54 protein-coding genes (2 of these 54 only partly in view) are annotated in these 57,671 nt (G+C 47.9%); 15 read left to right on the forward strand and 39 right to left on the reverse strand.

The genetic code is table 11. The features are described from left to right. The 10 genes from ACM6JA_RS03360 to ACM6JA_RS03405 form a co-directional block, all read right to left on the reverse strand. A protein-coding gene (locus ACM6JA_RS03360) for a peptide ABC transporter substrate-binding protein (protein ID WP_414851193.1) crosses the window boundary here: on the reverse strand, window positions 1–1,415 show its 5' portion. The gene continues 229 nt to the left of window position 1, outside the view; 1,415 of the gene's 1,644 nt are visible here — the first part of the coding sequence; it begins with the start codon at window positions 1,413–1,415; the stop codon falls past the left edge of the window. A 223-nt stretch (window positions 1,416–1,638) separates the two neighbouring features. Beyond that, complete coding sequence (locus ACM6JA_RS03365; RefSeq protein WP_007729617.1) at window positions 1,639–1,920, reverse strand: DUF2325 domain-containing protein; 282 nt, start codon at window positions 1,918–1,920, stop codon at window positions 1,639–1,641. A gap of 36 nt (window positions 1,921–1,956) precedes the next feature. Further along, entirely contained in the window at window positions 1,957–2,151 is a 195-nt protein-coding gene (locus tag ACM6JA_RS03370) for a YezD family protein (RefSeq protein ID WP_414851194.1), read from the reverse strand. Between the two features lie 335 nt (window positions 2,152–2,486). Further along, entirely contained in the window at window positions 2,487–3,452 is a 966-nt protein-coding gene (locus tag ACM6JA_RS03375; RefSeq protein ID WP_414851195.1) for an ABC transporter ATP-binding protein, read from the reverse strand. Continuing rightward, the gene (locus ACM6JA_RS03380) at window positions 3,442–4,428 is read right to left on the reverse strand and encodes an ABC transporter ATP-binding protein (RefSeq protein WP_414851196.1); all 987 of its coding nucleotides are present in this window, start codon (window positions 4,426–4,428) and stop codon (window positions 3,442–3,444) included. Before ACM6JA_RS03380 ends, ACM6JA_RS03375 begins: the two co-directional genes overlap by 11 nt. Before the next feature lie 308 nt (window positions 4,429–4,736). Beyond that, the gene (gene opp4C / locus ACM6JA_RS03385; RefSeq protein WP_414851197.1) at window positions 4,737–5,663 is read right to left on the reverse strand and encodes an oligopeptide ABC transporter permease; all 927 of its coding nucleotides are present in this window, start codon (window positions 5,661–5,663) and stop codon (window positions 4,737–4,739) included. An 11-nt stretch (window positions 5,664–5,674) separates the two neighbouring features. Continuing rightward, a complete protein-coding gene (locus ACM6JA_RS03390) occupies window positions 5,675–6,631 on the reverse strand; it encodes an ABC transporter permease (RefSeq protein WP_007729598.1) in 957 nt (318 codons plus the stop codon). A gap of 86 nt (window positions 6,632–6,717) precedes the next feature. Then, window positions 6,718–8,466 (reverse strand): ABC transporter substrate-binding protein, encoded by a 1,749-nt coding sequence (locus ACM6JA_RS03395; RefSeq protein ID WP_414851198.1) that lies wholly within the window; start codon window positions 8,464–8,466, stop codon window positions 6,718–6,720. 165 nt (window positions 8,467–8,631) lie between these two features. Beyond that, window positions 8,632–9,576, reverse strand: a complete 945-nt coding sequence (locus tag ACM6JA_RS03400; protein ID WP_414851199.1) for a phosphotransferase family protein — start codon at window positions 9,574–9,576, stop codon at window positions 8,632–8,634. Between the two features lie 14 nt (window positions 9,577–9,590). Beyond that, window positions 9,591–10,247: a TetR/AcrR family transcriptional regulator gene (locus ACM6JA_RS03405; protein WP_414851200.1), complete on the reverse strand. Its 657-nt coding sequence runs from the start codon at window positions 10,245–10,247 to the stop codon at window positions 9,591–9,593. A 117-nt stretch (window positions 10,248–10,364) separates the two neighbouring features. Between ACM6JA_RS03405 and ACM6JA_RS03410 the strand changes: the two genes are divergently transcribed. Then, window positions 10,365–10,736 carry a hypothetical protein gene (locus tag ACM6JA_RS03410; protein WP_414851201.1) on the forward strand — a complete coding sequence of 124 codons (372 nt, stop codon included), beginning with the start codon at window positions 10,365–10,367 and terminating at the stop codon, window positions 10,734–10,736. 327 nt (window positions 10,737–11,063) lie between these two features. Here ACM6JA_RS03410 and ACM6JA_RS03415 read toward each other — a convergent pair whose 3' ends face one another. Together ACM6JA_RS03415 and ACM6JA_RS03420 are read right to left on the reverse strand one after the other, a co-directional pair. Then, entirely contained in the window at window positions 11,064–11,450 is a 387-nt protein-coding gene (locus ACM6JA_RS03415) for a VOC family protein (RefSeq protein WP_414851202.1), read from the reverse strand. Window positions 11,451–11,511: 61 nt separating this feature from the next. Then, the gene (locus ACM6JA_RS03420) at window positions 11,512–12,894 is read right to left on the reverse strand and encodes a PLP-dependent aminotransferase family protein (protein WP_414851263.1); all 1,383 of its coding nucleotides are present in this window, start codon (window positions 12,892–12,894) and stop codon (window positions 11,512–11,514) included. 122 nt (window positions 12,895–13,016) lie between these two features. Here ACM6JA_RS03420 and ACM6JA_RS03425 point away from each other — a divergent pair, with 122 nt between their 5' ends. Next, window positions 13,017–13,433, forward strand: coding sequence for a GNAT family N-acetyltransferase (locus tag ACM6JA_RS03425; protein ID WP_414851203.1), 417 nt, complete (start codon window positions 13,017–13,019; stop codon window positions 13,431–13,433). On the opposite strand, the gene ACM6JA_RS03430 is transcribed toward ACM6JA_RS03425, so the two are convergent. Continuing rightward, the gene (locus ACM6JA_RS03430; protein ID WP_414851204.1) at window positions 13,420–14,484 is read right to left on the reverse strand and encodes a CapA family protein; all 1,065 of its coding nucleotides are present in this window, start codon (window positions 14,482–14,484) and stop codon (window positions 13,420–13,422) included. The genes ACM6JA_RS03425 and ACM6JA_RS03430 overlap by 14 nt on opposite strands. 238 nt (window positions 14,485–14,722) lie before the next feature. Here ACM6JA_RS03430 and ACM6JA_RS03435 point away from each other — a divergent pair, with 238 nt between their 5' ends. Continuing rightward, window positions 14,723–17,317, forward strand: a complete 2,595-nt coding sequence (locus ACM6JA_RS03435; RefSeq protein ID WP_414851205.1) for a LuxR C-terminal-related transcriptional regulator — start codon at window positions 14,723–14,725, stop codon at window positions 17,315–17,317. Here ACM6JA_RS03435 and ACM6JA_RS03440 read toward each other — a convergent pair. From ACM6JA_RS03440 to ACM6JA_RS03460, 5 genes are all read right to left on the reverse strand, one after another. Beyond that, window positions 17,314–18,180: an SDR family oxidoreductase gene (locus ACM6JA_RS03440; RefSeq protein WP_414851206.1), complete on the reverse strand. Its 867-nt coding sequence runs from the start codon at window positions 18,178–18,180 to the stop codon at window positions 17,314–17,316. The two genes, ACM6JA_RS03435 and ACM6JA_RS03440, sit on opposite strands and share 4 nt — an antisense overlap. A gap of 3 nt (window positions 18,181–18,183) precedes the next feature. Next, window positions 18,184–18,687 carry a hypothetical protein gene (locus tag ACM6JA_RS03445; protein WP_414851207.1) on the reverse strand — a complete coding sequence of 168 codons (504 nt, stop codon included), beginning with the start codon at window positions 18,685–18,687 and terminating at the stop codon, window positions 18,184–18,186. A 96-nt stretch (window positions 18,688–18,783) separates the two neighbouring features. Continuing rightward, window positions 18,784–19,314, reverse strand: a complete 531-nt coding sequence (locus ACM6JA_RS03450; RefSeq protein ID WP_414851208.1) for a MarR family winged helix-turn-helix transcriptional regulator — start codon at window positions 19,312–19,314, stop codon at window positions 18,784–18,786. 45 nt (window positions 19,315–19,359) lie between these two features. Next, window positions 19,360–20,130, reverse strand: a complete 771-nt coding sequence (locus ACM6JA_RS03455; RefSeq protein WP_414851209.1) for a 3-hydroxyacyl-CoA dehydrogenase — start codon at window positions 20,128–20,130, stop codon at window positions 19,360–19,362. Window positions 20,131–20,351: 221 nt separating this feature from the next. Continuing rightward, the gene (locus ACM6JA_RS03460) at window positions 20,352–20,600 is read right to left on the reverse strand and encodes a hypothetical protein (protein WP_414851210.1); all 249 of its coding nucleotides are present in this window, start codon (window positions 20,598–20,600) and stop codon (window positions 20,352–20,354) included. On the opposite strand from ACM6JA_RS03460, the gene ACM6JA_RS03465 reads away from it, so the two are divergent. Next, window positions 20,547–20,708, forward strand: a complete 162-nt coding sequence (locus ACM6JA_RS03465; RefSeq protein WP_414851264.1) for a DUF418 domain-containing protein — start codon at window positions 20,547–20,549, stop codon at window positions 20,706–20,708. The genes ACM6JA_RS03460 and ACM6JA_RS03465 overlap by 54 nt on opposite strands. Before the next feature lie 107 nt (window positions 20,709–20,815). Next, on the forward strand, window positions 20,816–21,289 hold the full coding sequence (locus tag ACM6JA_RS03470; protein WP_007729545.1) for a GNAT family N-acetyltransferase: 474 nt from the start codon (window positions 20,816–20,818) through the stop codon (window positions 21,287–21,289). Window positions 21,290–21,345: 56 nt separating this feature from the next. On the opposite strand, the gene ACM6JA_RS03475 is transcribed toward ACM6JA_RS03470, so the two are convergent. From ACM6JA_RS03475 to adhP, 13 genes are all read right to left on the reverse strand, one after another. Then, entirely contained in the window at window positions 21,346–22,365 is a 1,020-nt protein-coding gene (locus ACM6JA_RS03475) for a tripartite tricarboxylate transporter substrate binding protein (protein ID WP_414851211.1), read from the reverse strand. Further along, window positions 22,355–23,881, reverse strand: coding sequence for a tripartite tricarboxylate transporter permease (locus ACM6JA_RS03480; protein ID WP_414851212.1), 1,527 nt, complete (start codon window positions 23,879–23,881; stop codon window positions 22,355–22,357). The genes ACM6JA_RS03475 and ACM6JA_RS03480 overlap by 11 nt, the downstream gene beginning before the upstream one ends. An 18-nt stretch (window positions 23,882–23,899) precedes the next feature. Then, the gene (locus ACM6JA_RS03485) at window positions 23,900–24,373 is read right to left on the reverse strand and encodes a tripartite tricarboxylate transporter TctB family protein (RefSeq protein WP_142497200.1); all 474 of its coding nucleotides are present in this window, start codon (window positions 24,371–24,373) and stop codon (window positions 23,900–23,902) included. Between the two features lie 117 nt (window positions 24,374–24,490). After that, complete coding sequence (locus tag ACM6JA_RS03490) at window positions 24,491–24,736, reverse strand: HD domain-containing protein (RefSeq protein ID WP_414851213.1); 246 nt, start codon at window positions 24,734–24,736, stop codon at window positions 24,491–24,493. Between the two features lie 273 nt (window positions 24,737–25,009). Then, on the reverse strand, window positions 25,010–25,132 hold the full coding sequence (locus ACM6JA_RS03495) for a hypothetical protein (protein ID WP_016742160.1): 123 nt from the start codon (window positions 25,130–25,132) through the stop codon (window positions 25,010–25,012). A gap of 3 nt (window positions 25,133–25,135) precedes the next feature. After that, window positions 25,136–26,419: a helix-turn-helix domain-containing protein gene (locus ACM6JA_RS03500; protein ID WP_414851214.1), complete on the reverse strand. Its 1,284-nt coding sequence runs from the start codon at window positions 26,417–26,419 to the stop codon at window positions 25,136–25,138. Between the two features lie 259 nt (window positions 26,420–26,678). Further along, window positions 26,679–27,116 carry a hypothetical protein gene (locus tag ACM6JA_RS03505; protein ID WP_406797809.1) on the reverse strand — a complete coding sequence of 146 codons (438 nt, stop codon included), beginning with the start codon at window positions 27,114–27,116 and terminating at the stop codon, window positions 26,679–26,681. Between the two features lies 1 nt (window position 27,117). Further along, window positions 27,118–27,678 carry a polymorphic toxin type 30 domain-containing protein gene (locus ACM6JA_RS03510; protein ID WP_414851215.1) on the reverse strand — a complete coding sequence of 187 codons (561 nt, stop codon included), beginning with the start codon at window positions 27,676–27,678 and terminating at the stop codon, window positions 27,118–27,120. An 86-nt stretch (window positions 27,679–27,764) separates the two neighbouring features. Then, on the reverse strand, window positions 27,765–28,472 hold the full coding sequence (gene istB, locus ACM6JA_RS03515; protein ID WP_414851216.1) for an IS21-like element helper ATPase IstB: 708 nt from the start codon (window positions 28,470–28,472) through the stop codon (window positions 27,765–27,767). 647 nt (window positions 28,473–29,119) lie between these two features. After that, window positions 29,120–32,431, reverse strand: a complete 3,312-nt coding sequence (locus tag ACM6JA_RS03520; protein ID WP_414851217.1) for a polymorphic toxin-type HINT domain-containing protein — start codon at window positions 32,429–32,431, stop codon at window positions 29,120–29,122. A 274-nt stretch (window positions 32,432–32,705) separates the two neighbouring features. Further along, on the reverse strand, window positions 32,706–33,146 hold the full coding sequence (locus tag ACM6JA_RS03525) for a hypothetical protein (RefSeq protein WP_414851218.1): 441 nt from the start codon (window positions 33,144–33,146) through the stop codon (window positions 32,706–32,708). 50 nt (window positions 33,147–33,196) lie between these two features. Then, complete coding sequence (locus ACM6JA_RS03530) at window positions 33,197–34,108, reverse strand: hypothetical protein (protein WP_414851219.1); 912 nt, start codon at window positions 34,106–34,108, stop codon at window positions 33,197–33,199. A gap of 323 nt (window positions 34,109–34,431) precedes the next feature. Beyond that, entirely contained in the window at window positions 34,432–35,445 is a 1,014-nt protein-coding gene (gene adhP / locus ACM6JA_RS03535; protein ID WP_069848475.1) for an alcohol dehydrogenase AdhP, read from the reverse strand. Between the two features lie 259 nt (window positions 35,446–35,704). On the opposite strand from adhP, the gene ACM6JA_RS03540 reads away from it, so the two are divergent. The 6 genes from ACM6JA_RS03540 to ACM6JA_RS03565 all read left to right on the forward strand — a co-directional run bounded on the left by ACM6JA_RS03540 (window position 35,705) and on the right by ACM6JA_RS03565 (window position 41,448). Further along, a complete protein-coding gene (locus ACM6JA_RS03540) occupies window positions 35,705–36,853 on the forward strand; it encodes an iron-containing alcohol dehydrogenase (protein WP_414851220.1) in 1,149 nt (382 codons plus the stop codon). A gap of 10 nt (window positions 36,854–36,863) precedes the next feature. Next, a complete protein-coding gene (locus tag ACM6JA_RS03545; protein ID WP_414851221.1) occupies window positions 36,864–38,177 on the forward strand; it encodes a sensor histidine kinase in 1,314 nt (437 codons plus the stop codon). Then, window positions 38,146–39,582, forward strand: coding sequence for a sigma-54-dependent transcriptional regulator (locus ACM6JA_RS03550; protein WP_414851222.1), 1,437 nt, complete (start codon window positions 38,146–38,148; stop codon window positions 39,580–39,582). Before ACM6JA_RS03545 ends, ACM6JA_RS03550 begins: the two co-directional genes overlap by 32 nt. Window positions 39,583–39,617: 35 nt before the next feature. Further along, a complete protein-coding gene (locus ACM6JA_RS03555) occupies window positions 39,618–40,853 on the forward strand; it encodes a benzoate/H(+) symporter BenE family transporter (RefSeq protein ID WP_414851223.1) in 1,236 nt (411 codons plus the stop codon). A gap of 26 nt (window positions 40,854–40,879) precedes the next feature. Continuing rightward, a complete protein-coding gene (locus ACM6JA_RS03560) occupies window positions 40,880–41,194 on the forward strand; it encodes a hypothetical protein (RefSeq protein ID WP_414851224.1) in 315 nt (104 codons plus the stop codon). Between the two features lie 119 nt (window positions 41,195–41,313). Then, the gene (locus tag ACM6JA_RS03565; protein WP_414851225.1) at window positions 41,314–41,448 is read left to right on the forward strand and encodes a hypothetical protein; all 135 of its coding nucleotides are present in this window, start codon (window positions 41,314–41,316) and stop codon (window positions 41,446–41,448) included. Between the two features lie 51 nt (window positions 41,449–41,499). On the opposite strand, the gene ACM6JA_RS03570 is transcribed toward ACM6JA_RS03565, so the two are convergent. Continuing rightward, the gene (locus ACM6JA_RS03570) at window positions 41,500–42,375 is read right to left on the reverse strand and encodes an SDR family oxidoreductase (RefSeq protein WP_414851226.1); all 876 of its coding nucleotides are present in this window, start codon (window positions 42,373–42,375) and stop codon (window positions 41,500–41,502) included. Window positions 42,376–42,494: 119 nt separating this feature from the next. Between ACM6JA_RS03570 and ACM6JA_RS03575 the strand changes: the two genes are divergently transcribed. Beyond that, window positions 42,495–43,451, forward strand: a complete 957-nt coding sequence (locus ACM6JA_RS03575) for a helix-turn-helix transcriptional regulator (RefSeq protein ID WP_414851227.1) — start codon at window positions 42,495–42,497, stop codon at window positions 43,449–43,451. Here the strand turns inward: ACM6JA_RS03575 and ACM6JA_RS03580 are convergent. From ACM6JA_RS03580 to ACM6JA_RS03590, 3 genes are all read right to left on the reverse strand, one after another. Beyond that, window positions 43,420–44,613 carry an MFS transporter gene (locus ACM6JA_RS03580; RefSeq protein WP_414851228.1) on the reverse strand — a complete coding sequence of 398 codons (1,194 nt, stop codon included), beginning with the start codon at window positions 44,611–44,613 and terminating at the stop codon, window positions 43,420–43,422. The genes ACM6JA_RS03575 and ACM6JA_RS03580 overlap by 32 nt on opposite strands. 206 nt (window positions 44,614–44,819) lie before the next feature. Further along, the gene (locus tag ACM6JA_RS03585; RefSeq protein ID WP_414851229.1) at window positions 44,820–45,599 is read right to left on the reverse strand and encodes a helix-turn-helix domain-containing protein; all 780 of its coding nucleotides are present in this window, start codon (window positions 45,597–45,599) and stop codon (window positions 44,820–44,822) included. A gap of 107 nt (window positions 45,600–45,706) precedes the next feature. Further along, entirely contained in the window at window positions 45,707–46,567 is an 861-nt protein-coding gene (locus tag ACM6JA_RS03590; protein WP_007729489.1) for a LysR family transcriptional regulator, read from the reverse strand. A gap of 128 nt (window positions 46,568–46,695) precedes the next feature. Here ACM6JA_RS03590 and ACM6JA_RS03595 point away from each other — a divergent pair, with 128 nt between their 5' ends. Then, on the forward strand, window positions 46,696–47,670 hold the full coding sequence (locus tag ACM6JA_RS03595; RefSeq protein WP_414851230.1) for a DMT family transporter: 975 nt from the start codon (window positions 46,696–46,698) through the stop codon (window positions 47,668–47,670). Between the two features lie 201 nt (window positions 47,671–47,871). Further along, window positions 47,872–49,935: a methyl-accepting chemotaxis protein gene (locus ACM6JA_RS03600; RefSeq protein ID WP_414851231.1), complete on the forward strand. Its 2,064-nt coding sequence runs from the start codon at window positions 47,872–47,874 to the stop codon at window positions 49,933–49,935. A 62-nt stretch (window positions 49,936–49,997) separates the two neighbouring features. Here the strand turns inward: ACM6JA_RS03600 and ACM6JA_RS03605 are convergent, their stop codons facing one another. The 3 genes from ACM6JA_RS03605 to ACM6JA_RS03615 all read right to left on the reverse strand — a co-directional run bounded on the left by ACM6JA_RS03605 (window position 49,998) and on the right by ACM6JA_RS03615 (window position 54,493). Next, on the reverse strand, window positions 49,998–50,888 hold the full coding sequence (locus ACM6JA_RS03605; RefSeq protein ID WP_414851232.1) for a GNAT family N-acetyltransferase: 891 nt from the start codon (window positions 50,886–50,888) through the stop codon (window positions 49,998–50,000). Between the two features lie 32 nt (window positions 50,889–50,920). Then, window positions 50,921–53,395 carry a toxin Cry1Ac domain D-VI-related protein gene (locus tag ACM6JA_RS03610; RefSeq protein WP_414851233.1) on the reverse strand — a complete coding sequence of 825 codons (2,475 nt, stop codon included), beginning with the start codon at window positions 53,393–53,395 and terminating at the stop codon, window positions 50,921–50,923. 108 nt (window positions 53,396–53,503) lie between these two features. Beyond that, complete coding sequence (locus ACM6JA_RS03615; protein WP_414851234.1) at window positions 53,504–54,493, reverse strand: lipoate--protein ligase; 990 nt, start codon at window positions 54,491–54,493, stop codon at window positions 53,504–53,506. A 242-nt stretch (window positions 54,494–54,735) separates the two neighbouring features. On the opposite strand from ACM6JA_RS03615, the gene ACM6JA_RS03620 reads away from it, so the two are divergent. Beyond that, on the forward strand, window positions 54,736–56,493 hold the full coding sequence (locus tag ACM6JA_RS03620; protein WP_414851235.1) for a methyl-accepting chemotaxis protein: 1,758 nt from the start codon (window positions 54,736–54,738) through the stop codon (window positions 56,491–56,493). Window positions 56,494–56,579: 86 nt separating this feature from the next. Here ACM6JA_RS03620 and ACM6JA_RS03625 read toward each other — a convergent pair whose 3' ends face one another. Continuing rightward, window positions 56,580–57,671: the 3' portion of a sensor histidine kinase gene (locus ACM6JA_RS03625; RefSeq protein ID WP_414851236.1), read on the reverse strand. The gene runs 672 nt beyond the window's last position; only the last 1,092 of its 1,764 coding nucleotides appear in the window; its start codon lies beyond the right edge, outside the window; the stop codon is at window positions 56,580–56,582.

Below are 57,671 nucleotides of genomic sequence, written 5' to 3' on the forward strand. Positions count from 1 at the left end.
AAGGTAGAGTTATTGGAGCTGTACTTCTCCATCATCAGCTCCAGGAAGTTGACGGAGTCGTTGTAATCTCCCGTCCAGCCTGTTCGGGAAATCATGTACTTCCCTTGCTCCTGATCGTCAAACATGACCTTCAATTCTTTGTTGATCAGCTTGACGTCCACACCGAGAGATTGTTTCCATTGAGCCTGCAATGCTTCGGCAATCTTCTTGTTGAGGTCGGAGGTATTGTAAAGATAGGTGATTTCGGGCAGCTTGGTGATGCCCGCCTCCTTCATTCCTTCTGCTAATAACTGTTTCGCCGTCTCCACGTCGTTATCCTTGAAATATCCTTCCGGCTTCAGGGAGGCGGAAAGTGGGACGAAGCCCATCAAGGGAGTCTGTCCGGCCTGACCAATATTTTCTGCGATGTCACTGCGGTTGATCGCGTAGGAAAACGCTTTGCGGATTTTGCTATTCGTAAATGGCGGCTTCTCCGTCTGGAACAAGAGATAGTAGTTGGTGGCACGTTGCATGGTTTGCAGCTTGCCTTCATCGCGCAACGGTCCAATGGCATCCGCAGGCAGACCACTAATCGGGCCGCCAGCCCAGTCCAGCTCGCCGCTATTGAACAGCTCCAGCTCAGTATTGGTATCTTCAATCATGGAAAACTCGATTTCGTTAAACTTCACGACATCTTTGTCCCAATAGTGCTCGTTTTTGGCCAGCTCAATCTTGTTTTTATGCTCCCAATTCACCAGCTTGAAAGGCCCATTGGTCACGATGGACTCGGGCTTTTTCGCCCAATCAGGATTGGCTTCTACCACCTTTTGGTTGACCGGATAGTAGAAGGTCGCAAGTGTCAGGAAGTAAGGGGTAGGGTTTTCCAAGGTGACTTGCAGTGTCTTGTCATTGACGACTTTGATGCCGACATCCTCCACTTTCGCCTTCCCTTCGAAAAAGGCGCGGGCATTTTTGATCGGATAGTACTTGTAGGCGGAGCCGCTGGCTGTCTTCGGATTGAGCACGCGCATCCAGCCGAAGGCGAAATCTTGAGCCGTAACCGGGTCGCCATTGCTCCACTTGCTGTCGCGTAAAGTAAAGGTGTACACCTTTTTGTCCTCCGATACTTGAATGTTGGATGCAACGGAATTGACTGGCTTGCCATCCTTGTCCAATCGAACGAGCCCGTCGTACAGCGAACGGATGAACGCACCAGAAATCACATCGTTTGACATGCCTGAATCAAGTGTTTCAGGCTCCGCGGCATTCATGCGCAACATCTGCTCTGTCGCAGGCTGCACAGTTGCCTGCTGTGCTGGCGCTGGTTGCTGCTGGTTGTCTGGTGCGGTTTGAGTCGGCGTATTGCCGCTGCTACAGCCTGCAAATAATCCCGTAAGCAAAACGAAGAGACTTGTCATGACAACTGGTCTTTTCATGCTGTACCCCCTTGTTTGAGTCGGATAACCGATTATTGAATGAATATTCTGCAAATTTCGTGCCATTCGTGTTTTCCGTTGTTCTTTTGTTGATTTTATTCAGTGCTGAATACTTTTACCCGTGTTGGTCCGACAAGTTTCTACCAGTAGTCTCTGTCACGCAAAAAAGAAGTATTCATCCTTGAATACTTCTATTCATCCGCGCATATTTGGAATGTCCTCTCTAGCTTATTGCTGGTTCATACATGGCTACCGCATCACATGACCGTCGGCAAAAAACGATCGGGACGTGCTTTTGCTTCGCCAGCTTCTTTATATTTTTACTCAAGCTATGACTCACGAAGTTAATAAAGACAAGAACAAGCTCCGTATCAGAAGGAATCGTCGCCTTCACATCGGATTTTTTGCGGCCAGATACGTGATAGACATTCTGGAACCCTTTGTTCTGCAACAAGCTCTCGATTTCTGCTACCCGATCTCCTCCTACCACAAGAACGCCTGCCATAGTCCTTCCTCCTCTCTTTTTTCCACACCTTTTCTTCTATTTTCCGGTCCGCGCTTGCGAAATCTTTGTCTCAGGCTTTTCCGCAGGGAGTCTGTATTTCTCCGTTCGTTCAATCTGAACGACCTGTGAATCGTGAACCACAATATGTATGGAGCCGTATTCCAGACCATCCAGTGCGCGCGTGATTTTCTCTAATAAGAGATCGTCTAGGGAAATCTCATTTTTTGCCATGGGAAGCCCCCCTCCTGTTTCGCCAAAATTATTACACATTAACCCTACCTATTTACTATGATTTACGTTCTGATAATACCTCTTGATCCCCATAACCGTCAATGTCAAACAGTTTGGGCAGCAAGAGGCTTTTCTCACCTCATTTTCCTTCGATTGACGAAAGCCCCCTGCGCAACTAGACAGCTTGGTTGTCTTTGTCCTCGCGGGAGCTTTCGGTCGACCGATCAGCTAATCATTTAAAAACCGATATGTTTACTATGATATGAAAATATTACCATATAATTCTGCTATCGGTCAATGCCCCGTGCAGTTCTTCATACCCCCATTGATTCCCGTTACACCAAGTGACAGGCGACAAATCTGTCGGTGCTAACTTCGCGAAAAGCAGGTACTTCCTGTCGGCAAATGTCCTTCACAAACGGGCAGCGCGTGTGGAATGTGCACCCTGCCGGAGGATTCGCCGGACTTGGCATGTCTCCCTGCAGGACGATGCGTTCCCGCTTTTTCTTCGGAATCGGCAGCGGTACAGAGGAGAGCAATGCTTTGGTGTACGGATGAAGCGGCTCCAAAAATAACTCATCCCGAGGTGCCAGCTCCAGCAATGCCCCCAAATACATAACGCCGATCCTCGTGCACAGATGCTCCACAACGCTCAAATCATGCGAAATAAATAAGTACGTCAGCTTCCTTTGCTCCTGCAACTCTGCAAACAAATTGATGATTTGGGCTTGGATCGACACATCCAGAGCAGATACTGGCTCATCCGCGACGATAAAATCAGGGTTCATCATAATGGCCCGTGCGATGCCGATCCGTTGACGCTGACCGCCCGAGAACTCATGCGGATACCGATCGACATAATACGGCGCCAATCCACATAATGCCATGACCTCTAAGACTCTTTCCCTGACCTCCGCTTGTGGGAGCAGCCCATGATCAAGCAGCGCTTCCCCCAGTGCTTCTCCGATTCGGACGCGCGGATTCAGCGAGCTGTACGGGTCTTGAAAAATATATTGCATCCGCGGGCGCAAAGAACGGAGCTCTTGGCGATTCAAGGCGTGCACATCGATACCCTGGAAGCGGACTTCTCCCTCTGTCTTTTCCAAAAGGCGCAGAATGGTGCGACCTGTCGTGCTTTTTCCGCTGCCGGATTCACCGACTAGCCCGAATGTCTCCCCTTTTTGGATGGAAAAGCTGACGTCATCTACCGCTTTTACATGGCCGATCGTCCTGCCTAAAAGCCCTCCGGTAATCGGGTAGTATTTTTTCAATCGGCGTACTTCCAGCAAGTTATTGTCCACGGGCGATCTCCTCCTCATACAGCCAGCACGCGACCTTTCTGCCGTCTCCCCCATCGCGCAAAGGCGGCTGCTTCACCCGGCAAATGTCCAAGCACTGATCGCATCGGTCAAGAAAATAGCACGATTTACCGAGTGTCGTCGGATTCGGTACTTGACCAGGGATGGAATACAGCTTGGCTCTGCGTTGATTCAACACAGGCTTGGAGCGAAGCAAGCCTTGTGTATACGGATGCTTCGGCTCCTCGAACAGCTCAACGACAGGAGACACCTCTACCACTTTCCCTGCGTACATCACGACCACATGATCGGCCATTTCCGCAACAACACCCAGATCATGCGTGATAAAAAGAATCGCAGTTTGGGCTTCCTCCTTGATTTTGCGCAGCAGATCGAGAATTTGCGCCTGAATGGTCACATCCAAAGCAGTCGTCGGCTCATCGGCGATCAGCAGGCGGGGATTGCAGGATATTGCGATGGCAATCATAATGCGTTGCAGCATGCCCCCGCTCAATTCATGGGGGTACGATTTGGCGATTTCTTTTGCCCGCGGGATTCCGACTAGCTCGATTAGCTCAACGGCTCGCGCTTGGGCTACTTTTTTGCTTAGACCATGATGCTCCACGATCGGCTCCATGATCTGCTCACCGATGGTCAGTACGGGATTGAGTGACGACATCGGCTCCTGAAAAATCATTGCCAGCTCATTGCCGCGGAGCTTTCGCATTTCTTCTTTGCTGACTTTTCGCAGATCACGGCCTGCAAACCATATCTCACCCGAAACGATATTGCCTACCGCCTCTGGGATTAGTCCCATCAATGACATGGCTGCCGCGCTTTTACCGCAGCCCGACTCGCCTACGATGCATACTGTCTCTCCCTCATGGACGCGCAGATCGAGGGCATCGACTGCTTTGACCACGCCTTGTTCGGACTTGAAGTAAGTGCTTAAATTTTGGATTTCTACTAAAGCATTCATGCTTGGCTCACCTGCCTTTTCTTATAAAAGTAGCTGTAGTGGAAGGGGAGAAGTGATTTCCAGTCTACGCTTCGGCCTACGCCCCGTAAGGGGTCACGACTGTCCGCTTCGAAAAAAATGGCGGGAGTGCTTCAAACGTAGAGGTTTCAGGGAAGTAGTCCATAAGTGAAGCTGAAATTCCCCGCCATTTTTTCCGAAGCTGGGATGGGCTCCAGAGGCGCTTGGACTGAAAATCACTTCTCCCTGCGCTGCTTCAGTATTCTCTTGATAGTAAATTCAAGAAAATAAAACCAATTCAAAAGCACCCCTCAACGCCTCTGCTTCGGGTCCAAAGCATCCCGCAATCCATCCCCCAACAAATTAATCGAGATGACAGTAGCGAAAATAGCAATACCCGGAGGAACCCACAGCCACGGTCTTTTTTGAAAATCGATCAAGGTATTCGCTGCATCCATCATATTGCCCCATGTTGGCGTTGGCGGAACGACACCGAGGCCGAAGTAAGATAATACGGATTCGCTCAGGATCGCACCGCCGACGTTCAAGGTGGCAACGACAATCAAGAGCGGTGTCAGATTGGGCAGCAAATGGAAAAATAGCTTGCGCCTGTCGCGCAGACCAAGCACTTCTGCCGCTTGCATGAATTCACTTTCACGCAGGGTGAGCATCTGGCTGCGGACCATTCGCGCCAAGCCGGGCCAGCCGATCAGGCTTAGCATGACCATGACGATGTAAATGCGGTAGTCGGTCGGGATTTTCCACTCGGAGAGGACTGCGCCCATAATAAACAAGAGCGGCAGACCGGGAATGGTCATGAGTACGTCTGCTACCCGCATGATCACTTGATCGACCCACCCACGGTAAAAGCCAGCCAGTGCCCCGAGAAGAGCGCCAATCGAAACGGAGAGCATCATGGAAGCAATGCCGACTGTCAGCGAGATTCGGCCAGCCTGCATCAACCGTGTCAAAATGTCTCTGCCTAAACTGTCCGTCCCGAGCCAATGGGAGAAGCTTGGCGGCTTGTTGATCATGGTCGTATTAATCTTGCCGGATGCGTACGGAGAAAAAAACGGACCGATGAAGCATACCACTGCCATGACGATTAAAAACACAAGGCCAACCATGGCCAGACGCTTCTTTTTCAGTCGCAAAAACGCCTCGTGCCACAAGGAAGAACGTAACGCTACCTGCTCCGGTCTCGTCACCTCCGCTACTTCACTTACCGTTGATGCCATCGTTTTCCCTCCTATTTCAACCGAACCCGCGGGTCAGCCACTCTGTATAGCAAATCAGCAGATAAGTTTCCGATGACCGTAAGAATCGCCAGGAACATCGTAAAGCCCATCAAGAGCGGGTAGTCCCGTACAGAAAACGCCTGCATGTACAACTGTCCGACACCGGGCCAGTTAAAGATTTTTTCCGTGATGATCGCCCCACCGAACAATGCTGGCAGCTCAAAGCCTAGCAGTGTAATGGCGGGCAGGAGCGCATTCCGCAGCGCGTGCTTGTGCAGGACGACTTTTTCCTTCAGTCCTTTTGCCCGGGCCGTGCGCACGAAGTCTTGTTGAATGACCTCTAGCATGTTCGTGCGGAAATAGCGAGTCAGCGTCCCCACGCTCAGCAAAGTCAGCACCATCACAGGCAAAAACATATGCTGAACCACGTCCCACGCATAGGCGAGACCTGTTTCCTTGCTGCCGATCGTCATCATGCCCCCTGCGGGAAACAGCTTGGCATCAACAGCAAACAACTTGATAAACAGTAGTCCAACGAAAAAGACAGGCAGCGACATCGCAGCAAAAACACCGATCGTCACGAGCGCATCGAACCAGGAATGTTGCCTTGCAGCAGACAGAACTCCGATTGAGATCGCGATCAGCCACGTAAAAAAGGTGGAGGTAATCGCCAGCAAAAACGAATTCCAGATGTAATCGTTCAACAGCGACATCACGGGCTGCTGGTACTGCAGGGAATAACCAAAATCGCCTTGGAGGGCGTTTTTCATCCAGATGAAATACCGTTCGACGACAGGCTTATCCAGCCCGTACATCGCTTTTAGCTCCAGCTTTCGTTCGGCTGTCAGCTTGGGACTCGTATCGACGAAATCACCGGGCGTTAGGGCATACAGGAAAAAAATCAAAATGGATGCGCCGAAGAGCGTCAATGCCATGTAAAAGACCCTTTTCAGGAAGTAGGACGTCATCGTTGGCCTCCTTTCATGCTTGGGAAAAAAAGAAAGCCCAGCCCCAAGGCCGGGCACAACATTCGTGAGTCAGTTACTCGAGCTTGTTACTCCATTTTGATACTAGGCAGGCTGGTCGAAATGCCCGTAAACGGATTCGGTTCCAAGCCCTTGATCTTGCCGTTGTGCGCAGACAAAATTTTGCGGTAGCCGAGGAAGATGTATGGTGGGTCATCGCTCAGCTCTTTGTACAGGTCTTTGTAGATCGCTTTGCGCTTCTCGATGTCCAGCGTAGATAGACCTGCTTCCAGCAATTCGTCTACTTTGGCATTGGAGTAACCATTCGTTCCGGTAAATCCGCTCTTGCCCTTTTTCGTCGAGAAGGCGTCTACACCGTCATCGGGATCGATCAGCATCGTGGTCGAAAACGAAGCGAGGTCGTGATCGCCTTTTTCCGTCCGTGCCAAAACGGCGTTGTAGTCCATCATTTCCGCTTCAAACTGGATACCCAGCTCTTTGTAGTTTTCTTTGGCAATCGGGATCAGCACCTCTCCCAGCTTTCCTTTTGTCGTGTAGTAATGCACGATCAGCTTTTGTCCGTCTTTTTCACGGATACCGTCCGCGCCCGGCTTCCAGCCCGCTTCATCCAGGAGCTGCTTCGCCTTTTCCGGATTGTAGGCGTACGGATTGACATCCTCCGAATATGCCCACGAAACAGGGCTGATCGGTACATTGGCGACTTGGGCGTATCCTTGGTAGGTCAAGTCCAGGATTTTTTGGCGATCCAGCCCGTAGATGAAGGCTTGGCGGACGCGCTTGTCTTTGAAAAATGGCTTGGAATGATTGAATTTGATGTACGAATAGGCACTGGATGTGTACAGATTGATATTCACGTATCCCAGCTCTTGCAACTGCTCAATGTTATCCGAGTTGACAGTAAAGGAGTTGTAATCCATTTCCCCTGTCTGGATAAACTGTAGAGCGTCGCCCTCGGTCGTCTTGTAGATAAAGTGCTCGACTTGCGGCTTGCCCGCGTAATAGTGTTCGTTTGCGAGATAGCGGACTTCTTGTCCAGGAATGTACGCCTCGAATTTGTAAGGTCCAGCTCCCAATGGTTTGCCGTGCAAGGTGCGGAGATACTCCAGATTGCCTGGTTTGTACTCCTTACCGTAGTACGCCTTGGAGAGCACCTGCCCGCCTAACAAGACGAGAGATTTGGCGTTCACTTTCTCCGTCGTGATCTGGATCGTCTGTGGATCAATCACCTTGATTCCTTCGATCGTGTTCGCTTTGCCTTCCTTGTATTCACGACCGCCTTTGATACTTGCTACAAAAATGTCCGTTTCGCCGTCGTACGTTTTGTCGTGCAGAATCGTCAGTGTAAAGGCTACATCCTCTGCCGTCAGCGGTGAACCATCACTGAATTTCAGATTCGGTCTCAGGTGGAACGTGTACGTGAGCTGGTCAGGAGATACGTCCCATTTTTCCGTGAGCTTGGGTACTGGCTTTCCTGTCGCATCGACATCCACCAGTGATTCGAAGATCGCTGAGGAGACGTTGCCATCATAGCCGTTGTGGTAAAAAAACGGGTTAAACACGCCTCCTGGCTCCGTCAGTCCCGCAATGAATGTATCAGTCCTTTTGGCTGCTGCTTCCGGCAGCTTGGATAAATCCGTAGCTAAATTAATGCCGTCTTTTATGTCTTGCACCTTGCTGGCAGCGGGTGCTGATGCTTCTGTCGACGGAGTCGCTGTTTGTGTCGAGGTAGCTGGCGCACTGCCTTCGGAGCTGCAACCTGTGACCAGTAGCGTCCCTAGCAGCAAAGTTGAAATGAATTGCGAAAGCCTTTTTTTCATGGTGATCCTCCTTCATATCCACTCACTCAGTAAAACCAGCTCCTCCGGTGGTCCGGTCGGATCAAAAGATAATAACTTATAATCCTTACCCGTTTACTATGAATTAGATTATAGGTATCGCCACCGGATCGGTCAACAGTTTTTTCCAAACAAAAAAAAACCCGATTATTCGAGGCTCTCATAAGTGGCATGTCTTTTATACGGAATGCCTAGTTTTTCACACGCCTGCATCACGAATAGAGAATGCCTCTCGCGCATGGTTTTCTCAATCCTTTTTTCCAATCCCCAATCAGATAGGTTCGAAGCTGGCCGCAGTGCGGCACACAAATCCCAGTACGGAAGCTGGGTGTAATCGAGAGTCTTGCTGGCAGATTGGTAGTAAAGGGTAAAATCATTCATGGCCTCCACTCCAAATGCCCACAAAATCTCCAGTCTGGCATTGCCGAGATCAGATAAGGGGTCGCCGATCGCAGCGTCCTCCCAATCGATGACAGCAGCCAGTTTTTCTTCCTTCCACATCGTATTTCCCGGCCAGAAATCGCCATGCAAAAGGGATACTACATTCGCTTGGGGCAGCGGCCAAACGAACGCCAGCACTTCGCGAATGAGTCCCTCATCCAATGAGTTGTCCAGAGTCGCAGGTCTTTTGTGGAGCTTCTCTGTTATCGCTTCTTCTTGTTTCGGCAAATAAGTGTCCGCCAGTCTAGAAGCGTCTACCGAATGGATGCGATTCAGCACCTCAGCTGCTTGCTGCAGAAAGCTGGACAAGTCTGCTGGCGCGGTGACTGTCTGTCCTTCTATGAATTCGATGACAAGGCACGGTGTGGGAAACATATCGCTGGATGCTTCGAGATGATAGGGAGTTGGAGTCGGCAAGCCAGCTGACTTCAGTATTTGCAAAAGTTTGAATTCATCTGATACGATCTGCGGATTTCGCTTGAGGTCAGCCTGACCATGCTCGCGGACGACTACTTTTTTCTGCGTGCCGTCAGGGGTCTCCATTTCTAGCGCGGTGACCTGTGCAGAAATCCCGCCTTTTAGCTCCCATGCACGAAGGAGCTTGGCTGACGGGTTCATGTTATGTACCAGGCGCGTCCATTTCTCATCCATTATTTTTTCCCCCTTTATGCTCCACTGTCTGATTGTTTGTACAGTCCTACCTTCATCATATCCATGTACGATTCTAATTCCGCAAAAAAGGATTGGACATGTGTAAAGCCTTTATCGCTGGCTTCGTAGTTTTCGCGGACGTACTTTTGCGTCAATGCCTCTACAGCCGACAGCAAAAAATGCAGTGCCTTCTGTGGATCGAACTGCGCTTTGATCAATGACGTATCGACTTGATCCAGAAACAAGGGAAGATATCGGGCATTGAACTGGGCCTCTCTATCTTCGATCTCAGCACGACATTCCTCGGGATAATCGAAAAAGGTCGCAACTGCCATTTGATAAATAGCTGGTTCCTCGGCAAAGAGGGCCATTTTCGCTTGGTTGACATGAAGAAACCGTGCAAAAAAGTCTTGCGGCGCCGCTTCCATTCGCGCCTGTATATAGGCAAAAAAACGCTCGATACAAGCATCGACAATCGCCAGAAACAGTCCCTTTTTATTCCCGAAAAAGTGGAACAGCATCCCCTTTGATACGCCTGCGTTCTGAACGATTTGATTGGTGGAGCCTCGTTCATAGCCTTTCGCGGAAAATTCAACAAGGGCCGCATTCAACAGCTTTCGCTTGTTCGGCTCTAACGTTTCGTCTTGCCAGATTCCTTTTATGTCCGTCACCTTCTCTCCGTTCTTTTTTGCCCTATCATAACGCATATTGACCAGGTGGTCAAAGCGGAGTTATACTTTCTTCGAAGACTTCATCATCCATATTCCACCACAAGGAAGTGATGTCTCATGACACGGACTTTGCCCGTATTCGCCCGTATCATCCTTGGATTGATTTTGCTTGGAGCAGGTGTGAATGGCTACATTGTCTTATTTGGATTCGAGCCTATTCTTCCAACTAGTCCTGCTGCCATGGAGCTTCTACAAGGGTATTTGCTAGTTCTGGTCAAAACCGTCGAAATCATCTGTGGATTGCTATTCCTGACTAACCGATTCGTCCCACTGGCTCTAACCGCCACCGCTCCTCTTGCTGTCAACATCTTGACGTTCCACCTGTTTGTCGATCCTGATATGCTCGCTATGGGACTGATTGTCGCGATTTTGGAAGTGTATTTGTTGTGGAGCTATCGTCGTAGTTTTCGTCAGTTGATGACGATGTAGACATACTGCAAGATGGATGTCTTCCTGGTGTAGTGGTCGGGAGAAGCCCTGCCACATGTTTTCCAGTCGCCTATATCCTCTCTACGTTCGGGCGGTCTCCTTCCAAACATGTGACAGTGCTTCCGGACAGCTATGGATTCTTTCGTGGGTTTAAAACGTTTTGCAAGTTAACTCTGGGAAAGCTTCTGAAAGATCAATTCATTTGGACCGAAACACCTTAGATCCACTTTCAATGAACTAACGAAAAGCTTCTTCCCTCCACTACAGCAGCGTTTATTATAATAAAAAAAGCTGGTACCAAAAGGTATACCAGCTTTTCTGCCTCAATCATCTTTTCGGTAAATTAATCTGCCAGGATAATCCGTAACGATCTTGAACCCATCCGAACTTTTCACTGAACGGATATTGTCCAAGCGGCATGAGTACTTGTCCATCCGAAGAAAGCTGTCCAAAAACCCGATCAACCTCTTCCTCTGTATCGCAGTCAACAAACAACGAAATCGCCGGAGTAAAGGCATGATCGTCACCGTTCGTATTGTCAATACACATGAAGGTCTGGTCTTTTAATGTAAAGGTAGCGTGCAGGACTTGTCCATTCTCGTGATGCATGACCTGCTTGATTTCTGAGCGATCAAAAATAGAAGTGTAAAATTTCATCGCTTCTTCCGCTTGTCCATGGAACATGAAAAACGTAGTGATAGCTTGCACTGACAATCACTCCTTTTCGTGATGATATACGTCTCCATTCTGCCCATTCCTCAAGTATACATAACCACTAGATCCAATCGATGATCCGCCACTGCCCCTCTTTTCTTTGCTTCTGCAAAAGTCCAGTAGCCGTCTCCGCTAACAGGGCGATCCCTCTCTCTATCTTATCTGCATCTGTTTGGATAATGCTAATTCGCAAGCCGTTTTCACGCGGGAAGGTAGGCAAATAACTCTGGTTCGTGGACATGATCCGCACGTTTTGCTGGTGCAATGTCGCGATGATATCCTGGGCGTCCAGCTCCTCTGGAAGCAGCACTCTCGAAAAAATCCCGCCTGTTCCGATCTGTGCGTGAAGCTGCGGGGGAAGATAGCGCTGGCAACACTCGGCCATTGTCTCCATCCGCAGGCGATAACGCTCCCGGACAAGGGCAGCATGATGGTCGTACATCCCGCTATTCAAATACAGCTCCAAGGCCGCCTGAGACAAGACAGCCGTACTGGAATCGCACGATGCTTTAAACAACCGGAACGTTTCCATCACGGAAGGGGGCAAGACGACTGTCGCCAATCGAAGTCCGGGCAGCATGATCTTGGAAAAGCTTTTGACGTACAGGACTCGACCTGATTGATCGTAGCTGTAGATCGGGTCTGCCTTCAGACTGGTTTCCATGTCCGCCAGATAGTCATCCTCGACGATGTATACATCGTAGCGCTGAGCCAGCTTGGCGATTTGTTTCTTTTGCTCCGTTGTATAGCTTGTCCCCAACGGATTGTGAAACCGGGGAACCGTGTAGAAAAACTTGATTTGGTTGTTGCGGAAATGCCGCTCCAGCTCATCCATATCGATGCCTGCCGCAGTCCGCTGGATGCCCAGAACGGTAACTCCCAGTAGCTCGAGGGAACGCAGCATGCCGTGAAAGGTGGGCTGTTCGACTAGCACTGCACTTTTTCCATTTGGAAACGGCATGGAGGCGAGCAGATGCAGCGCTTGCTGAGCTCCCGAAACGACGCAAATTTGCGAAGGGGATGCAAATACTTGTGATTGGGCGAGATGGCTCTCCAATGCCCGTCGCAAGGAAAAAAAGCCCTGGGGGTCCGAATAGGAGAACAACTGATCCTCATACAATTCAATCGCACGGTTTAGACAATGCTGGAAATCTTTGAATGGCATGACTTCTGAGTCGGGGCTGGCTGCGGTAAAGTCAATTCGCTCCTCTGGAAAACTCGCTCTTTGAAGAGGGCGAAGGACCGCGTAATAACCGCTTTTGGGAATGGAATAAATCAGGTGCTCCTTCTCCAGCTCTTGATACGCCCGTATCGCCGTATTCAAACTGCACGACCAACGCTCGGATGCAGTACGAATCGACGGCAGCTTCTCCCCTGGCTTGATTGTATGGGTGCGAAGCTGCTCTTTGATGCTGTCTTTCACCACTTCGTATTTATTCTTCATCCCGTTCACTCCCCTGTCATCTGTGTGGGTACAGATTCACTTTTCTCTCCTTTATGCGCCCTAGTCCCTTGAGTATAGTGAATCGTAAGCAAAAGAGTAAATATAAATACGGAGGGATACAGATGGAAGCAAGACACGTGACGCTGCCTTACAAAATCAGTGATGAGAAAGCTTTACTCGATATCGAACGCATCAGCGATTGGCTGTCGACAACGTATTGGGCGTCAGAACGCTCCAAAGAAATGATCATAAAAAGTATCGAAAATTCACTCTGTTTCGGCTTGTATAGTGAGGATGGACAGGCTGGGTTCGTCCGGGTCGTGAGTGATTACGCGACGATTTCCTGGGTGTGTGATGTCTTCGTCGACCCAAAGCATCGAGGTAAGGGATTGAGCAAATGGCTCATGGAGGCGATGGTGGAACATCCAGACATCCGTCATACGAGCATGATACTCGCTACTCGGGATGCTCATGGCTTATACGAACAGTATGGTTTCACACGAAGAGAAATGATGCGGCGACTCGTTATTGAGGCTTAGACTCGCTTACGCCCCCCTGTTCGTCTATGCTCGCCCCATAGGAAATGCGGTTGAGCTTGTCGATGATCCTCTTTTTGTTTTTCTCGTCCATCGGAGCAGGCTGACCGTTCGTGAGCTTCACCGGGATCACGCGGCTCTTGCTCCCGTCTTTTGAAAAGGTCAGTTGGACCACCATGGCTTCGCGACCTTTCGGATTGCGCGAGGTGGTAAACACAAAATTCCCTACGCTGTAGTAGATCGGCGCCTTTTTATAAAACTCGACGCCCATAATCGAATGGCTGTGCGACCCAACAATGGCATCCACCCCGCTGTCGATCAGCTTTTTCGCCATCTCACGCGCATATGGTTCTGGGTAATCCTTATATTCCCGATTCCAGTGCATGACTGCAATCGTAATGTCTGACTCCGCCACTGCCTTTTTAACATGGGACAGCATTGGCTCATACGAGTAGGCATGTGCGAGACCTGGCTTGTTTTTTCGCGCATACCAACGCTCATTTGGAAGGACACGGCTAATCCCGATGACTGCCACGCGTTTCCCCTTGATCGTTTGGATGTAGGGTGCGAATGCTTCTCCTTCGTTTTTCCCCGCCCCCACGTAACCGATCTTTGCCTTTTTCAGATGCTCCATCGTGTCATAGAGCGCGTCCATTCCATAATCCAGCGAATGATTATTCGCCAGGTTGACCACGTCGAAACCCGCGTTCACGAGCCCCTTCAACGACTCTGGCTTCGCACGATAGGTATATTCCTTTTTCTCTGGACGTCCCCGCGTACTGACTGGTGTCTCCAGATTGCCAATCGTCAAGTCTGCCTGCTTGAGAAAATCGGCTGTTTTTTGAAACGGATATTCTACGCCGTACCGTCCGATCTGATTCCCGACGCTCTTATCCAATATCATATCCCCGACAAACGCTACCTGAATGGAATCCTGCTTCTGCAAATCCCCTTCGCTGCTCGCCCGGACGGCGCCAGATTCCGTTCCCATCGCAACACAGAACATCAATGCAGCTACCACGATTACAGCGTGTTTCCATCGTCTAATCTTCATGCCTCTTTCGCCCACTTCTCTTTTTTGCTTCCATTCTAGAAGCCGCGGGATGTGAAGCCTGTTGAAGCATGTCTGGCTTCCGTGGAAATTTCTCGCCGAAAAGTGACGGGCATGAAAAAGATGGCGGTTTGGGGCCTGCTCCTTGAGTCAAAATATTCCTCATTTTTCCAAATGTCGTTTTTTGCCGATAACAAGTATAATGGACAAATAAGATTCTAATACATAGGACGGTACAAACATGCTCCATCATTCCATTATGCTGAAAACCAAAACAGCTATGCCCGCCGTTCGGTCGAATAGTGTTCATAGAAGCCGACTGCTACAAAAAATGGACGCTGGTCTGCAATGCCGACTAACCACACTATACGCTCCAGCCGGTTACGGAAAAACGACCTTGCTCAGTCAATGGGCTCATCAGTACGGCGGTACCACTGTATGGCTCTCACTCGATGAGATGGATAATGACCTGATTCGCTTTTGGAGATACATCGTATTTACGCTGGCTGAATCTGACTTCACAGAACTCTCCGAGCGAATGGAACCAGCCATGAAGGCGACCAGTCATACCTCGATCTTTACCTTCATCGATTCCCTGCTCAATGAACTTGCTTCTACGACACAGCCCCTTGCTATCATTCTCGATGACTACCATGTGATCTCGGATGTGACGATTCACAACAGTCTCGCTTATTTTCTGGAATATCTCCCGAGCCACGTCCATCTGTACATCGCCAGTCGCAACACGTTGCCTTTTTCTACAGTCAAATGGAACGTACGTCATGAAGTATGTCACATTGAGTCAGGACAATTTCTTTTCAGTCTTCAAGAGACGGATAGCTTTTACCGGCAGGTTCACGATTTACCACTGACCGAAATGCAAATCGAGCAGCTGGTGAAAAGTACGGAGGGATGGGTCGCCGGCTTGCAGCTCGCTGCCATTTCACTCGTGAATATGGAGAACTACGATCAGTTTTTTGCCGGATTCACTGGCTCTCATCGCAATATTTCGGAGTATTTGTTTCATGAAGTGATCATGCGACTCCCAGAAGAGGAGCGCAGCTTCTTGCTCAAAACCTCTGTGCTGGCGAGAATGGACGCTCACGTGTGCCACGCTCTGACTGGCCAGCCCCAATGCCAACAAATGCTAACCAACTTGCACCGCCAAAACATTTTCTTAATCCCGCTGGATGATTACGGGACTTGGTATCGGTACCATCACTTGTTTGCCGATTTTTTGCGCAGTCAATTGGAGCAGACAGCTCCCGGAGAAGCACGTGAGCTGCACCGGTTAGCCAGTGAGAGCTATGCGGAGCGTGGAATGATGGACGAAGCGATCGAACATGCGATTGCCGCTGCCGATTACACGCTGGCTGTAAGCTTCCTTGCGCAACATATTCCGGTACTGCTCCAACGCGGCGAGTTTTCCAGCTTTCTCAGAACGCTGGACAGCATCCCTGATCACGCGAACTATTTCTCACCACTTTTTCGGCTGATCTATGTGTTCCTTTTGGTTGCTTGCGGTTTTACGGATCGGGCAGAGCTTGCCCTCACCCAATTGGAACAAAGCGCTGCGAGCCTAGAAGACTCGACGGAGCATCAACAGTTTTTGAGCGGGCTGTTTTTTGTGCGAGCGAATCTAGTGTTTGCAACTGGAGATTTTGAGAGCTGGATTGCCAGTTCATCACAGTTAAGTGGTGAGCTGCCAGAGAGCCCGCTGTTTTACCATTTTAATTACAACACGACTGAGCCGTTTATTCGTCGTACGCGATTCGGCTTAAAAGGGATGCTGTCCGATCAGACAGAGGCTGTCGGCAAGCATTTCTCTAGCATACTCGAAGCTCATGGCTGGAAGGATTCTTTGATCAACCTGTACACCATTCAGGCGCTGGCGGAAGGGCTGTATGAGGAGAACAGGCTGGAAGAAAGCCTCGATCATCTTCAGCGAATTCGTTTCGTCGCATTGCAAAAGCAAATACCTGGCCTGCTCGTCCCCTATGCGCTTACTTACTCCAAGCACAAGCTAGTCGAGGGAAATTTTGTTGCGGCACGAAAAATCATTTCAGAGACACGGGAGACGGTCGCAAGCTGGGGTTCTTCGTATTGGTTCAGCCCGTTACAAGCATTTCTCGCACACATCGCGATCCAGGAAGGCGACATCGCTTTGGCGAAAGCGGAGTTGTCCAAGCTTCCCCCTTCCATTTTGAATCAGCCTAGCATCCAGAGAGAATTAGAGGTTTTGACCTATGTCCGTTTGCTGCTCGCCGAGCGGCAGGAACAGGAAGCCTTGCGTATTTTAGCGATCCTAAAGCCATCCAGCATTCGCGAGGAGCTATTGATCAGTCAGGTAGACATCGCCATTCTGCAAGCACTCGCCCACCAGCAGTGCGGCAACAAAAAAGAAGCGCTGGCTTTCCTCCACGAAGCACTCTTGATTGGCGGAAACAACATCTACGTCCGTAGCTTTCTAGACGAGGGAACGGCGATGTCTCACCTCTTGCACGATTACCAACAACGAACGAGAAAACGATCCCAACAACCTGCTCCATCCGTATCGGCTGCGTATGTCAATCACCTGCTATCCCTTTTCCCTAAGAAAATGGAGAAAAGAAAAGCTCCTTTAATCGAACCGTTAACCGGAAAGGAAATGATCATCCTTTCCATGCTGGCCGAAGGAGCATCCAATAAGATGATTGCCGATGAGCTAGGGAATACGCTCGGGACGGTCAAGGTGTATTTGCATCGGATATATGGCAAGCTCGGTGTCACCAATCGCACACAAGCTCTTCTGAAAGCCCAAGAAATTTCACTGCTTGAAAATAGTCCTGTTGATTAACGGAACTTTTCAATATGTTCATGCAGAAAAGCGTCCAGCTTGCGAGGCTCTCTGCCGAGGACACGCCATACATCGTCTGTCGGCTTTTCCGGGATCGCTACGGACATAGCTTGAATTTCAACGACATGACTGGCGAGCCACTCCGGCATATTTCCGTACTCCATCAGATCATGTCGGAGTGCTTCACTATCCTTGTTGATGTACGTAATCGGGCTGTTGAGCAGCTCGGACAGCTTGCTCGCAATTTGTGGATAGCTGAAAACCTCAGAACCAGTCAGTGTGTATACACGACCTGCCTTTTCGGGATGGGTCAAGGCTTCTTCGGCAACATCAGCGATATCCCGGCAATCGATAAAATTGCATGCTGTTTCGCCCATCGTGCCAAAGAAAACATGTTGCGACTGGATCGTCGGTGCGAAGCGGAGCAGATTTTGCATAAAGGCGTATGGTCGCAGCACGGTACTTTTCATACCCGATTCTGATAAAGCGTTCTCGATTTCCTGGTGCCATCCCGCTACTGCGACTGGCGCCTTTTCGTCGTAGGCTGGACTGGATATTTTCACAATGTGTTGAATTCCAGCCTCAGCTGCAATGCGAATCATCGATGTTTCCAGCTCGACCTGATTGGGACTGTTTGAAAGGGAAAGGAAGAGCTGATTCGCCCCTGCAAACGCCCGACGCAACGATTCAGGGTCAGAAGCTTCCGCTGCTGTGACTTCCACCGCAGATGCTGCTCTCTCTCCCATTAGCATCTGAAGTTTTTCTGGCGTTCTACTCAATGCACGGGTTGGGACACCAAGCTCTATCAATCGTTTCAAAAGTGCACTACCTATGGTTCCTGTTGCTCCCATGACTACGATCATTTTCTAACCCCTCCGTAACTGATTCATTTTTTGATGGTCATGATTGATGCCATTGCGCCACCGCCATGTGATTAACGTGCTGGCGATTATCGCTGACAGCGGGAAGTCGATCCAGACACGACTTAGCCAAGCCAACGATTCACCTGGAGCAACGATGACGAGTAACTCCGTTGTTAGCCATGCTGCCAGTAGACCGAATACTGCCATTGTCATCCCCATAACCGCTACCAGCGCCAAATGAGGCGTGCGGGTGACCCAGCGTTTATGTTTACCGTGACTCTGTAACCATTGCCCAAGGAGTGCGGCAATCAATGCGGATGTTCCGCCAATCGTGGTCAATGCCCCTATTTGCAGCCCTTTGTCAGCGGTGATCCATCCTCCTATGCTCGCCATGATCGCAGGAAACAAATAAGCCATGATTACTTCTCGCCATAAAACAAACGATTTTCGTTCGGAACGTGTCCTCTTGAACGGATAAACACCTTCCGATTTTGCAGGGTCATGCATGTTTTTCACCTCCTTTCCCTTTTCCTGAAAAGTAGTTAGGAACCTAACTATACAAGAATGAAAATGGGCTAGCTGCCTAGCCCGCTTTCCTGCTTACTATTCGTCTGTCAGTGCCGAGATGCCTTGTGTCACACGGCCCAGCAGGTCGAGAAACACACTGCGCTCCTGAATATTGAGCAATCCGACCATCGCTTCCAATCTCGCAAAGTGCTCAGGCGCCATTTCACGCAGCTTGCTTGCCCCGAGCTCCGTTAAAATGACCGATTTTTGCCTGCCATCTTTTGAACTCGCTCGTCGTGAAACAAGGCCATCGCGCTCCAGGATGTCGATCAGACCAGTAACAGTAGCACGTGTTACCCCCAGATGCTCTGCCAATTGTGACGGCAGCACTTCCCCACCGTTATCTTCAAGGTCTGCCAATAACCGATATCGTCCCGTAGATAAGCCGAATCTGGCAAAATGTATTTCCGCCGCATGCCCAAGCTTGGCTCCTGCCTCCATCAGCCTGGCGGCGACGAGTACAGCTTGCGCATCAACATCGAGTTCATACCGATCAATCTGGCGCTGCGATTGAACAAGCGATGGGATCGCGTCTTCTTGTTTTCTTCCGTTTGAATGGTTTGTCATGGATGTAGTATGGCACCTAACTATTTTCCTGTCAACACGTCTTCTCTATTTCGGTCCCATCCTGATTGCCCCATCCAGCCGGATCGTTTCTCCATTCAACATCGGATTGGTGATGACGCTGTTCACAAGCATCGCGTATTCTAGCGGATCACCCATGCGAGGAGGAAAAGGAACAGTCGCACCCAACGCCGTTTTTTCAGAGCGCGGGAGCTGATCGAACATCGGCGTGTCAAATAGCCCCGGAGCAATGGCCATCACGCGTATGCCATACGAAGCCAGGTCTCTTGCTAGCGGCAGCGTCATGCTTACGATTCCGCCCTTGGAGGCGCTGTAGGCAACCTGCCCCACCTGCCCTTCAAAAGCCGCCACCGATGCGGTATTGATGATGACACCTCGCTCCCCCTGTTGGTTCGGCTCGTTTCCTGCCATTTGCTCCACCGCCAACCGAATGACATTAAAAGTACCGATCAGATTGACTGAAATGACTTTGCTGAAGGATTCCAGTGAATGTGGACCGCTTCGCGACAGCGTTTTCTGTGCCAAACCGATCCCCGCACAGTTGACCACGACGTGAATCGTACCGAATGTGCCAGCAGCCTGATCGATTGCCTCCCGTACACTCGCCTCACTCATGACATCCGTATGCACGAACAAAGCATTTTCGCGCCCCAGCTCATTCGCCAGCGCTTGCCCCTTCTCCACCGTCAAATCAAGAATGGCTACTTTTCCCCCGTGTTGAACTACATTCCTCACAGCGGCTTCTCCCAAACCGGAAGCACCACCCGTTACAATGGCAACCACTTCCCGCATATCCAAGCCATTCTCTCCCTTCCTCTACAATTGCATCCGCATTCAGAAAGAAGCTCTGCAAGTTGGATACCAACCGAATCCCCCCTTGTCGCACGTGGTTTTTACAAGTGACAAGCAGTCTCGACCTTCTCAAATCCAGACAGGTATGAGACATCAGTGTCCGGGCAAAGGACAGTTGTGCTTATCCATCTCCAACATTTTAGGGCTTGCTATTTCCAATCCACCCATTATATATGTGCTTTTTCCTTCTCGGCTTGTGGCTGGGGCGACTCAACCTGCTCGATCGATCTGTACGCAAAAAAATGTTGGGCTGGGCAACCGCCCTGTTCGTCAGCTTTGCCGAAAAATTCGCAAACAGCTGGTTTACGTAGACATGGGTAAAAACCGGACAACTGACACTGACACACTACGTCAGCCATATCATTGTCGGGCTCGGCTTCCTCGCCTTGATTGGTCGTTTCGAAAATCAAACGCACGCTTTTGCGATGCTCTACGCCGTAGGATTCTTCCTCTTTTCCATTGTGCTCACGCTTGTATGGAGACGTTGGTTCGAGAGGGGACCGTTGGAGAGCTTAATAAGATAAATAAGTGGGTAACCATTCTGTGGGTTCATCCGTCTGCTATATAGGGGAATTTTGCTAATCATACATACACCAATTTCGAAGTAGTCAGACGAACTGGAGATGATCTCATGAGTCCTATGGTTTTTTTCAAAAAGGCTGTCCCCGCAAACGCGGAGCAACTCACCAAAATTGCCACTCGCTGCTTCGCAGAAGAAGTCCAAAAGTACGGAGAGGGCCCTGCCGGACATGACCAGCCTGACCAGCATATTTTGTTCATGCAAAAGGCCCATTACTATACGATCTTGCTGGATGACCAGATCGTTGGCGGTTTTTGCCTCATTCCAGTCGATCATGAGCATTTGGAGCTGGGGATCATCTATGTCGATCCTGATAAGCAAAACTTGCGTATCGGAAGCCAAACCATGCAGTTCATGGAGGCCGCCTATCCACACATCAAGAAGTGGACGCTCGATACCGGCTATGAAGCCGTACGCAACCAGCACTTTTACGAGAAATGCGGTTACAAAAAGATCGGCGAGACTGAGCCAAACGTAATGAATGGTTTTTATAAATTCAGGTACGAAAAACGGATACCTAAATAGATAGATGGAAAAGGAGAACGGCTACAGGCCATTCTCCTTTTTTTCTTTCGTCGCCTCTATTTTCGAATGCCCTTCTTGGTCGCCAATTCCAAGTAGTACGTCGTTTCTGCCTGTGTTTCCTTCGTAAATGCTTCACTAGCCGCATATGCCGGCTCCACCTGGATTTCACTCAGCTTTTGCAAAAAGGCTGGGTCCTTTTCCATCTTGGCAATCGCTTCTTCCCATTTGCGAATAACCGACTCTGGCGTTCCTTTGGCAAAAGACACTCCCGTCCACCAGAAAACCGACAAGCCTTGAATCCCTTGCTCCCCCGCAGTAGGGACGTCAGGCAGGAACGGACTTCGCGTGTCACCGGATACGGCGAGGATTTTGACCTTACCCGCTTGCAGCATCGGCATGATCTCCCCCACTGTATGTACCGCTAAAATCGCGTGCCCTCCAGCGACTTTCGGGACGGAATCGGAGGCGCCTTTTGTCACAATCATTCTCGTCTTGGCGAAGTCAGCTCCAATCACATCTAGCCACTCCGCTACCCCAAAAGCGGAAAAACCTGCTGGCCCTACAGAAGTCCATGTTAACTGCTCCGGATTCGCGCGCACCCACGCGGAAAATTCGGCGAAATCTTTCCAAGGCGCGTCGGCTTTTACTGCAAAAGCAAGCGTTCCTTTGCCAATCCTGGCCGTATAGACTTGATCCTCGTTTGTAATCGGCGGCGTTTTCATCCCAGCAGCGAGCATCGTCGTATTGGATACATTGACAGCAAGCGCTGTGTAACCATCGTTTTTGGCTTGCTTTAGAGCATACTCCGCTCCAACTGCCCCACCACCTCCCGCCTTGTTGACGACGACGATGGGCTGCCCCCATTCCTTGCTCAAATAATCAGCTGCTGCTCTGGCCACGAGATCGACTCCGCCCCCGGCAGAATACGGCACGATATACTCCACCTGCTTCGATGGATAGGCCGACTCGGTACCTTGATTTCCACATGCGCTAACGGCTGCCGCCAAAAGCAACGACATCATGACAGCCGCCCATTGTTTATACCCTTTCAATGACTCTTCCTCCCTACGCGACATCTACTCCCCGGTCTCGCTCTTCTTTCAACCTTTGCTGTGTCCGGCGGTTCAACATCATGGAGATGATCAAGAGTGCTCCTGCTGCCAGCAAGATGGTCAACGATAAAGGCCGAAATAAAACAATGCTGAGATCACCTGAGCCCATCGCCATCGTTTGAATGAAGGATTCTTCCAGAAGAGGTCCCAGAATGAAGCACAAAACCAGCGGAACAACTGGCCATTTATATTTGGAAAAGACATACCCAAGTCCGCCAAACAAAAACGCTACCCACACATCAAACATGCTGTTCCGCACACTGTATGCCCCAATCGTGCAGAACATTAGGATGATCGGAGCCATGATGCCATATGGTACCCTCGTCAATTTGACCCACACCCATACCATCGGGAGGTTCAGCACGAGAAGCATCGCATTCCCCACGAACATCGAGGCGATGACTGTCCAGACAAAGCCCGCATTTTGTTCAAACAAAACAGGGCCTGGCGTCAATCCGTAGATCATCAAGCCTGCCAACAAAATCGCCAATGGCGGTGAGGAAGGAATCCCGAGTGAAAACAGCGGGATGAAGCCCGCACTACTGGTCGCATTATTCGCTGCTTCTGGTGCCGCCACCCCTTCGATTGTTCCCTGACCGAACTTCTCGGGATGCTTCGATAGCTTTTTTTCCATATCGTACGCCAAAAACGACGTGATCGCAGCCGAACAGCCCGGCAGCAATCCAAGAAAAAAGCCGATAATCCCGCCCCTCAGCATAGGCCCGGCACTTACTCTCAAGTCTTCCTTTTTCGGGTAGACACTGCCTGGCTTGCCAATCAGGGTAGCTGTGCGTTTTTCATCAATCCCTTTGAGGACTTCCGTAATCGCAAACAACCCGATAATGATGCTAATCATGTCAAAACCGCCGACCAATGCAGGGACGCCGTAATCAAAGCGCGGCATGCCAGAGGATGGTCCCAGCCCAACTAGAGCGAGCGAATAGCCGAATGCCCCCATCAAAAACGATTTGACCAATGATCCTCCCGATAGGCTGACCATCAGCGTGAGAGCCAAAATCATCAGCGCAAAATATTCAGGCGGTCCGAATTTTAACGCTTGATCTGCCAGAATGGGAGCGAAAAAAACGAGTCCGATTACCCCGAGTACCCCTGCACCAAACGAAGCCAATGCGGATATCCCCAATGCCGGCCCACCTCTCCCTTTTTTCGCGAGCGGATAGCCATCCAGACACGTGGGGACTGACGATAGCTCCCCCGGGATATTGAGCAGAATCGCCGTCGTCGAGCCACCGTACATGGCACCGTAATAAATACCTGCCAGCATGATCATGCCTTGTGTCGGCTCCAGTACGGTTGTCACCGGAAGCAGAATCGCGATGGCAGAAGTGGGACCCAGACCGGGCAATACACCTACAAAGGTGCCAATAAGAGCGCCGAGTGCTGCCATGAGCAGATGCTCCGGCGTGAGGGCTGAAGCAAAACCAGCCAGTAGTAATTGGAACGTCTCGATGATCAGCACCTCCTTATCATGCTTGCTCTAAAACCAATCGCCTCCAGGCAGCGTGATATGCAGCGAGTAGATGAACACCACGTACAGCCCCCCTGTCAAAAGGACGGAGTACACAATAGACGTACGCCACCGATAGCTGCCGATCAATATAAAAAATGCAAAGGAGACAAAGAGCGTCGCCATTGTGTAGCCGATCGCGCCGAGCAGCCAGACATATAGCAACAGGAATAAAAAGCAAAGTAGCAGGCGCAGCCTTTTTCCAGGAAAAAGCGGTTCGGGACTTGGCGAAGAGGCTTCCTCCGTCACACGGAATGATTGGACCAGCAGCACACCTCCGAGCATGAAAAACAGTAAGCCGAGAATTGCAGGCAACGTGTGATCCCCTACGTACAAGGACGTCGAAAATGCCTCCAGACGATAGGCTTCGAATGATAGGACAACTCCAAGAAACATGCTTAGGAGGGCACCGATAAAATCTGGCTGATTATCCGGGCGTCTCATGTGTATCACCTCAGCAAAAAAGCTACCATCAGCCTATGGCACATGCGCCCATTGTGTGCGAAAGCATAAAAAAACTACCATAGCCAGTCCGTATGGGACACAGCATATGGTAGTCATTTACATTTCGATTTCGATTTGGTCGCTCAGACGAATAATGGCATGAGCGACCTTCGCTTCATACGTCTCATTGCTTTCGAACTCGCTCCACAGCTCATTGATATCACCGTTCGAAACATCGTGGATCATGAGCATTTTCAAAAGCTTCTCCATATTGGCTTGATTGCGGATCAAATGAGGCTCCATCCGCTTAACCACCATCCATAATTTTTGCGAATTGACCATCGTCGTCGTCACCATCTGCATCCGCTACCTCCACACCAATTATAACTACATATAACTAGTTATAATTAATTATAACGAATTACTCAAGTAAAAATGTTGTCTTCTGAAGTCACCTTTTTTCTCACTTCGTTTGGGTGGTCTCCTTCCAAACATGTGACAGGACTTCTGTACAGCTTTTGATTTCTTTGTGCATGAACCATTTTGTACGATAAGAAATGCCCTCCAATTTTGGAGGGCATTGATTGTATTGTTCAGTATGTTGCTTATATTTCTACTGTCAGAGAAAAAAGACGATTACCAAGGCTCCGGCCAGCCATATTGTATAATCAGATTGGATTGCTTGGCTGGTTGTTCTACTAAAACTGGCATTGTAATGAAGGCGGTTAACATACACAAAGACAATATCCATTTCTTCATGACCTATACCTCCTGTTTGGATCTATGATTACTTCCATTATACACGTTTACCAATTTATGGAGTATACCAAAAGGAAGATTTTTTTTATTTGACACATAGAATTCAAAAAGTACGCTCAGACTCTTATCTGCTTGTCTTATCTCATTGATTGCGCGATAGTAATTCACGCTCTCCACAAGACTATCGATTCCTAAGTCTGCTTCGTTTTTTTGAATGTAAAAGGTGCCCTTTGTTCGGAAATACAGTCCCATTTGATTGTATTGATTCGGAGTAGTTAAATTCTCTGGCAAGATCGATGCTTCTGCCAAAAATAGTTCACGGATTTTCTCTTCTTCTCCTACCTGGATATAGATCTCTAGCAAATCATTCGCAATCACAATTTTTTCATCCTGTGCTTGTTGCGCAAGACACTCTTGTAATACCGGAATGGCTTTATCAAATTTCCCTGTCTTTCCGTATAGTTTCCCCCGAATATGTCTGGCATGTTTATGTACCTCGGGATAATCGAACATTTCGTATCTCTCCAGATAAAAATGTCCTAATGTGTAGTCCTCCAACTCAAAATAGGAAATGATGATCGCAAGAATCGCTGCTGCTTTTTGCTCACTCTGACTATGGTCGATTTCAAGGCCTTGTTTACACAGATGAATACAATCTGAATAAAATCCAAGACGCAATGCATGGAAGGAAAATTTATAGTAGGTCAAAATTCGCTCATTGATATGCAGATAGGACGTGTAGTGTAATAGCTCCTTGCCTTCTACATAGGTTTGATCTAATTGGCTTAGATTTTCACGTCGAATCATGTAGCGTTGGAAAAGCGATCTTGCCAGATACAAAGGAATTCCATGCTCACGCGAGTAGTCACAAATCACGTCATAAAGAGCCAAGCGCAGTTCTTCATTCCCTTCCATTCCCGCGCTTTGATACAAGTAGTCTAAAGAAAGAAATGTATTGCTTTTGGGACAATTTAGCAATTGCAAAGCTACTTTGTTTGTAAGAACCACATTCTTCTCTTGCATCACAGCCTCTAATAGAGACCGAAGTGTCGCTTCGCGCGTAATTTTATGTAAATAGGGTACGATCGCTGTATAAAGTGGTATATCTAGTTCTTTTGCCAGTTTCATAACATGCTGCATGTTCGGTAAAGTAAAGGCATCGGATTCTATCTTACTAATGGTTCCAGAAGCTACACCTGTTCTTTCTGATAACTCAGTCAGTGTTAAGTTTGCTCTATTTCGATATACTCGTAATATGCCCCCAAAGGTCTTTCCCTCTGAAATCACAGCAAATACACCCTCCTGATGATTCCTTTTTATGGATATGATAGCACATTAAGCCACGAATGATATAATCGATTTGAATCATTTTTTAAATAGATTACACTTTTTAATAGAGTGAAGGAAGAAAAAATGGATCGATCATACCTATACTTGACAACATAAAAGGCTACATCCAAATTTGAGTGGATGTAGCCTTTATGCGAATAGAGCACTTGGTTTACTGAATGTGGAATCCATTCCTTACACAAGTATCCAAGATTCCTTACTGCGATTTTTCGGGGTCGTAATTGATTTCCACCAATGCTTCGGCAGCAGTCTCCCTAATATAATCAGTCGGAGAATTTAAGTAAGGTTCAATTACATTGATAAATTTTTGGTTTTTTGAAAAACCAATTATGGTTAATGCATAATCTAGAATAGGGTCGTTTAGAGTTGGTATAACGTTTGCTAATTTATCCCATTCTATGGTTTTGGCTACTTCTTGAAATGTTACTGCATTCGCAATTATTCGAAACAAACTCTCTTTTATAGCAAAGTTTTCTTCTACTATCGCAAGGTCTAGGGCATACTCTGTGATATTAATAACGTCATCCCGATTGAGTGTTCCATACTCTATTAAATCACCAATTTCTTCTAATCTGTTAAATAGATCATCACCTCTATTTAGGAATAACCTTTTCAGATAAGTGACGTCGATCATATTATCCTCCTATGGGTGTTTGAATTGGTATATGAGTATCATTACCAAACTCTTCACTATAATTGGGGCTGTTTTTATTGTAAATTCCTCTTGTGTGCCAATTTCCTTTTGAATCCAAGTACTTGTTTCCTCTTACAACTCTTACTATCCAATTATTTCTTGCATTACTTCCTTCTGGAGCTGATGCGTCGGGGCCATGAACTCTCACTCGCCATGATACCCCATCCCCATTTTCTTCCCAGTGGTATTCAAATCCTTTTTCTACCTTCCCTTTAACTGGAGTTAATTCACGTCTTTTTGCATAAGTAGGAATTCTTGAAATAATATCATCTACTGTAGATCCTCTTATTCCAATAAAATCTCCAACACGTCCAGTTCCTAACTTCGCAACATTACCAAATATGATGCTCCCACGTTCACTTTTTAAGTAAGTGAATGCACGCTTTATAAACACACCACCTCTGAGATAGACAATAGTGCCACTAACTATTGGACCTACCACCCATCCAGCTGCTTCGGCAACAATAACTGCATCTCCAATAAGGAAGATTGTGAATGTCAATCAAATAGTTGACCACCGTGCTCATCAAAAAATTGACCACCATGGCAAAAATTATTCCACCCGACGGGTGGGTAACTTTTTCATGATCACGATTGCTTCAGGCTTTGCTTAAATCGGTAACTATCGCCGTTCATTGCAAAAATGTGAGCTCGGTGTGTAAGTCGATCCACTAAAGCGGCGGTCATTTGTTCATCTTTGAACACTTGAGTCCAGTTAGCGAAGTCCAAATTGCTAGTAAGGATCATGCTTCCTTTTTCATAGCGAGCAGCACAGAATTGAAATAGTAGCTCAGCACCTGTTTTACTTAAAGGAACAAACCCTACCTCATCAAGGATGGCTAGATCGACTTTTAACCATTGTTTCTCCAATTGAAGCAAACGCCTCTCTGATTGCGCCTCCATCAGTTCATTACACAGTTTGGCTGCTGTCCAGAATTGAACGGTGTAACCGTGACGGCAAGCCTCCATCCCAAGGGAAATCGATAGATGTGTTTTTCCGGTACCTGAATTCCCAATAAAGATTACATTCTCAGCCTTCTCGATGTACTCGCAACGAGAAAGCTGGAGAACCTTCGGTTTATTTAGGGCCGGCATGACTGAAAAATCATATTGGTCTATGGTTTTAATTGTAGGGAACTTTGCCTGTTTCGTGCGGGATGCAATTTGATTCGCATCTCGTTGCAAAACCTCTTGTTCCAAAAGAGCCAAGAGAATAGTCTCAGCAACTTCAAGATACAGGAAAGAGGTGCTCAGGTGGTCAATTTTTTTGTGAGCGTTATACCGCAAAGTGGTCAATAATTAGATTAGCATTCACAGAAGATTTCGACTGTTTCACCATACCTATCATGGCCTAGTGATGAATCTGCATAAGCATACCCTATCAAGCGATCAGTGATTATTCCGTCTTCCTGTAGGTACGCCATGTTTCGTTCATAAACATCTTTTGCAACATGGGTACTCCACTTGTTGAGAATGACTTGATATGAAACTACACTCATCAATAATTCACTGTCACAGTCTGAGATACCCTTTGAGGACTATTGATTTTTGAATATCATATTTGATTTGTTACTCTCAGAATCCTTAAGCCACAAGAAAGGCTACATTCACTATATTGCGAATGCAGCCTATCAGTGTATCATGAATTTTTAATATGCTCCGTTAGTTAAATATTGATGCCTATCCTTTTCAATTGTTCCTTAACATCCCAATTTGCGGGTTTTGGCCTATATTTGTTCATCCACCTTGCCCCCTGCTCTAACCATAATTTTCTATACTCCTCAATAGTTAATGGGTGCGCTATAGCATCATCGTGAAAACCTGATTGAAAACCACAACAATTACATAGTTCTTGGCTAGCATATCCCTGTTCATCTCTTTGTGGAAAATCCAATCCATCGTATCCACAAACTCTACATGTATACATAATTTTGCTCCTTTTATTAAGTTGGATTTGGAGTAGTTATTCTCATAAAAAAGTTATACCCAGCGTTAGGATCTGAATATCCATATTTAGGCTTGTAAAAGGTTCCAATTGTTCCATCACTATGAACGAACACGATATCATTAGTTGACCTTCTATAGATCGCCTTAGTATCTCTTGAATACCGTTGAATAATGTTCTCTCCATCAATTGGGGAAGTAGCTAGCTCTAAAGCTGCATTATAGTAATCTTCTTTTGTAAAATTATCACCATATTCTCGCCGTGCTTCTGGTCTTAATACTTGGTCGCCTTCAACATGAACAGCATAATGGAAGTCAAAGTTTCTAAAACCTTCATAACAATCTCCAATGTTATGAACCCAAATTCCTAAGTCTGTTACAAAATAGGTATGGAAGTCCGCTACTTCAAAATTATAGACTGTGACCTTTTCATTTACACTAACAATCTCGATATCTTGAATGGTCAGCAACTCTCCGCTGTTAGTTTGTAGTTTGTCTCCTTCCTCTAAATCTTTTGCAAGAACCCATTCCTTGCCTTCTACCCAAAACGGGTGATTAAACGTTGTTTCGATGAGTTGACTGTCTACAGTAAGTTTGTATATTGTATCTATTTGTTTACTGAAAAGATTTAAAACTTCTTTGTAAGCAATCTCACCAGTTGTTTCATCTTTTGAGAGAACCTTATCTCCGACCTCTATGTCTTCGATATTTTTCTGGCCTTCATCTGTTAAAATCTGTGTACCAGCAGGAAAGCAATTGCATTCAAATAGCTCATCCACAGTCTTTATAGCTTGTTTTACAATTTTGTTTCCTGCTTTATATACTCTAAATGCTGGAACAAGAGAACCAGCGGTTTTATAAATAAAAATATCTCCAGCAAACAACTGTCCTGCAAATTTACCATACTTATCGTAACCTAATGATGCGCCTTTCCCACCATAAAATAATAAGCGATCTGTAACTTCCCCTTTTTCCTCTAGAGGTTCACCACCAAAACTCATGTTGATATCACCATGAGCACTCCGGTTCATTACCATCTCAAAAGCAATTACAGACATGAGAAACTCTTCGTTATATTCCCCATCGTTAGGCCCATCGTAAAACAACATCTTGGTTAAGTGTTCTTGCATCAGTTTGATGTTAGCTGGCGAAACAGTGGCATTATAATAGTTTATTGTCTCTTGGGCAGTCATTTCTTCTTTTTCAATGGTATTCAATACACTAATTGTTCCGGTAATTTCATATTGGGGTGCATCTGTCGCCCACAGCTTTACAAAATACACGCCATTTTCTGCGCGTTTCCCAGGCTCAAGCCGATTATATCGGCCATGCCAGATAAATTGATTTGTTTTTGCTTGTACATTATTTCGTGTTTCTTCGTACACCACTTGGCCCTTATGTTGAACCTGAATGACAACAGTAGGATGGCTCTTATTAAATGTCCATTGTAACGTAACATACTTTTCATTTCCTGCTGTGGTGTCTAGTGTTTTGTTTTGCGAAGCTATTTTTAAGCCATGAAATCCAGCATTATACCTACCGTCACCCCATGGTTCAGGTTCTGAAAGCAATTGGTTATGTTGGTTTGTTTGTTTTTTATTCCAGATCACTTTCGCATAATAAGTACCCGTTTTTTGGGGAAGAAACAATTTCTCTTCAATATTAGGAGAGAAGGTTTTTAGTGGGCTGCCATTTTCGTCTTCTAGAATTAACACATTATTATCCACATATAGGTTTAAGTATGCTAATTCATCAACAGTTAGTTTAAAGTAATCAATATCATACGCCGAGGATAATCGATCCGTGTATATTTCATTCCAGTTAGCTGGAATGGCTCCTTCTCTTGTGCTATCAGCGTCCACAGCTTCAACCGTAATGCGAGCATTCAAGGTGTCATTATGAGAGTTTAGTTTCAAATAGTAACTAGTGCCTGCGCTCACATTATATTCGAGCTTTGAGAAGAGATCTCCATATGGACCATCCGGAACGTTATCGTTTTCTTCCAATAATGTTGTAAATGAATCATCTGAATATAATTGAAGGTACGTATCGTTTTCGGGTCCTTCATTCTTATATGGGCTGGTAAAAAGTCGATAGTTCCCAGAAACTGAAGGAGTAAACTTGTAGTACAAGCTCTTACCAGAGCTTGCTGTTACATCCATAGGCTCATTTTCTTTCAAAATTTCAATATTTTTAGGGTCTGGGTTTGGTGATGGCGATGTTGAGGGGGGCTGCCATGGTTCTACCCCTTCTATATTGATCGTAACCACATCACCAGGAGCTTTATTCTGATCCGTTATCCGAATAAAATATATCCCCGAACTCAAGGGAGTATAAGTTAGAGTATCACTCGAAGAAGATACAATTTTCGAACCATTTGGATCATCTAAAAGAGTTATTGATCCTGTCCAACTGAGTCCTTTTTGCACTATTTTAATAGTTTGATTTGCTTGTGCCTTTACAATGTACCAAATGTCTTTAGATGTGCCAAACGTATCTGTCTGAGGGCTTGGTAACGATACTGGTGTGGATACGAGCCATTCATACTTATTTTCTCCCCCACTTCCTCCAGTTAACAGCTTGATATAGTACGTTCCACTTGTCTCGATCCTTACATCCATACGTGAAGTAGTATCGGATAGGATTTCTTTTTTTGCACTATCATACAAGACCCAGCCTTCAATCGGAGAGGAACCTTTCCCCCAAAGATGATAATTGAATCCTGCTTTAAATTCCGTCCGAAAGAAGATACTATCATTACTCGGAGTGGAAAAAGTAGCAATCGTTCCTTTTATCCCATCCAAAGAAACTGAATATGCTTGATTAAGATCAGACCCATCACCAGCTGTGATTGAAAATGTCTTTCCGCTACTCCCTGAAACTACTACAAAATAGGTACTTGTTTCCGCAGGAATAAAAGTAAGAGTGTCTAAAGAAACCGTTTTTAGAGCAGCTTTGTTCGGATCATCGTATAAATACTTACCGGTACCAAAACCACTCAAACCTGGCGTATAAACTCTTAAGGTATGATTCGCTTTTGCTTTCACTTGATACCATATTTTCTTTTCAGGCCCAATGGTATAGCTTTGAGGCGAAGATACGGATAGAGGGATAGATTTGAGAATATAGTATTGGTGCTCCCCAGCATTCTCACCGGTTAACAATTTAATGTAGTATGTTCCACTTGTATCAACCTTGATATCAGTACGTGAAGTAGTACCAGATAAAACCTCTCTTTGTGCGCTATCGTACAAGACCCAGCCTTTAGCTGATGGGTCTCCCCAAATGTGGTAGTTATATCCCTCTGTCAACTCCGCAGTAAAGTATAAACTGTCGTTTCCAGGACCTGAGATTTTCCCAATACTCTTTTTGTCGTCTTTATCAAAAACGATTGCATATGCTTGCTCAAAGCTAGATCCGTCACCAGCAGAGATAGTAATTTTTTGTCCACTGTTTCCCTTTATTTTAATATAGTAAGTGCCGGGGGTTTTGGGTGTATATGTTAAGGTATTCTGTGTAGTGTAAGCTAATGATGGTTGAGTTAGATCACTGTAAATGTCTTTAGAGGTCCCACTCCCCTGAAGATCAGGTGTAAATACGCTTAACGTATGATTCTCTTGTAATAGAATACCAGTTATACCCTGAAGCTCCGATTGTATCTTCGTTAGGACCAGGTGTAATTAATGGTTTGATCTTCTCTGGAAGAACGGAATTCAATGCATTCTTTTGTGAGGTAATTTCTACCTCATTCGAGATAAGCATTTCACCGGTTTCAGTCATAGCCGTTACTACATAGTATCTAGATTCATCAGAATTTTGATCAACGGAATGATCTACGTAGGAGGTTTCCGTTAGTTTTGAAATTAACTCTTCATAACTTTGAGAATTACTACTGCGCATTTTTACGCTATAACTCGTAATTTTGTCTTCCGTATTCCAACGAAGAACATTCCCGGTCATTGTTGGAGTTACATCAAGATCAATACGTTCTTGAGGATCAGTTACATCAATTTCAATATCTACCATCTTATCTTCATAATAAACACTGATCAGTGTTGTTCCTTCAGCATGTGCAGTTATCTTGCCATTACTAACACTTTTTGATTGTAAAAGCCGATGATCCTCGTTTTCCCTGCATTCATTGCTTCTATCTTTTCGTTGGTTATCGAAACAATACTCTCATCTTCGACTTTCCATTTTATCTTGGTGCTTACATCTCTAGTAGTACCATCTGTAAACTTCGCAATTATTTCTACTGATTTGGATTCACCGACTTGAAGGTCAAGGCTAGTAGAATCAGTTTCTAATGTAAAGTCATTCTGTCCTTTTTTCATTTTGATTTTTACTGGCTTTGAAACAACGGTATTTCCATTAGATAAGTGTGCTTCAACCCTATAGTAATAGGTTGTACCAGGTTTGACTGTATCATCAGAAAAAGTGTTCTTCTTCAGATCAGCCGCAAGAACTTCGTACTTTCTCTTATTTTCTCCTCGCTTCACTGTATAACTAGAAGCATCCATATCTCCCCAACTTAAAATGGCGCTTCCTTCATTTTCACTTGCCTTAATCTCTATATTCTCTGCGTTAGGTGATACTTGAACTGGAATTTTTAATTCTTGTTCTCCATACTGAACAGTTACCAAAGTTGAACCAATAGCTGTTGCAGTAAACTTTCCGTTTTTAATAGATACAATATCTTTCTTTTTGGGGTTCCAAGAGACCTCTTGAGTAACATCACCACTGTTGCCATAGGAGTCACTAAAGATACGAACGTTTGTCGATTCCCCGACTCGTAATTCCACTTTTTCATGAGATGCGAATAATGATTTTACTTTTTGATCAACCTTCTCTTCTTCAGAACTTGGGAGATTCACCTCTTGTAAACTGGACGCAGACACTCTTTGCACCGCGTTTGGAAGATAGCTTGTTGGGACTGAAACTGTTAATAATAGAACGAAAGCTAAAAATATTCTTAGGTACTTCTTCAAAAAAACGCCTCCATTATCCCTATTTTTTACATAACACATAAATTTTAGGTTATATATCTATGTTTTTACATAGGTCTTTTTTCTGGTTTTTTACAAATTATTGCAGGGTACTAAGAAAAAATGAAAGGCTATCCCTTGGCCATAATAAGCCTTATGAGATAGCCGTACTACATTGCTTCACTTCACTTATTCATTTATTAATTAATTTTTTTGCTTCTTTAGTGAATACCCATTGTTGTCTATACTTCATACAAATAAAAAGCTGTCGCCCAGCCCATGCTTACGAAAAGCATAGCCCGACAACAGCTTCACCTATCCCTCAACTACTCCATCGTCAAAACAACCCGACCATTAATTTGACCTTTTTCCAAACGCTCCAATACATCGTTGATCTGATCAAGCGGCTGCGTCTCGATGATCGCGCGAACCTTGCCACGTGCTGCAAAATCAAGCGCTTCTTGCATATCCTTGCGTGTCCCCACAATGGAGCCTTTCACCGTCACGCCATTCAACACCGTGTCAAAAATCGGGATGGGCAGCTCTGCATTCGGCAAGCCAACAACGACGAGAGAACCACCGCGTCGAACGGATTTGTATGCTTGTTCAAATGCCTTCTTGGTAACTGCCACACTGATCGCCCCGTGGACACCGCCCACCTGCTCTTGAATGGCTTGTACCGGATCTACCTCACTGCCGTTTACTGTCACATCTGCCCCTAGTTCTTTTGCCAAGTCCAGCTTCTCCTTGTGAATATCGACAGCTACGACGTTGTAGCCCATCGCCTTGGCATATTGGAGAGCCACATGCCCCAAGCCGCCGATGCCGTAGATCGCTACCCATTCACCCGGCTTCACATTTGCTACCTTCAATGCTTTATAAGTGGTTACCCCTGCGCACAGGATCGGTGCCGCTTCCACATCACCCAGCTCGTCAGGAATGCGTGCCACGTAAGCAGCAGGCGCTACACAATATTCGGCATAGGCACCGTCTGCGGAATAGCCCCCGTTTAACTGTTGCATGCACAGTGTCTCCCACCCTGTCAGGCAGTAGTCGCATTCGCCGCAAGCGGAGAATAACCACGGAATGCCTACACGATCACCAATTTTCAGCGAGGTAACACCTTCCCCCAGCTTTTCGACAACACCTACGCCCTCATGTCCAGGAATCAAAGGCAGCTTTGGCTTCACAGGCCAATCCCCGTGTGCCGCATGCAGGTCTGTATGGCAGACACCACACGTTTTGATTTTTACCAGAACCTCACCGTGTCCGACCTCTGGAATAGCGACTTCCTTTACTTCCAGCTTTTGATGGAACTCGTTGACCACTGCTGCTTTCATCTTGACCTTCCTCCTCTTTTTCCCCCTTCAGGCATGTGCGTAAAGGGCAGGTGTTCTTCCCGCCTCCTACTAATTGCAAGCAGTATGCCAACATGAAAGCGCCTAATAATTCAATCATTTAGCCAATTCCTTTCTTCGAAGCAGCCGATATTGCGGCACATGAGCCGAAAAAACGGCCCGCTTGCCAACCTTTTGGCCGAAAAAGGGTATTCATCCTTTCCTGCGGTATTACTACGTAGTGGAAAAAGGGGGCGAACGCATGCAAATATCCAAGTTCATGATGCCGGAAATCATTTTCGGGAACCAGTCTCTCGGCCAGGTAGGGGAAAGCTTGCGCCGATTGGGAGCTTCTCGTGTCTTTCTTGTCAGTGATCCTGGTGTCGCAAACGCAGGCTGGGTTGAGCGGATCATCTCTTACTTGCAGCAGCAAAGGCTCGACTACCATCTATGGACGAACGTGACAGCCAATCCGAAAGATTACGAGATTCATGCCGGGATTGCCGAATATCGGGCCAAGGAGTGTAATGCCATTCTCGGTGTTGGCGGAGGCAGTGCTATTGATGCAGCCAAGGCAATCGCGCTGTTGGCTACCAACGAGGGCAGCATCGTCCAATACGAAGGCGTAGACAATATCCAGCATCCCCTTCCTCCCATGGTGATGGTACCGACGACAGCGGGTTCCGGTTCGGAGGTTTCGCAATTTTCTATTATTGTGGACAGTGCACGCAAAGTGAAAATGGCGATCATCTCCAAATCGCTCATACCCGATATCGCCATCATCGACCCGCAAACCTTGATGACCAAGGACAAGCTGCTCACTGCCAATACAGGCATAGATGTGCTGACACATGCCATTGAATCGTATATTTCGCTCGCCGCGACGCCGCTGACCGAGGTGCATTCGCTGCAAGCCATGCGTCTCATCGCCAAGCATTTGCGCCCATCTGTCGCCAGTCAATATAATACAGAGGCCAAGCAAGCGATGGCCATGGCGAGTCTTCAAGCCGGAATCGCTTTTTCCAACGCCATACTCGGTGCTGTACATGCCATGTCCCATCAGCTCGGGGGATTCCTCGATGCTCCGCATGGCGAGGTGAATGCCATCCTGCTCCCCCACGTACTCGAGTACAACTACATCGCGGCACCGGAAAAATACAGGCAAATCGCAGAATGCCTCGGTGAAAACACGGCGGGCTTGAGCACACATGCCGCCTCTCGTCTCACACTCAAAGCGGTCAAGGAGCTGGTAAGCGATCTGGAGGTGCCCCAATCGTTGTCGGCTATCGGGCTGCATCCAGAGCAGATCGACCTGCTCAGTAGTCTCGCCGTACTGGACGTGTGCATGACGACCAATCCCCGTGACATGACCGTCCACGATGTCGCGACGTTGTTTCGCCAAGCCTTGTAGGAGGTTCGTCATGCATACCAAACAAGAGATTTTGGAAAAATTGACCGGGATTCAATCCTCGCGAAAAAGCTATTACAGCGAGCTCGTCTATCTGATTGAGGAGATGAAAAAGAAAAACAAGCAGCTCGCCGTCATTAACCAGCTGACACAAATCCAGATCAATGCCACCTGGCAACAAACAACCAGTTATATCGCCGCACAGCTCTCGCAAATTCTCGTGTTCGAGCATTTTGCCCTGACCATCGTGAAGGGAGGCATGCTCTCCTCCTATCTCGCCAAGTGGAATGACGAGGATTGGCACTGCCATACGCTGACACAGACCGTTTCAGTGGAAGCCCCTGTGCTCACCGGGCAGGTCCATCTTACCCTTGCCGAAGCGCTGCCTGAGCATCACGCCACCTCTGTTCCGCTGCGCAGTCAATTGAATCAGACCTTTGGTTTTTTGACGCTCTTACGCCAAACAAAGAAGCTCGTCGATCGGGACGAAGCCGAATTGATCCAGCTCGTCGCCAGCCATGTCGGTGTCGTCGTAGAAAACAGCCTGCTTTTTCAAGACGTGAATGAAAAGATCAAAATCGAAGCCCAACTGATTCAATCCGCAAAAATGGCGGCGATTGGCGAGATGGCTGCCGGCATTGCCCATGAGCTGAACAGTCCGCTCACGGCCATCCTCGGAAACTCTCAATTGCTCATGCGCGAGATGACAGATGCCCCAGAGTCTCCCTTGATGAAAGACATCTATCAATGCGGGGTGCGCTGCAAAAAGATCATTCAAAACCTGCTCACCTTCTCGCGGCAGGAAGAGTACTTATTTTCCACTACCTCTATTGACGAGGTCGTAGAGGACGTATTGGGGCTGATTGGTTACCAGCTGTCTGTTTCCGGCTTGACCATAACCCGGGAAATGTCTGAGCCTCCTCTGCTGTTTCATGGAAGCCGTCATCAGATCGAGCAAATTGTGATCAATCTCCTGTTAAATGCACGGGACGCTGTGGCAGGCAGGGAATCTCCACACATTGTCATTCGTTCCTTCCTCGTACAAGAGGAGGACAGCTCTTTCGTAGGCTTATCCGTTTACGATAACGGCACAGGGATTTGCGCAGAGCAGCTTTCGCAGATTTTTCAGCCTTTCTTCTCGACGAAGGAACGGACAAAAGGGACAGGTCTCGGGCTTTCCGTCAGTCTTGGAATTGCAGAAGCACACAGCGGGAAGCTGTTTGCCGAAAGCGTGGAGGGAGAGTACAGCAGGTTTACGATGCTTTTGCCACTGTTAGCTGACGAGGAGGACAACGATGGAGAAAAAACGGATTTTGATTGTGGATGATGAAACAGAAGTGACTACCTTTTTCACCTATTTCCTCAAGAAAAAAGACTGCAATATCGTCGTCGCCAATTCTGGCAAGGACGTGGAACGGCTGCTTCACTCGGATTCTACCGGCTTTCACGCTGCACTCGTGGACCTGAAGCTGCCAGATGCCGACGGATTGACGCTGCTCAAACAGATTAAGGCAGTATTTCCCGCCTGCGAAGTCTTGATCATGACGGGCTTCAGTACGATTAAATCGGCTGTGACAGCGATGCAATGGGGCGCGAGAGATTACTTGGAGAAGCCGTTCGACGATCTGGACAGTCTGGAGCAGGTCATCGACGCGGTGCTCTCCTCTTCCAGCAAACACAGCGATCACCTATCCCAAGAAGCCGCCCAATATGGTATCGTGTATTCAACTGACAGTCCGATGGCCAATGTATGCGCAATTGCCAAAAAATTAGCAAAAAAGGCGATCCATGTGCTCATTGAGGGCGAAACGGGTACCGGCAAGGAGCTAATGGCCCGTTTTCTCCATGGAGCAAGCAATCGCGCCCAGCAGCCTTTTGTCGCTTTTAACTGCGGGGCAGTGCCGGAATCCTTACTGGAAAGTGAGCTGTTCGGCTATGAAAAGGGCGCTTTTACCGGAGCGCTCAAATCTCGCAAAGGCTTGTTCGAGCTGGCACATAACGGAACGCTGTTTCTTGACGAGATCGGGGAGGCTCCCCCTTCCATCCAAGTGAAGCTCTTGCGTACGCTAGAGACGGGAGAGTTCATGCGCGTCGGTGGCGAGCAGATCGGTCAGAGCAATATTCGCTTTATTTCTGCTACCAACCGCGATCTGGAGCATGAAGTCGGGATGAATCGTTTCCGCAGTGACCTGTTGTATCGTCTGGAAGGGATCAAGCTATCGATTCCTCCTCTTCGCGAACGAATTCAGGATATCCCCACAATCGCGCACTACTACTTGCAAAAGCGCAGTGGAGGGCCCTGCGAAATCGATCAGGATGCCATCGAGCTGTTGCAGCGTTATGATTGGCCGGGCAACGTCCGCCAACTGATCAACGTACTGAATCAAACCATCGCGTTGCACGAATGCGATCGACTGCGTGCCGATCATTTGCCAGCGAATTTGCGGAATCGCATGGTACAGGTGCATCCACCCACTGTTCCCAAACGGATAGAACAAGTCATCGATCACGAATGTGAGCGCTTTGTCGATACGATCAGCCGCCTTGTCACCTCTGTAGACGGGATCGACTTCGATTATTTGATCAAGCGGGTTAAACAGCTCGAAGGCGAGATCGGGCGAACGATTATCGAAAAGGGCTTGACCGAAACGAATGGAAACAGACAGCTTTTAAGCAAAAAATTAAACATCACCAAACGGACGATTCGCTACATTTTGAACGAAAAAGCATAACGTCTGCATTGGCGCATCTAGGAGGCATTCACGTCGTGGTACCCGAAAAACCTTTCTCGAGCCTGAAAATAATCCCTGCTGACTTCTCTCTATCTGCCGTTATTGTTGGACTCATCGCCACGATGGTCTCCTATGCAGGACCATTGCTGATCGTCTTTCAAGCTGCCAAGGGTGCCGGACTCAGCGATGCAGTTCTCGCCTCTTGGATTTGGGCCATCTCGATTGGGAGCGGCTTGACGTGCATTGTGCTCAGTATCTGGTTTCGCACCCCGATCATCACTGCTTGGTCGACGCCGGGGGCAGTTCTGTTAGTCACCAGCTTGACGGTATACTCCTTTCCCGACGCGATTGGCGCGTATATTTTTTCGGCCGTGGTCATTACGCTCGTCGGTGTTTCCGGTTTGTTTTCCGTCTTAATGAAATACGTCCCGCAGTCGATTACGACCGCCATGCTCGCTGGGATTCTCCTGTCTTTTGGCGTAGAAGTCTTTGTTTCCATGCAGCACCTGCCTGCATTGGCTCTGCCGATGATCTTTTGCTACCTGTTCGCCAAACGCTGGTCTCCACGGTATGCTGTCGTGCTTACGCTTTTGGTCGGCTTGGGTGTCGCCTTTCTTTTGGGGCGTTTGCAAATGGACAATGTCCAGATGTCCCTCGTCCAGCCCATCTTTACGATGCCGACGTTTTCTCTCGATGCGATCATCGGCTTGGGGATTCCATTGTGCATCGTCGCGCTTGCCTCTCAGAACGCCCCAGGAATTAGCGTCTTAAAAGCAGACGGGTACGATACACCTGCTGGACCGCTCGTAACAACTACTGGCATCGCTTCGCTATTGCTCGCTCCTTTTGGTTCACCAGGAATCAATCTCGCGGCGATTACAGCTGCGATTTGCACGGGAAAAGAAGCTCATCCGGATCATGCCAAGCGCTACATTGCCGGAATTGCCTGCGGGGGCTTTTACTTAATCTTCGGGATGTTTGGCGCTACAATGGCTTCGGTGTTCGCTGCCTTGCCAAAAGAATTGATCGCCGTCATTGCTGGCTTGGCTCTGTTTGCCTCGCTCAGTTCCAGCCTCGCACAGGCGATGAGCGAAGCGAAGGAACGGGAAAGCGCCTTGGTTACGTTTCTTGTCACGATTTCCGGCATTTCCATTGGCGGGATCGGCGCTGCTTTCTGGGGCTTGATTGCGGGGGTGGTCACCCATCTGATTTTGAATGGCAATGTGAAAAGCTGGTTTGGGAAAAAGAAGAATACGCAGCCGTTGGCATAGCTGCCTGAACGTGAGGAGAGAGTCCCGTGAAAAAATGGTTTGGTGTCATCACTCTTTCAGCTTTCCTTTTAGCGGTCGGCTCTGCTTGCACGACGAAGGAGCCCACGCACTCCTCAAGTGGTTTTGCGCTATCGAAAACTTTTTCATCCACAGAAGAAATCACCCAAGACGCCATGGTTATTTTGAAAGGCTCCGTTCCCAAAGCATACAAAGAAGAAAAAACCGAAGTCCTCTTATTCTATGTGTATGAAGTAGCCGTGGACAACGTGTTTCAAAACCTCACCGATCACCAGATTGAGGCAGAAGATACGATCAAGCTGTACCGCATCGTAGCATCGTAGGTTTTCAACCTGATAAAGATAAAGAGATCGCTCCGATTGCGGATCATAAGCAGATTGAAATTCCAGAAGGCGAGTATCTTCTTTTTCTCAACGGTGGTTATGATGAAGAAGTTGGTCACGTGAGATGGTTTCCAAATACCCCCAATCAGTTATTTAAAGCGACCGGTGGGGTCAGCGGCACCGAGTATAAGAACGTGTTTGTGTCAGACGAGATCACATCTATTACGGAAGAGGATGTACTGGATGCAATCTAAGAAACGGCTCCTCGAATGAATCTGAGGAGCCGTTTTGTATGTTCCCTGAAACTAGCGGTAAAACCCTTGTTCCTCTGCGTAATTTCCCCAATGCGGGCGGCTACCGTCTCTATCCGTAAAAGGATACTCGTCCGACAAGCCCCATGTACTGACCGTCTTCCCTGTTTTTTCTGCGACAGCCGGGTCCGAAGCCAGCGCAACCACTGCTCGACCGATGTACGTAGGTGTTTCCGACATGATGAAGTGCTTATCCTGCTGCACTGCCTCTCTCCACGTCTCTTCTGTCACGCCAAAAAGATCGAGCATCGCTTCTGAGCGCAGGAAGCCCGGTGTTAAAGCCAACGCGGCAACCCCGTGTGGGCGCAGATCCTCTGCCATCGACGCAGCTAGATGAATCGTCGAGATTTTTGCCAAGCTGTAGTACAGATTGCCGCGGTAACGATAGTCGATTCCGTCCGTAATCTCGATGATCAGCCCCTTTTTCTGTGCCACCATGAGTGGAACCGCGTAGTGACTGGTGATCATATGCGTACGGATGGCGCGCTCTTGCATCAATAGGCCGTCTGCCAATGGCTGCTCCCAGAACGGCGTCCCCCAGTGAGTCAATGGATCTCCACCCCAGATGTCATTGACCAATAGATCGAGCTGTCCCTTTTGCTCCGCTTTTACTCGCTCAAAGAACGCTTTTACCTCTTCTTCCTGCGTATGATCGACTCTCACGGCTATCCCGATTCCGCCGCTTGCCGTCACGAGCTCTGCTGTCTCTTCGATCGTCTCCTGTCGCGCCATATCAGAGTGTTGACCACGCACCGTGCGTCCCGTCACATATACTGTCGCCCCTGCTTCTGCCAGACTGACCGCAATCCCCCGACCTGCTCCTCTTGTGCCGCCTGCTACCACCGCTACTTTGCCTTGTAATGGTTTCATTCGTAATGCCTCCTTATCGATTCATACATCAAGAATATCGAAGTAAATATGACAACCGCTGTCATATTCGTTAAGATACAATCAAAGTAATGTTGTTTTTACTTCTAGGAGGGCTTTTTATGCGGGCAGATCGACTTCTTACGATCTTGTTGCTCTTGCAAAACCACGGTCGCATGACTTCCAAGCAATTAGCAGAAAGGCTGGAGGTGTCTGAGCGAACCGTTCATCGTGATATGGAAGCTTTGAGTGCGTCAGGCGTTCCCGTTTATGCGCTGCGCGGTGCAGATGGGGGCTGGGCTTTGGCAGAAGGGTATCGCAGTAATTTGACCGGAATGAAAATAGATGAGCTACAATCACTGCTCGTAGCCTCCCCTGCTGCCTTGTTGAATGACCTCGGGCTGCATGAAAACTATGAAGCTGCTTTTCTCAAGCTGCTGTCCGCGCTACCAAAAACCATTCAGCAGGACGCCATCCACGTACGCCAGCTCCTTCATATCGATGGGGCTGGCTGGCATGAATCGACAGAGACGTTTTCTTTCTTATCGGTGGTTCAAGATGCCGTATGGCTCTCCCGCAAGCTGTTCATTCGTTACATGCGCGAGGATGTGGCCGTAGAGCGCATTGTCTGCCCGCTCGGACTCGTCGCCAAGCGAAGCATCTGGTATTTGGTCGCCCAAGTGGACGAAGACATGCGGACGTACCGGATTTCACGACTGTTGGATGCACAGCTGTTAGATGATGGCTTCATCCGCCCAAGCGATTTCGACCTCGCTTCTTATTGGGAACAATCCACTTTGGACTTCAAATCCAGCCTCCCACGTTATCCTGCGCGGTTGCTAGTCAAAAAAGAGACGTTGCCTGCCGTAAAACAGGAGCGTTATATAAAAATAGCTTCCACCCAAGCCGCAACAGACGACTGGATGGAAGCAAAGGTTGAATTTCACACACTTGCATCAGCATGTTCGCTGGTGCTCAGCTTCGGCCCGCACATTCAAGTGTTGGAGCCACAAGAGTTGAAACGTGAGGTCACAGAGCAGGCTCGCGCTATACTTCGCCTGTACGAGGGCCAGAATTAGCAAGCACCTTCGTTTCTCGTCCGCAAACGAGCAGGACGATGGCTCCCACGATCAGCACCGCGGTAAATACACTAAAAATGAACGTGTAGCTGTAATGATGTGACGAGTAGTAACCGACGAGATACGGCGCGATAATACTGCCGATTCTTCCGACACCGGATGCCATACCAGAACCGGTAGCGCGCAGCGGTGTCGGATAATTTTCCGGCGTATACGCGTACAAAGCACCCCAAGCACCCAGATTGAAGAAAGACAAGAAGGCTCCCGTCACCAACAGCTCCATGGTGCCACTACTTTGTCCAAAAGCGAAGGCCATCACACCGGTCATGAACAAGAAGGTCGCCAGCGTCCATTTCCGTCCCCATTTTTCCACGAAATAGGCTGCCACGAAATAGCCTGGCAGTTGGGCCAACGTCATGATCAGTACATACTGGAAGCTTTTGATCATTGTAAAGCCTTTGTCGACCAAAACAGATGGCATCCATAAAAACATGCCGTAGTACGAGAACGCAATTGCAAACCAGACGACCCACAGCGTAATCGTCTCTGTGCGATGGGACGTCAACAGCTTTCCAACAGGAATCTTTTCAGCCTGCTTTTGAAACTGCGGAGATTCTGGAATGCTCCGCCGAGCAAACCAGGCGTACACGACGGGCAACGCCCCGATCATAACAGCCACGCGCCAGCCGTAGTCCGGAATGATGAAATACGAGATGACGGCTGCCGCAATCCAACCGACTGCCCAAAAGCTCTCCAACAGCACAACCGTACTTCCTCGCTTCTCCGGTGGTGCAAACTCGTTTACTAGCGTCGAGGCTACCGGCAGCTCGGCACCCAAGCCTAGTCCCATCAGGAAGCGGAACAGCAGCATGGTCGCAAAACCAGTTGCGAAAGCGCTCGCAAAGCTCGCCAAACCAAACAAGACCAAGGTCAGCAAAAACACTGGCTTGCGGCCAATTCGGTCAGCCAAATAGCCACCTGCAATCGCCCCAATCGCCATGCCGACGAGATTACCCGTCCCGAGTAACCCGGCCTCTTCCCCTGTCAAACCCCATTCCTGTCGTAATGCCACCATAATAAAAGATAAAAGTGCAACATCCATGGCATCGAACATCCAGCCAAAACCGGCTGCCCAAAAAACTTTTTTGTAAGGCTTTGACATTCTCGTTCCCTGCTTTCCTTTCTTTTGCGCATGATATTCGCGCCTAGTTATCATTTCGTTTTTTCGTCCAATATCCTGCTCACAGAAAAAAGTTCGACTATTGTGATAGTAGGCTTTCCCAAGAAGCTCCATTCTAACCAGACCATGACGAAAAGGCAGTCCGCTGATTCGTAAGACCGCCATTTTGAAACAAGGGACTATTGTTCTTATTGAGGAAGCCGCTGAATGAATCTGTTCATGAGCAAAGAAAGAGAAACCAAGATAGGAGGGTCGTCCGGATGAGGCACATGAAGAGTAACTTGCTGATGAGGGACGATCGCAGTTGGTGTGACAATGATTGGTTTCTTGGAACGTGTTCGCAATGTCTCGTACGGCAAGAGAAAATCCATCGCCTGCATACCCCAGGCAACAGACGTCGCCATCAAGTAATACGTGCCCGGTTTGACATTGGTAAAACAAAAATTGCCTAGTGAGGGCAGCAATGTTCCGTATAAAGGAAGACCTTCTGGAATTGGCTTGGCAAACAATCCAATCAAAATGACACCTTGAAAAGGCTCTGTGGACTCGATTGTCCCTGTAATGGTCATGGGTCGCTCAGGGGCTGGATGTAACCGAGTCCACTCTGTCAACTGCTGCAAGGAAAGGAGACGGTCTTCTGCTAGCTGGGCCGTTTCTCGAAATTCGCTAGGCGATACCCCGACACGCTCCGTAAAACGGGTAGAGAACGTCCCCAGGCTCTGCTGGCCAATTTCCAGACCGATGTCGCGAACACTCATATTCGTTCTTAGCAGTAAATCCTTTGCTCTTTGGAGTCGCATGGTCGATACGTAATAAAGAGGCGGGAGACCGATTCTTTCTTTAAAAATCCGCGCAAAATGATACTGGCTATACGCAACATGATTCGCCAACCGGGAAAGTGGTAAAGGCTCGTCTAAATGCCGATGTATATAAGCGATCACTTCGTCAATTTCGGTATACCTGTCCATCAATCGAACTGCTCCCTCCCTCTTCTGCACAGCCAAATACAGAACGTCTGTTCCGAAATAAAATTTACCATATTTTTCTGAACGATGGAAGGAGTAAATTGCAGCACTTACGCTTTCGTTTTCTGCAAACGGATTTCGTCCAGAAACGCTTGCATCGTGTTCGTTACAAATGAATCTTTTCTGCGAATAAAAACGGTTATCACCTCATGATAAGGCTCCGGGATGCGATGAATATGAACCGTTCCGCTCTCGACCAAGTGATGTACTGCCGACTTCGGTAAAATGGTAATGCCGATCCCCGCTGCTACGCCCCCGATAATTGTCTCAAACGTTCCGAACTCCATCACTTTTTTCGGAATCAAGCCTTCTACCTTCATCCAGGTCTCTAACCGTTCTCGATACCCGCAGCCCTTTTTGTAGAGCAAAAGAGCTTTCCCTGTGATATCACTGGCAGTGAAGGAACTGTTTTTCGTTACTAACACCAGCTCCTCTTGAAACACTTGCTCCTGCTCGATCAAAGGATGGTTGATCGGTCCACTCACGAACGCTCCATCCAGCGCGAGATCCAATACTTTTTGCAGCAAATGCTCTGTCACGCCTGCCTTGAGTGAAATATCCACATGCGGATACTGGCTGCAATACGAAGATAGCAACCTCGGAAGGGCATTGATTGTCTCGACCATCCCAACCTCCAGCACCCCGGACGGCTCGGAAGCCCGATGGAAGTACTTTTGCATTTCTTCGAATTTGGCGATGATCTCCCGCGAATATTCGAGCAGGCGCTTGCCTTCTGTATTTAAGGTCATGCCTCGCTTGTTGCGATAAAACAAAGGTGTCCCCAGCTCTTTTTCCAGCAGCTTGATCCGTGCCGTCACATTCGACTGAACGTAGCTCAGCTCGGCGGCGGTCTTGCTCACGCTGCCCAATGTGGCGACCATCTGGAATATTTTCAAATCATTGATCTCCACGTTTCTCTCCCTCCTTTCATCTATCACTGAAAATGATACATAAAGTTATTATCAATCATTATACTAACATATTTCCATCCAGTATGATGTGGTAAGTCAGCTTTGTATTGAAAGGGAGAAATCGCATAATGAACAAGCAACTACTTTTGGGGTCTATTCTCTGCATGGTCGCCAGTATGTCATGGGGGGCGATGTTTCCGGTTGCACACATCGCACTGCAAGAGATCGATCCATTTTACTTCTCATTTCTTCGCTATTTTTTCGTAACAATCATTTTGTGCGGTTTGCTCTGGGCAAAAGAAGGCTTGTCTGCTTTTCGTTTTGAGGGGCGCGGGAAGTCTCTGCTGTTTTTTGGAACAATGGCGTTTACCGTCTACAATATGGGAGTCTTTCTCGGGCAGGATTTGATGGGAGAGCCAGGCACGATTGCAGCGTCCATTATGGAAGTTCTTATGCCGATGATCTCGATTGTCCTTTTGTCCATTACCACTAGAAAGCTGCCGCCTTACTATACGTTGGCGACGATTCTGGTAGCTTTGGTCGGTGCTGTCCTAGTTATTACCAATGGCAATCTATCCTTCTTTACTACAGCAAGTGAGCATCTGCTCCCGTTGTTCTTCATTTTCATCGGTGTCGTGGGTTGGGTCGTCTACTCGATCGGCGGCGGGCGTTTTAACACGTGGTCTACGCTTCGCTACTCCACGTTGACGTGTCTCTTGGGAACAGGCGTGAATTTCGTAATTGTCACGACTTCCTCACTCTTTCAATGGCTTCCGGTTCCTACCATCGAAACGGTGATGTCCATCAAATACGAAATGGCGTTCATGGTTCTTTTACCTGGCTTTGTAGCTCTTTTGAGCTGGAATGCAGGCATCAAGCTGCTCACTCCGCTCAACGGCATTTTGTTTATCAACCTGGTTCCGATCACGACCTTTGCCATGATGGCATTTCAAGGTTATGAGATTAGCCGTTACGAATTGTGCGGGACCTTGCTCGTGATTCTTGCCCTGATCGGGAACAACCACTTCCAAAGAAAACAACTGCAATACCGAACGGTCACAAAGCAACAGCCGAGCGGAAGAAAAGTTCCATCTACATCGTGATAATTCTCTCAAGATGTCACAACTACTGTCGTGCGTCCCACAAAATTTATGGATAGAAATTCAGCTAACCCTGGATCTCTATCCATTTATTCATTTGTTAGGTAATTGGTTAAATTCGCCATGTTTCAAACATAACGAATTCAGGGTATCCATTAACTATCTAAGAAATTAACGCTGAGATGCAGACAATGGAGGAATTTTATGGCATGGCGAAACACCATCTCATTCAAAATGATTTTATCTCTGACATGTGTCATCCTCATTACTTTTTCCTTGTTGGGCTACTGGATTTATTCAGAAACACGCGCGTTAATTGTGAGCAATGTTGAAAAAAGTCTCCAGAAGAGCAGTGAAAGTCTTGTCGCGGAAATAGATGCTCTGTTAGAGGAGAAAGCGGTTCTGGTACGGCAAATGGCGACCAATCAACAGGTTCTCAAGCTACTTGGTTCCGACCTTGACAGGAATACCGTTCAGACGGATGGGCGTTATCAGGATGTGATGGCTTCTCTTGATGCGATAGCTGGCACAGACCCGATGCTTTCGTTGGTATGGATTGCCCATGAACGAGGGAGCTTTTTGTTGGGGAACGGGAAGACACTTTCCAAACCGGATTGGGATATCCAAACACGTCCATGGCATGAAAAGGCTGGAGCAAAGGGCGATGTATGGTTTTCCGATCCTTATGTGGATGCGATGACTGGCAAGCTGGTTATCAGTGCCATTCTGCCTGTTAAAGACGGAGGAAAAGTCCTTGGATTTGTTGCTATTGACCTGCTGCTGGACAAGCTGCCGGAAATCATGAACGTCTATAAGCTGGGAGAGTCGGGATACAACTTCCTGCTGTCCCACGACAGTACGGTCCTGTATCATCCGCAGACTGAATTGGTGATGAAAGCCAAGTTTACAGAGCAGGAAGGGGATAGTGGCCGTATCGCCACCAAAATGATTAAGGGCGAAAGCGGGGTTGAGGAAGCCGACACCGATGCTGTGAAAAAATATGTTGCCTACTCTCCCATCCCCATAACCGGGTGGTCCGTTGGGGCAACCATTACCGTAAAAGAAGCGCTGACAGAACTGGAGCAATACAACACGCTCCTACTGTTGGGCATGGTTTTATCAGGCATCAGCCTTGTGCTTGTTGTCTATATCTTAACTCGCCGTCTTCTCAAGCGACTGTTAAGCTTGACTACTGTCCTTCAGGTATTGTCCACGGGCAATTTGACTGTGAAATGGCGTGATTCTTCCCGGGATGAGCTGGGGGTCGCTGCGGATAGTCTGAATACGATGATCGATTCGTTCCGCACTACGATTCAGCAGGCGCATGACACGGTTGCGATTCTTGCAGGCTCTTCACAGCAATTGACGGCAGTCTCGGCAGAAGCCGCACAGATGGGCAACCGAATCGATGCGGCGATGAGAAGTATCATGCAAGGGACAGATTCTCAGCATGAAGGGGCGCAGCAGACGGCGCTCGCGATGAACGAAATGGCGGAAGGGGTCCAACGAGTAGCTACATCTGCAACTGAGGTCTCCGCCTTAACCCAGGACTCGCAGGCAAACGCGGATCAAGGGAATCTTTTGTTGCAGCAGGTTGTCACCCATATGCACGGCATTCGCAAAACAGTAGGTCAATCCTCAGAAGACATGGACAAGCTGGAACAGATGACCAAACAAATCGGAACAATTGTGGCAGTCATCAATGAGATAGCCATGCAAACGCAATTGCTTTCATTAAACGCCTCGATTGAAGCGGCTCGCGCGGGCGAACACGGCAGAGGTTTCTCTGTTGTGGCGAGCGAGGTGAAAAAGCTGGCGGAACAAACAACGAACTCCCTTGGGGATATCACCAGCATGATACATGATATTCAGTCCATGACAGATAAAGCTGCTACAACCCTTTTATCAGGCGTAGCAGAAGTGGAGCAAGGCGTGCATCTGATCGAGCAGGCAGGAGAAATGGTTGGGGGCATCTACCGAAATATCGTTGAGATTACTGGGCAAACGGAAGAGGTTTCTGCATCTACGGAAGAAATCTCAGCGGGTACGGAGGAAGTGGCTGCCTCCATGAACGAGATCGTCGCGATCAGTCGCTCCGCTTCCGAACATACGCGAGAGGTAAAACAATCAGTAACATCACAGCTGGCAGCGATGAAAGAAATTGCGCAAGCAGCCGAATCTCTCAGTATTACCGCTCAGCAGCTTCAAGAAAGTCTGTTCCGCTTTTCGGTAGAAAATGAGGACAAGGAACAAAATTCGCAAAAATAATTCGAGGTGAAATGGAAAAGGCTTCCTGCGAATACGGGAAGCCTTTTCACCTTTCATCCACTTTAGCACAGGTGGTCTGCATATTGCCGTGCCAGCACCTTGTTCGTTTCAATCCAGAGCTTCCGTTGCAAAATCGTCGGCCCCAGCCTTTTTTCCATAAACCACAGCATCGCCTCGTTCTCTTGTGCGACGAAGCACATGCCAAAGGGAAAAGTGGGCTGTGCCTGCGCGATGGTTTTCATCAGCAATGCGATTCCCCTTGCTTTCTGCTGATACTTTTTCTGAACATGCATGGCTTTGTACAAAAGCAGATTACTGGCCAGTCGCTGCACGATTACCCAGCCAATGACTTTCCCCTGATAGCGCAAGCCTGTACTGTAATCAGGATCGAATTTTCCTTCTTCAAAAAACGGCGACAAAAGCGACGTGTACCATTGCCCTTCTCCTTTTTTAATTTCCAGTCTCTCTGCTGGCGTCAGGTCTTTCCACGGAAAGAGGGTAAAACCTTTGGGGAGTTCCAGCCTCTCTACCCATTGGCATTCACCCAACCGCATCGAGCCGAGTGTGTACATATAGGTTTTTACCTTTGGCAACTGCCAGCCTTCCCTAATCGCAATTTTGGAGAGCCATGAAAAATCTTGTGCTTTGATGAAGCCAGCGAACTGACCATCGCTGATGCCTTGCTCTCTCATTTTTTGCTCAGCGTGCCACAGCAGCTTCATGCCCATTCCCCGCCGTTGATGCCCCTCTGCTACCACAAGCTCGATGATCTTGGCCTGTCCTTCGTTTACAGCGGATCGCCCCAACACGATGCCCGCAGGCTGATTGTTGTTAGAAGCCCCGAATCCCCAAACAGATGAGCCGTTGATATGGTCCAGCAACTCCAGGTGCTTGGGGTGCACTAACGATTTATACGCCCGCGCAGTGCTGGCAGTCAGTTCCTCTAGTTGCAATGTTCGTACCTCCTCGATGGACTTTGGCTTACTCATTGCTTGGGTTTTACAGGTGCTGTTGCGGTACCTTGTATAAGATTCCCGGCCTTATCCCTCATGAAGCCCGGTTCAAAGGAAACCTTGCTCTGTTCCGTTATGAGAGACCCGAACGTGGTATAGAAAGTATCTTGAAACGTAACGCGAATGGTGTTTCCTGACACCTGGAATTTTGCATACGCCGTTACCTCTCTCTTGTCGTCAAAATTCCCGGAGGGTGAGAATAACAACCGTAAATTGGGGTTCGGGTCATTGCGAAGTGGTTCTGACGCCGACAATGTATAGGTTGTTCCCTCTTCGGTGACATCAGGAGACAATTGTGGGTTGGTAGCGTCAAAGCCGACACCAATCTCCTCTGTATCCAGCAAGTTTTCCCCTCGATACAGCTTGAACACTGCATAAGAGTTGTCATCTTCTGCAACCGCTGGTTTGGCCTTAATCGTCACTCCATAATCTCCATGGGTCATTTCCAGTAAAGACTCGTCGACCTCGACGGTGATGTACTCCTTTTCATTGATCACAAAACGGTCTAACTGGTTGTCATAGTTGTACGAAAGAGGCTGGTTTTTTACAGATACCTCAAGATATTCGCTCAATGCCCTCTTGTCCATTGCTGGCTCCCATTTGTCGGCAATCGTAACTTGACGGGACTGAGTCGGAGCAATCGGCAGCTCGATCTTGGCATCTGGCAAACGATCTATGCGTGGGTTATTGAACAACATTTGTGCTTTTGCTACATAGGACATCCAGTGTGTTTTTTCTGGACTTTCACTCAGAAGCTCGACCTTGGAATAGGCCGCATCGATCATTTCCAGCGTGACCTTTGGCCTCAGTTCGACCATATCATTCGTCGTATAAAGCCCCTCCACTGCTCGCTTCACTTCCTCCAGCAGATTGTTCCCTTGATCCAATAGCTCCTGTGCTTTTTTGATGTCTGCTAACAGTAATACCTTTGTCTCCGAACCATCCTTTAGCTTATTTACCTTTTCCTTCGCTGCATCGATCGTAATCTTTGTCACTTCTGGTTTCAGCGCTGTCTGATTTTCATCGGTGAACAGGTCACGCACGGCTTTTTGGGCTTCCTCCAGCAAATTGTTCCCGTTATCCAACAGCGTTTGCGCCTTTTCGATATCGGCGAGCAGACCTGGCTTTTCCGATACACGATTTTCCAGACCCTCGACTAGCTTCTTGGCATCATCGATTTGTTTCTGGGTCGTGGCTACCCGCAGCTCCTCTTTCTTCCCATCCGTAAACAGCTCTTCGACTGCTCTCTTCGCTTTTAGCAGAGCCGGGATCGGCGGAGGATCGATTGGGGGCGGAATCACAATGACGGGGTCTTTGAAACGGATGGAAAAACTGTCGCTCGTGACATCTTTCTGTGCGCGCTTGATGCTTCGCTTGTCGATCGTGAAGCTGACCTCTTTTACAGTGTCCGCGACTGTATGCTTTCTGGCCTGTCCTGTAAACAAAATGGTGACCTCGTCATCACTCTCTTGGTTGACCTCAATATCCAGCCCTTCAGGCAGATGATGTACCTTGATATCAGCGGCAGACAGTTCGCCAAGGAACTTGCCGTTAGACAACTTGAGCGTTTGTTTTGCCGTGATGCTGCCATCATTTGCTCCTGCCTCTTCTATCACCGTCTCACTGACAGAAAGCATGGGCAAATCAGGCAGCTCGGCTCCATCTATGGCTATCTCAAAGACGGCTTCCGCATTGTCCATTTTTGCCGTAATTTCTACCAAACCTTCTTTCTTGGCTGTTACCTTGCCCTCAAAGTTGACGAATGCAATTCGTCTATTGCTTGAGCTCCAGAGCAGCTCCCGTCCAGTGACGATGCGGTCATGATCATCCCAAGCAACTGCGACCAGTGTTAGCGTCTTATCCGTTTTATCTTCCGTTGATAACTCTGCATCTTTTGCCATCGCTACCAGCTCGATCCGCTCTGCTTTTGTCCCTCTTTCGGCAATCACGAATGGTTCAAATTCCTCTTCTTCGCCGTCATACTGCAAGCGCAGGGAAACCGTCTGTTCTTTTTTCGCGGCACGAATCGGTGAAAAACTGAGCAAAACTAGCTGTTCTTCCTCTAGCCAGACAAAGCTTTTGATTTTGATCCAAGTGGGATTTCGATCATCTATAGCGCCCGTCAAACGGAAATCCTTTGCAACAGGTGCCTTGTCTGGAGCTGTCTCCAATCGATAGGCAATAAAGCCGTTGGTCGCTGTATTCCCCTCTGACTCTAGCAAGGACTCCCATGACTGGTTCTCTTCTTCTACTACTTCCGCTGATGCCTCTCGTACTTCCTCATCCGTTTGCTCTTCTGCTACTGATGCGCTGGCTGTCCCGATTGTCTGGATTTCTTTAATCGGATAGGAAACGGCTGCATAGGCATTGCCGACAAAAGAAAGCAAAAAACCAGTAGAAACAACGGCGGTTAAGATTGTTTTGGCTTTTGGCTGCTGTTTGCCCATATGAAATACCCCCTCTTTTTCTTCTGTATGACAAAATCATGCAAACTAATGCTATCAAAGGAGGAAATGAAAAAAACCTAACAAAAGTTAGGTTTTTGACGTACTTTTTTAGACGAGCAATAGATCGACAAAAGACGCTTGATCCAGATTCCCGAAAAACTCTTGAAGATTGATATCGGCCAGTCGATCACTGATTGAGGCACGATCATACGGCGTATCTCGCAGCACTGCTTCCAGCTCCGCTACATCACGTACACCGAAGAAATCTCCGTATATTTTCACTTCTTTCATTTTGCCTTTTTCAATATCAAGCTGAATCTCCACGGTGCCGATATCGAAACGTTTGGATTGACGATAGTTGCTTTTCGGAGACTTGCCGTAGTTCCACTCCCAAGTCTGGTAACGGGAACGGGAAAGCTCGTGAATGTTCTCCCAGTCCTTTTCAGTCAGCTTGTATTCTTCGATCTCCCCTTCTCCAAATATCGAACGAAGAATCGCCAGACGGAACTCTTCAATGGTCATCTTCATCTCCAAAAACTCCGAGATGTTGGCGACACGGCTGCGAATAGATTTGATCCCTTTGGACTGGATCTTCTCTGCGTTTACCTTGAGAGCAGACACGACGTTTTCCATCTCCGAATCAAAAAGCAGCGTGCCGTGGCTGAACATGCGTCCTTTGGTCGAATACTGCGCGTTGCCAGAAATTTTCCGTTCCCCGACCTGTATGTCATTTCGTCCTGTCAGCTCTGCTTCTACCCCTAATGTTTTCAAGGCTTGTACCACAGGAGCCGTGAATTTGCGGAAATTGTGGAAGGACTCGCCGTCATCATTCGTAATAAAGCTGAAGTTGAGATTGCCCAGGTCGTGATAAACAGCGCCGCCTCCAGACAATCTGCGAACGACGTGGATATTGTTTTCCTCTACATAAGTTGCATTAATCTCTTCAATTGTATTTTGGTTTTTCCCGATAATAATAGAAGGTTCATTAATATAAAACAGCAAAAAGTCGTCACTGTTGGGCAAATGCTTCAGGGCGTACTCCTCAATCGCCAAATTGATGCGTGGATCTGTTATCCCTTGATTATCGATGAATTTCATTAGATAGCCTCCATCCGTAAGCGTTCTATCTTCCTAATCATACCATTTCCTGCTGGTCTGCACTGCTTTCGAATCTGCTCATGTATGCAGCAACGATGACTTATCTTATTTTTTTTGTAGATTTTTTGAAAATCCTCTATAAAAACGTTTACATATTGTCGATAATTGACGTAAGTCTAGGGGCAATCATCTTGGTGTTTTCTTTTCTAGATTAAATACTATGGATCAACGAGGTGTTCTATATGAAAACAGCCAAGTTCTCCCGTTCAAGCTCTCTACGAACTAAGCTCGTTCTGTTATGTCTCCTGCTATTGGCGATTCCTGCCTTAAACATCGGAATTCAGGGCTATTATTCTGCGAGCTACAGCTTGGACGACTTGGGCAGCCGCATCTTAAAAAACAACGTGAACTTGACGATTGAAATGATTGATGTTCTCCAGAAACAGGTCGAAGCTGGCAAAATCAGCAAAGAAGATGCACAAGAGCAAGTAAAACTTCACATCCTCGGCCCCAAGCAGTCGGATGGAACCCGCTCGATTAACAAAAATGTCGATTCTGGTGCCAGTGGATACATGTTCGTTCTGGATGAGAAAGGTGTCATGCTGGCCTCTCCTTCTATTGAGGGGAAGAATCAGTGGGATGCAAAAGATCCTGATGGTATCTTATTTACCCAAGAAATGATTAAGCGCGGTCAGGAAGGTGGCGGCTTTACATACTATCAGTGGTCGAAGCCAGCGGAGCCAGATGTTCTCTATCCGAAAATTGCCTATTCCAAGCTAGACCCTCACTGGGGATGGATCGTAAGCGCAAGTAGCTACATGGAAGACTTCAATGCCGCTGCTGAAAGTGTACTGTCTGATTTGCTCATCGTGCTGGGAATCTCCTTGATCGTCGGATTCGTCGTCTCGTGGTATGCCTCCGGTTTCATTTCCAAGCCTATTGCCCTGGTTGCCGAGCGCGTGAAAGAAATTGCTGGTGGTGATCTGTCCGGGAAAGACATCGTGGTAAAAAACCGTGATGAAATTGGGCAATTGGTCCATGACGTGACCCATATGACAGAGAATTTGCGCCAGCTCATCTCTCGTGTCCGCATTAGCTCTCTGCATGTCGCTTCTACCTCTGAGGAGCTGACGGCGAGTGCAGAACAGACGAGCAAGGCAACCGAGCAAATTGCCGTCACGATGCAAGAGATCGCCGTCGGAGCAGAGGATCAGTCCAAAACGATCGATGGAACGGTTAAGACGATCAACGATATGTCCTCGAGTCTGCAACAAATTGCATCCAGTTCCGAACAAGTCTCGCTGACAGTCGATACAACGAACATGCTGGTCTCAAACGGCAATGAAGCGATTGTCGGTAGCATCGCTCAAATGAATTCCATCAACACTACTGTCCAAGAGCTGGCAGAATCAATCAAAATGCTTGGTCACCGCTCTTCGGAAATCAGCAAAATTATTGAGGTCATCACCTCGATTGCCGAACAAACGAACCTGTTAGCGCTAAACGCTGCAATCGAAGCTGCCCGTGCTGGAGAGCATGGACGTGGATTTGCTGTCGTTGCCAATGAGGTACGTATCTTGGCCGAGCAATCAGCAAAATCTACCCAGCAGATTAAAGACCTCATTAGCGCGATTCAAGTCGATACGAACAAAGCCGTATACGTGATGGAGACGACGACATCTGAGGTTTCGGCTGGAATCGAAGTCGTAAATGAAGCCAGCAAGGCCTTCCAGGAAATTTTGTCTGGAACGACAGAAGTAGCACGTCAAATTCAGCAAGTTACCACTGCCACTCATCACATGACAACCGGAGCAGAGCAAGCTGTCCATTCCATTGAAGCGATTGCCACCACTGCGGAGACAACGGCTTTCGGAACACAAAACATTTCTGCTGCCGCTGAACAACAATTAGCGTCTATGGAGGAAATTTCGTCCTCTGCTGCTTCCTTATCAAAAATGGCGGACGAGCTGCATGAATCGATTCAACAATTTAAGGTGTAATAATCATCTCTGAAACGAAAAAGGCTGCCTTTGCTGGTCACCCCTGACCTCGCAAACGCAGCCTTTTCCTCTCTATATCAGCCTATTTAAACTCGAGGCGGCTGCTCCGCTTCCCACGTAATCGAAATCGTCGTCCCCTGCCCGACAGCTGTTTTCACTTCGATTGAACCACCAAACGCTTCCACTAATGCTTTTGTAATGACCATCCCAAGACCAGAGCCTTCCGTGCGGGACTCGGTGTCTGTGCCACGATAATACCTCTCGAAAAGTCGATCTGCTGTTTCTTCATCCATCCCACTACCATTATCGCTAAAAATGAGCACAGCTGTTGATGGCTCGACTGCCTGTACGCTGATGGACACAGTCGTACCGCTCTCGTTGTGAATCAAGGCATTAGCTACCAGATTATCCACGATACGCTGAAACCAAGGCTTGTAGACGAGCATGTAAACAGCTTCGGCAGAGGGGGTAAACTGGATGCAGCCTTCCGGGTACAAGGGATGTTTTGCTGCTTCGGTAATGGCTTCAGCAGTGATAACATTCAGGTCAACGAGCTCGACTGTAGGAGCTCCTTGACCGTTCCTCAATCGATACGTCAGCGCCAAATCGTTGATCAAGTCTTCCATATACGCTGACTTGTCCAAAATAATTTTGGCGAAAGTATGTACCTCTTCTGTCGTCCACGTATACTCGGCATTTCCTAACAGATGCGCGTACCCTTTGACAGAGGACAACGGTGTTTTCAGATCATGGGAAACACCTGCGATCCACTCATTTCTCAATTGCTCTGTTTCTAGGCGAAGCTTTTCATTCCGGTAAAGCGTTTGCGACAAGGAATCCATCGAGTCAATCACATCTTGGTAGATACGGTATTTGCGCTTTCTCTTCCCTCGCTTGTCTTGGCTGAGCGGGACACCCTCCGAATTGGCTGGCTCCTCGTACTTTCCTCCACGCAGAAAGGTCAGCCATCGTAAAACGTGAACAATCGGTGCACCAAATCGCTGTCCGAACAAGTAGGACACAATCCCGAAGACGAACATTGCCGACAAGAGCAACATGCCCATCCCGATGAAAAGAGCCTTACTTTCTGGTGTCAAAAGCGGTTCTTCCCCGGGAGTCGTTCCTGGCAACGGATAACTGAGCACCCAGGTTTGGCCGCTTTTTTGATCATAATGCGA

It is taken from the genome of Brevibacillus sp. IT-7CA2, from assembly GCF_949767855.1.
In the GTDB taxonomy this organism is placed as follows: domain Bacteria; phylum Bacillota; class Bacilli; order Brevibacillales; family Brevibacillaceae; genus Brevibacillus.

What these genes read in the sequence shown, in the direction of transcription:
- ACM6JA_RS03365 (WP_007729617.1), bottom strand. Translation starts at nt 1,920, where the DNA reads ATGGCAGGCGTTCTTGTGGTAGGAGGAGATCGGGTAGCAGAAATCGAG.
- ACM6JA_RS03370 (WP_414851194.1), bottom strand. Translation starts at nt 2,151, where the DNA reads ATGGCAAAAAATGAGATTTCCCTAGACGATCTCTTATTAGAGAAAATC.
- ACM6JA_RS03380 (WP_414851196.1), bottom strand. Translation starts at nt 4,428, where the DNA reads ATGAATGCTTTAGTAGAAATCCAAAATTTAAGCACTTACTTCAAGTCC.
- opp4C (WP_414851197.1), bottom strand. Translation starts at nt 5,663, where the DNA reads ATGGCATCAACGGTAAGTGAAGTAGCGGAGGTGACGAGACCGGAGCAG.
- ACM6JA_RS03390 (WP_007729598.1), bottom strand. Translation starts at nt 6,631, where the DNA reads ATGACGTCCTACTTCCTGAAAAGGGTCTTTTACATGGCATTGACGCTC.
- ACM6JA_RS03395 (WP_414851198.1), bottom strand. Translation starts at nt 8,466, where the DNA reads ATGAAAAAAAGGCTTTCGCAATTCATTTCAACTTTGCTGCTAGGGACG.
- ACM6JA_RS03400 (WP_414851199.1), bottom strand. Translation starts at nt 9,576, where the DNA reads ATGGATGAGAAATGGACGCGCCTGGTACATAACATGAACCCGTCAGCC.
- ACM6JA_RS03410 (WP_414851201.1), top strand. Translation starts at nt 10,365, where the DNA reads ATGACACGGACTTTGCCCGTATTCGCCCGTATCATCCTTGGATTGATT.
- ACM6JA_RS03420 (WP_414851263.1), bottom strand. Translation starts at nt 12,894, where the DNA reads ATGAAGAATAAATACGAAGTGGTGAAAGACAGCATCAAAGAGCAGCTT.
- ACM6JA_RS03425 (WP_414851203.1), top strand. Translation starts at nt 13,017, where the DNA reads ATGGAAGCAAGACACGTGACGCTGCCTTACAAAATCAGTGATGAGAAA.
- ACM6JA_RS03430 (WP_414851204.1), bottom strand. Translation starts at nt 14,484, where the DNA reads ATGAAGATTAGACGATGGAAACACGCTGTAATCGTGGTAGCTGCATTG.
- ACM6JA_RS03435 (WP_414851205.1), top strand. Translation starts at nt 14,723, where the DNA reads ATGCTCCATCATTCCATTATGCTGAAAACCAAAACAGCTATGCCCGCC.
- ACM6JA_RS03440 (WP_414851206.1), bottom strand. Translation starts at nt 18,180, where the DNA reads ATGATCGTAGTCATGGGAGCAACAGGAACCATAGGTAGTGCACTTTTG.
- ACM6JA_RS03445 (WP_414851207.1), bottom strand. Translation starts at nt 18,687, where the DNA reads ATGCATGACCCTGCAAAATCGGAAGGTGTTTATCCGTTCAAGAGGACA.
- ACM6JA_RS03450 (WP_414851208.1), bottom strand. Translation starts at nt 19,314, where the DNA reads ATGACAAACCATTCAAACGGAAGAAAACAAGAAGACGCGATCCCATCG.
- ACM6JA_RS03470 (WP_007729545.1), top strand. Translation starts at nt 20,816, where the DNA reads ATGAGTCCTATGGTTTTTTTCAAAAAGGCTGTCCCCGCAAACGCGGAG.
- ACM6JA_RS03475 (WP_414851211.1), bottom strand. Translation starts at nt 22,365, where the DNA reads ATGTCGCGTAGGGAGGAAGAGTCATTGAAAGGGTATAAACAATGGGCG.
- ACM6JA_RS03485 (WP_142497200.1), bottom strand. Translation starts at nt 24,373, where the DNA reads ATGAGACGCCCGGATAATCAGCCAGATTTTATCGGTGCCCTCCTAAGC.
- ACM6JA_RS03490 (WP_414851213.1), bottom strand. Translation starts at nt 24,736, where the DNA reads ATGCAGATGGTGACGACGACGATGGTCAATTCGCAAAAATTATGGATG.
- ACM6JA_RS03495 (WP_016742160.1), bottom strand. Translation starts at nt 25,132, where the DNA reads ATGAAGAAATGGATATTGTCTTTGTGTATGTTAACCGCCTTCATTACA.
- ACM6JA_RS03505 (WP_406797809.1), bottom strand. Translation starts at nt 27,116, where the DNA reads ATGATCGACGTCACTTATCTGAAAAGGTTATTCCTAAATAGAGGTGAT.
- ACM6JA_RS03525 (WP_414851218.1), bottom strand. Translation starts at nt 33,146, where the DNA reads ATGGTAGATATTGAAATTGATGTAACTGATCCTCAAGAACGTATTGAT.
- adhP (WP_069848475.1), bottom strand. Translation starts at nt 35,445, where the DNA reads ATGAAAGCAGCAGTGGTCAACGAGTTCCATCAAAAGCTGGAAGTAAAG.
- ACM6JA_RS03540 (WP_414851220.1), top strand. Translation starts at nt 35,705, where the DNA reads ATGCAAATATCCAAGTTCATGATGCCGGAAATCATTTTCGGGAACCAG.
- ACM6JA_RS03545 (WP_414851221.1), top strand. Translation starts at nt 36,864, where the DNA reads ATGCATACCAAACAAGAGATTTTGGAAAAATTGACCGGGATTCAATCC.
- ACM6JA_RS03550 (WP_414851222.1), top strand. Translation starts at nt 38,146, where the DNA reads ATGGAGAAAAAACGGATTTTGATTGTGGATGATGAAACAGAAGTGACT.
- ACM6JA_RS03570 (WP_414851226.1), bottom strand. Translation starts at nt 42,375, where the DNA reads ATGAAACCATTACAAGGCAAAGTAGCGGTGGTAGCAGGCGGCACAAGA.
- ACM6JA_RS03575 (WP_414851227.1), top strand. Translation starts at nt 42,495, where the DNA reads ATGCGGGCAGATCGACTTCTTACGATCTTGTTGCTCTTGCAAAACCAC.
- ACM6JA_RS03580 (WP_414851228.1), bottom strand. Translation starts at nt 44,613, where the DNA reads ATGTCAAAGCCTTACAAAAAAGTTTTTTGGGCAGCCGGTTTTGGCTGG.
- ACM6JA_RS03585 (WP_414851229.1), bottom strand. Translation starts at nt 45,599, where the DNA reads ATGGACAGGTATACCGAAATTGACGAAGTGATCGCTTATATACATCGG.
- ACM6JA_RS03595 (WP_414851230.1), top strand. Translation starts at nt 46,696, where the DNA reads ATGAACAAGCAACTACTTTTGGGGTCTATTCTCTGCATGGTCGCCAGT.
- ACM6JA_RS03600 (WP_414851231.1), top strand. Translation starts at nt 47,872, where the DNA reads ATGGCATGGCGAAACACCATCTCATTCAAAATGATTTTATCTCTGACA.
- ACM6JA_RS03610 (WP_414851233.1), bottom strand. Translation starts at nt 53,395, where the DNA reads ATGGGCAAACAGCAGCCAAAAGCCAAAACAATCTTAACCGCCGTTGTT.
- ACM6JA_RS03615 (WP_414851234.1), bottom strand. Translation starts at nt 54,493, where the DNA reads ATGAAATTCATCGATAATCAAGGGATAACAGATCCACGCATCAATTTG.
- ACM6JA_RS03620 (WP_414851235.1), top strand. Translation starts at nt 54,736, where the DNA reads ATGAAAACAGCCAAGTTCTCCCGTTCAAGCTCTCTACGAACTAAGCTC.